Origin of the sequence: Pseudomonas sp. ZY71 (assembly GCF_036542145.1) — a bacterium.
Classification (GTDB): domain Bacteria; phylum Pseudomonadota; class Gammaproteobacteria; order Pseudomonadales; family Pseudomonadaceae; genus Aquipseudomonas; species Aquipseudomonas koreensis_A.
This window is the reverse complement of sequence record NZ_CP144274.1, coordinates 4,646,894-4,704,564: the sequence shown is the minus strand read 5'-3', so window position 1 is coordinate 4,704,564 and position 57,671 is coordinate 4,646,894. Positions and strand designations below refer to the sequence as shown.

47 protein-coding genes (1 of these 47 cut by a window edge) are annotated in these 57,671 nt (G+C 61.0%); 19 read left to right on the top strand and 28 right to left on the bottom strand.

From position 1 onward, the window contains the following. Positions 1–66: 66 nt before the first annotated feature. Entirely contained in the window at positions 67–1,002 is a 936-nt protein-coding gene (locus VY732_RS20765; RefSeq protein WP_038364198.1) for a chemotaxis protein CheV, read from the top strand. Positions 1,003–1,169: 167 nt separating this feature from the next. Continuing rightward, positions 1,170–1,976 carry an MOSC domain-containing protein gene (locus VY732_RS20760; protein WP_331691646.1) on the top strand — a complete coding sequence of 269 codons (807 nt, stop codon included), beginning with the start codon at positions 1,170–1,172 and terminating at the stop codon, positions 1,974–1,976. A 70-nt stretch (positions 1,977–2,046) separates the two neighbouring features. On the opposite strand, the gene ppnP is transcribed toward VY732_RS20760, so the two are convergent. The 8 genes from ppnP to VY732_RS20720 form a co-directional block, all read right to left on the bottom strand. Next, positions 2,047–2,331 (bottom strand): pyrimidine/purine nucleoside phosphorylase, encoded by a 285-nt coding sequence (ppnP, locus tag VY732_RS20755; RefSeq protein ID WP_003226701.1) that lies wholly within the window; start codon positions 2,329–2,331, stop codon positions 2,047–2,049. Positions 2,332–2,436: 105 nt separating this feature from the next. Then, positions 2,437–2,979, bottom strand: a complete 543-nt coding sequence (locus tag VY732_RS20750) for an exonuclease domain-containing protein (protein ID WP_331691645.1) — start codon at positions 2,977–2,979, stop codon at positions 2,437–2,439. 70 nt (positions 2,980–3,049) lie between these two features. Next, positions 3,050–5,011 (bottom strand): acetyl/propionyl/methylcrotonyl-CoA carboxylase subunit alpha, encoded by a 1,962-nt coding sequence (locus VY732_RS20745; RefSeq protein WP_331691644.1) that lies wholly within the window; start codon positions 5,009–5,011, stop codon positions 3,050–3,052. A gap of 112 nt (positions 5,012–5,123) precedes the next feature. Next, positions 5,124–5,921 carry an enoyl-CoA hydratase/isomerase family protein gene (locus VY732_RS20740; RefSeq protein ID WP_331691643.1) on the bottom strand — a complete coding sequence of 266 codons (798 nt, stop codon included), beginning with the start codon at positions 5,919–5,921 and terminating at the stop codon, positions 5,124–5,126. Further along, complete coding sequence (atuD, locus tag VY732_RS20735) at positions 5,918–7,075, bottom strand: citronellyl-CoA dehydrogenase (RefSeq protein WP_331691642.1); 1,158 nt, start codon at positions 7,073–7,075, stop codon at positions 5,918–5,920. The genes VY732_RS20740 and atuD overlap by 4 nt, the downstream gene beginning before the upstream one ends. A 30-nt stretch (positions 7,076–7,105) precedes the next feature. Beyond that, positions 7,106–8,722: a geranyl-CoA carboxylase subunit beta gene (atuC, locus tag VY732_RS20730; protein WP_331691641.1), complete on the bottom strand. Its 1,617-nt coding sequence runs from the start codon at positions 8,720–8,722 to the stop codon at positions 7,106–7,108. 3 nt (positions 8,723–8,725) lie between these two features. Next, on the bottom strand, positions 8,726–9,595 hold the full coding sequence (locus VY732_RS20725) for an SDR family oxidoreductase (protein ID WP_331691640.1): 870 nt from the start codon (positions 9,593–9,595) through the stop codon (positions 8,726–8,728). Positions 9,596–9,607: 12 nt separating this feature from the next. Continuing rightward, positions 9,608–11,392, bottom strand: coding sequence for an acyclic terpene utilization AtuA family protein (locus VY732_RS20720; protein ID WP_331691639.1), 1,785 nt, complete (start codon positions 11,390–11,392; stop codon positions 9,608–9,610). Between the two features lie 184 nt (positions 11,393–11,576). Here VY732_RS20720 and VY732_RS20715 point away from each other — a divergent pair, with 184 nt between their 5' ends. From VY732_RS20715 to VY732_RS20705, 3 genes are all read left to right on the top strand, one after another. Further along, positions 11,577–12,200, top strand: a complete 624-nt coding sequence (locus tag VY732_RS20715) for a TetR/AcrR family transcriptional regulator (RefSeq protein ID WP_116030558.1) — start codon at positions 11,577–11,579, stop codon at positions 12,198–12,200. A 92-nt stretch (positions 12,201–12,292) separates the two neighbouring features. Then, on the top strand, positions 12,293–13,090 hold the full coding sequence (locus tag VY732_RS20710) for a substrate-binding periplasmic protein (RefSeq protein ID WP_077573894.1): 798 nt from the start codon (positions 12,293–12,295) through the stop codon (positions 13,088–13,090). Positions 13,091–13,177: 87 nt separating this feature from the next. Continuing rightward, positions 13,178–14,191, top strand: coding sequence for a GNAT family N-acetyltransferase (locus tag VY732_RS20705; protein ID WP_331691638.1), 1,014 nt, complete (start codon positions 13,178–13,180; stop codon positions 14,189–14,191). 136 nt (positions 14,192–14,327) lie between these two features. On the opposite strand, the gene VY732_RS20700 is transcribed toward VY732_RS20705, so the two are convergent. Next, positions 14,328–14,882 (bottom strand): RNA polymerase factor sigma-70, encoded by a 555-nt coding sequence (locus VY732_RS20700; RefSeq protein WP_016985448.1) that lies wholly within the window; start codon positions 14,880–14,882, stop codon positions 14,328–14,330. Between the two features lie 371 nt (positions 14,883–15,253). On the opposite strand from VY732_RS20700, the gene VY732_RS20695 reads away from it, so the two are divergent. Together VY732_RS20695 and VY732_RS20690 are read left to right on the top strand one after the other, a co-directional pair. Then, a complete protein-coding gene (locus VY732_RS20695; RefSeq protein ID WP_331691637.1) occupies positions 15,254–28,252 on the top strand; it encodes a non-ribosomal peptide synthetase in 12,999 nt (4,332 codons plus the stop codon). Positions 28,253–28,434: 182 nt separating this feature from the next. Next, a complete protein-coding gene (locus VY732_RS20690) occupies positions 28,435–29,259 on the top strand; it encodes an alpha/beta fold hydrolase (protein ID WP_331691636.1) in 825 nt (274 codons plus the stop codon). Between the two features lie 94 nt (positions 29,260–29,353). On the opposite strand, the gene dsbG is transcribed toward VY732_RS20690, so the two are convergent. The 3 genes from dsbG to dsbD are packed head-to-tail and all read right to left on the bottom strand — an operon-like array spanning position 29,354 to position 32,714. Continuing rightward, the gene (gene dsbG / locus VY732_RS20685; RefSeq protein WP_331691635.1) at positions 29,354–30,124 is read right to left on the bottom strand and encodes a thiol:disulfide interchange protein DsbG; all 771 of its coding nucleotides are present in this window, start codon (positions 30,122–30,124) and stop codon (positions 29,354–29,356) included. Further along, complete coding sequence (locus VY732_RS20680; RefSeq protein ID WP_077573888.1) at positions 30,100–30,981, bottom strand: TlpA disulfide reductase family protein; 882 nt, start codon at positions 30,979–30,981, stop codon at positions 30,100–30,102. Before VY732_RS20680 ends, dsbG begins: the two co-directional genes overlap by 25 nt. Further along, positions 30,981–32,714, bottom strand: a complete 1,734-nt coding sequence (dsbD, locus tag VY732_RS20675; RefSeq protein ID WP_331691634.1) for a protein-disulfide reductase DsbD — start codon at positions 32,712–32,714, stop codon at positions 30,981–30,983. The genes VY732_RS20680 and dsbD overlap by 1 nt, the downstream gene beginning before the upstream one ends. A gap of 153 nt (positions 32,715–32,867) precedes the next feature. On the opposite strand from dsbD, the gene VY732_RS20670 reads away from it, so the two are divergent. From VY732_RS20670 to VY732_RS20650, 5 genes are all read left to right on the top strand, one after another. Beyond that, positions 32,868–33,548, top strand: a complete 681-nt coding sequence (locus VY732_RS20670) for a response regulator (protein WP_053122214.1) — start codon at positions 32,868–32,870, stop codon at positions 33,546–33,548. Further along, positions 33,548–34,870 carry an ATP-binding protein gene (locus VY732_RS20665; protein ID WP_137217735.1) on the top strand — a complete coding sequence of 441 codons (1,323 nt, stop codon included), beginning with the start codon at positions 33,548–33,550 and terminating at the stop codon, positions 34,868–34,870. The genes VY732_RS20670 and VY732_RS20665 overlap by 1 nt, the downstream gene beginning before the upstream one ends. A 215-nt stretch (positions 34,871–35,085) precedes the next feature. Then, positions 35,086–35,571: a GNAT family N-acetyltransferase gene (locus tag VY732_RS20660; protein ID WP_116030566.1), complete on the top strand. Its 486-nt coding sequence runs from the start codon at positions 35,086–35,088 to the stop codon at positions 35,569–35,571. 141 nt (positions 35,572–35,712) lie between these two features. Next, positions 35,713–37,125: an aspartate aminotransferase family protein gene (locus VY732_RS20655; RefSeq protein ID WP_331691633.1), complete on the top strand. Its 1,413-nt coding sequence runs from the start codon at positions 35,713–35,715 to the stop codon at positions 37,123–37,125. Between the two features lie 83 nt (positions 37,126–37,208). Further along, the gene (locus VY732_RS20650; protein WP_064391340.1) at positions 37,209–37,433 is read left to right on the top strand and encodes an MbtH family protein; all 225 of its coding nucleotides are present in this window, start codon (positions 37,209–37,211) and stop codon (positions 37,431–37,433) included. A gap of 178 nt (positions 37,434–37,611) precedes the next feature. Here VY732_RS20650 and VY732_RS20645 read toward each other — a convergent pair whose 3' ends face one another. From VY732_RS20645 to VY732_RS20610, 8 genes are read right to left on the bottom strand one after another with little or no spacing between them, the layout of a single operon-like run. Further along, complete coding sequence (locus VY732_RS20645; RefSeq protein ID WP_331691632.1) at positions 37,612–38,517, bottom strand: metal ABC transporter substrate-binding protein; 906 nt, start codon at positions 38,515–38,517, stop codon at positions 37,612–37,614. Next, complete coding sequence (locus VY732_RS20640; RefSeq protein ID WP_007917717.1) at positions 38,518–39,417, bottom strand: metal ABC transporter permease; 900 nt, start codon at positions 39,415–39,417, stop codon at positions 38,518–38,520. Then, positions 39,417–40,262, bottom strand: a complete 846-nt coding sequence (locus VY732_RS20635) for a metal ABC transporter ATP-binding protein (RefSeq protein ID WP_331691631.1) — start codon at positions 40,260–40,262, stop codon at positions 39,417–39,419. The genes VY732_RS20640 and VY732_RS20635 overlap by 1 nt, the downstream gene beginning before the upstream one ends. Then, a complete protein-coding gene (locus VY732_RS20630; RefSeq protein ID WP_331691630.1) occupies positions 40,259–41,188 on the bottom strand; it encodes a metal ABC transporter substrate-binding protein in 930 nt (309 codons plus the stop codon). Before VY732_RS20630 ends, VY732_RS20635 begins: the two co-directional genes overlap by 4 nt. Positions 41,189–41,223: 35 nt before the next feature. Next, positions 41,224–41,799, bottom strand: coding sequence for a DUF6162 family protein (locus VY732_RS20625; protein ID WP_331691629.1), 576 nt, complete (start codon positions 41,797–41,799; stop codon positions 41,224–41,226). Then, the gene (locus VY732_RS20620; protein ID WP_116030572.1) at positions 41,796–42,137 is read right to left on the bottom strand and encodes a hypothetical protein; all 342 of its coding nucleotides are present in this window, start codon (positions 42,135–42,137) and stop codon (positions 41,796–41,798) included. The genes VY732_RS20625 and VY732_RS20620 overlap by 4 nt, the downstream gene beginning before the upstream one ends. Beyond that, positions 42,134–42,676, bottom strand: coding sequence for a thiamine pyrophosphate-binding protein (locus VY732_RS20615; protein WP_077573878.1), 543 nt, complete (start codon positions 42,674–42,676; stop codon positions 42,134–42,136). Before VY732_RS20615 ends, VY732_RS20620 begins: the two co-directional genes overlap by 4 nt. Further along, on the bottom strand, positions 42,673–43,875 hold the full coding sequence (locus tag VY732_RS20610; protein ID WP_123595355.1) for a PepSY-associated TM helix domain-containing protein: 1,203 nt from the start codon (positions 43,873–43,875) through the stop codon (positions 42,673–42,675). The genes VY732_RS20615 and VY732_RS20610 overlap by 4 nt, the downstream gene beginning before the upstream one ends. A gap of 404 nt (positions 43,876–44,279) precedes the next feature. Here VY732_RS20610 and leuC point away from each other — a divergent pair, with 404 nt between their 5' ends. Together leuC and leuD are read left to right on the top strand one after the other, a co-directional pair. After that, positions 44,280–45,698: a 3-isopropylmalate dehydratase large subunit gene (leuC, locus tag VY732_RS20605; protein WP_331691628.1), complete on the top strand. Its 1,419-nt coding sequence runs from the start codon at positions 44,280–44,282 to the stop codon at positions 45,696–45,698. Beyond that, positions 45,695–46,309, top strand: a complete 615-nt coding sequence (gene leuD / locus VY732_RS20600; protein ID WP_331691627.1) for a 3-isopropylmalate dehydratase small subunit — start codon at positions 45,695–45,697, stop codon at positions 46,307–46,309. Before leuC ends, leuD begins: the two co-directional genes overlap by 4 nt. 126 nt (positions 46,310–46,435) lie before the next feature. On the opposite strand, the gene ttdR is transcribed toward leuD, so the two are convergent. The 4 genes from ttdR to soxR form a co-directional block, all read right to left on the bottom strand. Beyond that, a complete protein-coding gene (gene ttdR / locus VY732_RS20595) occupies positions 46,436–47,386 on the bottom strand; it encodes an L-tartrate utilization transcriptional activator TtdR (RefSeq protein WP_331691626.1) in 951 nt (316 codons plus the stop codon). Between the two features lie 24 nt (positions 47,387–47,410). Then, on the bottom strand, positions 47,411–48,286 hold the full coding sequence (locus VY732_RS20590; RefSeq protein WP_123595363.1) for an alpha/beta fold hydrolase: 876 nt from the start codon (positions 48,284–48,286) through the stop codon (positions 47,411–47,413). 176 nt (positions 48,287–48,462) lie between these two features. Beyond that, a complete protein-coding gene (locus VY732_RS20585; RefSeq protein ID WP_077573872.1) occupies positions 48,463–48,921 on the bottom strand; it encodes a VOC family protein in 459 nt (152 codons plus the stop codon). A gap of 103 nt (positions 48,922–49,024) precedes the next feature. After that, the gene (gene soxR, locus VY732_RS20580; RefSeq protein WP_077573871.1) at positions 49,025–49,477 is read right to left on the bottom strand and encodes a redox-sensitive transcriptional activator SoxR; all 453 of its coding nucleotides are present in this window, start codon (positions 49,475–49,477) and stop codon (positions 49,025–49,027) included. Between the two features lie 93 nt (positions 49,478–49,570). Here soxR and VY732_RS20575 point away from each other — a divergent pair, with 93 nt between their 5' ends. Further along, the gene (locus tag VY732_RS20575) at positions 49,571–49,924 is read left to right on the top strand and encodes an antibiotic biosynthesis monooxygenase (RefSeq protein ID WP_331691625.1); all 354 of its coding nucleotides are present in this window, start codon (positions 49,571–49,573) and stop codon (positions 49,922–49,924) included. On the opposite strand, the gene VY732_RS20570 is transcribed toward VY732_RS20575, so the two are convergent. The 4 genes from VY732_RS20570 to msuE all read right to left on the bottom strand — a co-directional run bounded on the left by VY732_RS20570 (position 49,921) and on the right by msuE (position 54,113). Continuing rightward, positions 49,921–51,024 (bottom strand): sigma-54 interaction domain-containing protein, encoded by a 1,104-nt coding sequence (locus VY732_RS20570; RefSeq protein ID WP_331691624.1) that lies wholly within the window; start codon positions 51,022–51,024, stop codon positions 49,921–49,923. The genes VY732_RS20575 and VY732_RS20570 overlap by 4 nt on opposite strands. A gap of 36 nt (positions 51,025–51,060) precedes the next feature. After that, positions 51,061–52,248 carry an acyl-CoA dehydrogenase family protein gene (locus tag VY732_RS20565; RefSeq protein WP_331691623.1) on the bottom strand — a complete coding sequence of 396 codons (1,188 nt, stop codon included), beginning with the start codon at positions 52,246–52,248 and terminating at the stop codon, positions 51,061–51,063. A 145-nt stretch (positions 52,249–52,393) separates the two neighbouring features. Then, positions 52,394–53,539, bottom strand: a complete 1,146-nt coding sequence (gene ssuD, locus VY732_RS20560) for an FMNH2-dependent alkanesulfonate monooxygenase (protein ID WP_007949711.1) — start codon at positions 53,537–53,539, stop codon at positions 52,394–52,396. A 10-nt stretch (positions 53,540–53,549) separates the two neighbouring features. After that, on the bottom strand, positions 53,550–54,113 hold the full coding sequence (gene msuE / locus VY732_RS20555) for an FMN reductase (RefSeq protein ID WP_016985421.1): 564 nt from the start codon (positions 54,111–54,113) through the stop codon (positions 53,550–53,552). A 391-nt stretch (positions 54,114–54,504) separates the two neighbouring features. Between msuE and VY732_RS20550 the strand changes: the two genes are divergently transcribed. The 4 genes from VY732_RS20550 to VY732_RS20535 all read left to right on the top strand — a co-directional run. Then, positions 54,505–54,762: a hypothetical protein gene (locus VY732_RS20550; RefSeq protein WP_137217720.1), complete on the top strand. Its 258-nt coding sequence runs from the start codon at positions 54,505–54,507 to the stop codon at positions 54,760–54,762. A gap of 101 nt (positions 54,763–54,863) precedes the next feature. Beyond that, on the top strand, positions 54,864–55,478 hold the full coding sequence (locus tag VY732_RS20545) for a LysE family translocator (RefSeq protein WP_137217719.1): 615 nt from the start codon (positions 54,864–54,866) through the stop codon (positions 55,476–55,478). Positions 55,479–55,682: 204 nt separating this feature from the next. Then, positions 55,683–56,849, top strand: a complete 1,167-nt coding sequence (locus tag VY732_RS20540) for an aminotransferase class V-fold PLP-dependent enzyme (RefSeq protein WP_331691622.1) — start codon at positions 55,683–55,685, stop codon at positions 56,847–56,849. Positions 56,850–56,905: 56 nt separating this feature from the next. Then, positions 56,906–57,671 carry the beginning of an aminopeptidase P family protein gene (locus tag VY732_RS20535; protein ID WP_331691621.1) on the top strand. It continues 1,043 nt past the right edge of the window, so 766 of the gene's 1,809 nt are visible here — the first part of the coding sequence; its start codon is at positions 56,906–56,908; its stop codon lies beyond the right edge, outside the window.

Below are 57,671 nucleotides of genomic sequence, written 5' to 3'. Positions count from 1 at the left end.
AGAACTGCCATTTGCCGCCGATAACCTCACATAGTGAATTCATCAGAACAAGCCCAGGAGTCATTGATGGCCGGCATTCTCGACACGGTAGACCAACGCACGCAACTGGTGGGTGAGAATCGCCTGGAAATTCTCATGTTTCGATTGGCCGGGCGTCAGTTGTTCGCAATCAACGTGTTCAAGGTTCAGGAAGTGCTGCAACTGCCGAAGCTGACCTTGATGCCGCAGCGTCACCCGTTTGTCTGCGGAGTGGTCAATCTGCGCGGTCAGACCTTGCCGGTGATCGATCTGTCGCAGGCGATCGGCATGCGTCCATTGGTGCCGGGGCCGAACAGCACGATCATCGTCACCGAATACAACCGCTCGGTGCAGGCCTTCCTCGTCGGTGGTGTCGATCGCATCGTCAACATGAACTGGGAAGCCATTCTGCCGCCGCCGACCAGCGCCGGGCGTCAGCACTATCTGACCGCGATCAGCAAGGTCGACGATCAACTGGTGGAAATCATCGACGTCGAGAAAGTTCTCGCTGAAATCGTTCCGTACAACGCCAAGGTTTCGCGCGACAAGCTTGATGATCCGGTGCTGGAGCGCGCCCGTGGCCGTGAAGTGCTGCTGGTCGACGACTCCAATGTGGCGCTTTCGCAATTGCGCGATACGCTCGGCCAGCTCGGCGTGAAAATGCACATTGCCAGCGATGGCCTGAAGGCGCTGAACATGCTCAAGGGCTGGGCTGATACCGGCGTGAACATGACCGACAAGCTGCTGATGATCTTCACCGATGCGGAAATGCCGGAAATGGACGGCTATCGCCTGACTACCGAAATTCGCAACGACCCGCGTCTGCGTGGCTTGTACGTGGTGCTGCATACCTCGTTGTCGGGCAGTTTCAACGACTCGATGGTGAAGAAGGTCGGCTGCGACAACTTCCTCTCCAAGTTCCAGCCGGACAAACTGGTCGACGTGGTGCGCCAGCGTCTGATGCTCGACGAAGTCCCGGCCTGACCACACACCCATTGTAGGAGTTAGCCTGCTCGCGATAGCGGTGTGTCAGCCCCGAATCATTACCTGACACACCGCTATCGCGAGCAGGCTCACTCCTACAGTTATTGCTCTTTGATTCCTGATCAAGCTCGTATAGGGTGGCGTTTTTATCCTCCAGGGAGCTGGCCATGCTGCGTCTGAGCGCGCTTTATCGTTACCCGTTGAAATCCGGCAAAGTCGATGTGCTGCAACGCGCCGACCTCGACAAGCTGGGCCTTGATGGCGACCGACGCTGGATGCTCGTGGACGAAGCCAGCGGCCGCTTCCTGACCCAACGCGCCGAATCCAAGATGAGTCAGTTGTCGGCGCTGTGGAATGCGCAGGGCGGGCTGACCCTGAGCGCACCTGAACAGTCCTCCCTCGAAATCGCCTTGCCGGGCAACGACGCCGAACTGCGCGGCGTGACGATCTGGCGCGACACCTTGCGCGTGCCCGATGCCGGTAATGAGGCTGCGCGCTGGGTTAGCGATTTCATCGGCAAGCCGACCCGTCTGGTGCAGGTGCCGCTGGATCGTGCCCGCATGACTCAGGCAGGTTTCGGCAAGGATGACGATCAGGTCGCATTCGCCGACGGATTTCCCCTGCTGTTGATCGGCGAGGCGTCCCTGCAGGATCTCTCGGACAGAGTCGGTCGTCCGCTGGAAATGCTGCGCTTTCGACCCAATCTGGTGATCGAAGGCAGTGAGGCCTATGCCGAAGACAGTTGGAAGCGCATTCGCATTGGCGATGTCGAGTTCCGCGTGGTCAAGTCGTGCTCGCGCTGCATTCTCACCACGATTGACCCGCAAACCGGCGAGCGCAGTGCTGATCGCGAGCCGCTGGCCACCTTGCAGAAATATCGCGCCGAAGCCGATGGCGCGATGTTTGGGCAGAATCTGGTGAATGACAGCAATGGTCGACTCGAAGTCGGCATGCCGGTGGAAATCCTCGAGTAACCCACGCCTGAAACGAAAATGCCCGTGTCCTTGGACACGGGCATTTTTTTATCGCAGTGAAACAGTGGCGTTAGCCGCGGTACTCGCACAGGTAAGCGGTGTCGACCGCCACCTTCAGCTGGAACTTGCTGTTGGCCGGAACGTTGAACTGGCTGCCGGCGGCGAAGGTTTCCCAGTCGCTGCTGTCTGGCAGTTTGACGGTCAGTGCGCCAGAAACCACATGCATGATTTCACGCTGAGCGGTGCCGAATTCGTATTCGCCCGGGGCCATGACGCCGATGGTCGCCGGACCTTCAGCGGTGCCAAAGGCGATCGACTTGACGGTGCCGTCGAAGTACTCGTTGACTTTAAACATGGGCGATTCCTCGAAAAGGGCTGAAAAATGGAGGCGGCCAGTATGCACAAGGCTTTCAACGCCGTCACCTGCCCGGCGTCTGTCCGCTGAGTTCTCGAATTGACCCTAGAGTGGCAAGACCAGTGGCAACAGCCGCGCAGTGTTGCGCGCATCCTCCAGCGCCCGATGCTGCTGACCGTTGAACTGCATGCCGGCCAGTTGCAGCGCGCCGTTGAGACCCAGCGGTCGTTCCAGGCGTCGGGCCTTGGCGAAACGCTGTTTGAGGTTCATGTGCGGCACCTTGCTCAATCCACTGTCGATTTGCAGACGCTGCCATTCCTGCAACAACTGCTTGCGGTCGTAATCGCCCCAACTGGCCCAGCCTTCAAGGCGCGTCTGATGCTGCGCGAGCCAGCGTTCGAACGCCGGCCAGACTTCGCTCAACGGCTGCGCCGAGTCGATATTGGCCTGGGTGATGTGCGTCAGTTCACGACAGAAAGGCGTGAGCAACGGCCGCCGCGTCGGTTTGACGAAGCGCTGGAAGTGATCCTGCTCGCGCCCGGCGCGATCGACCAGGGTGGCGCCGATCTCGATAATTTCCATTTCGGTGACCGGCCAGCCACCCTCATCGGTGGTGGCTTCCAGATCTATGACCAGCCAGTGAGGCATCGCAGGGTTCCTGATTTCCGCGTTCTGATAACTCAGAGCGTAGTCAAAACCCGCATGGGTGTGTGGGTGACTACTCGACCTGCAACAGAACCTGACGATTTTTTACCTGATCGCCGACCTTGACCTGCACCCGCTTGAGCACGCCGTCGATGCCGGCCTTCAGCGGGTGCTCCATTTTCATTGCCTCCAGTACCACCAGCAACTGACCTTTGCTGACCGGGCTGCCTTCGCTGACCAGTACGTCGACAATGGCACCGTCCATCGGCGCTTTCAGGGTACCGGAGCTGACGCTGGTCTGACTGTCGATCACGGCGTGAGTTCGATCCTCCAGGCGCAGACTGCCGGGACGGGTGAACAGCCAGAGGTGCCCGCTATCCAGTCGATACGCGTGACGCTGGCGCAAACCGTCGATTTCCAGTGTCAGCGACTGCGCGTCCTGATCGATGAGTGTTAACTCGAGCGTGCGTTCGGCAACCTGCACGGTGAAGGCGCCTTGCGCGTGAGCGAGCAGTTGCACTGTCCAGTTCTGATCATCAAGCCCGAGGCGATAATGCAGTGGGACGCTGGCGTTGTTGCGCCAGCCGGTGAGCGGTGCGCGGTGGGAGAGGGCGCTGGCCTGATAGAAAAGCAGCGCTGCAATGGCCAGTTCCTCGGCATCGGGAATGTAGCGGTGCAAGCAAGGGTGTTCACTGAAGTGCTTGGCAATGAACGCGGTACTGAAGTCACCACTGGTGAACTGCGGATGTTGCAGCAGGCCGGCGAGCAGGCGCTGATTGCTTTGCACGCCCAATAACACCGTGTCCTGTACTGCGCGCAACAGTTTGCGCCGAGCCTCTTCGCGAGTGACGCCGAAAGCGATCAGTTTGCCGAGCATCGGGTCGTAGAACGGGCTGATCGATTGTCCTTCCAGCAAGCCATGATCGATTCGCGCACCCTGCTGCAGCGCTGGTGCCCACGCCTCGACACGGCCTGTTTGCGGGAGGAAATCCTGTGCTGGATCTTCGGCGTAGAGGCGCACCTCCATTGCATGCCCGTTGAGTTGGACCTGATCCTGAGTCAGCGGCAATGGCTGACCTTCGGCAACCAATATTTGCCACGCCACCAGATCCAGCCCGGTGATCAGTTCGGTCACCGGGTGTTCGACCTGCAGGCGCGTGTTCATCTCCAGAAAGTAGAACTGCCCACGTGCATCGAGCAAAAACTCCACGGTGCCGGCACCGACGTAATTCACTGCACGCCCGGCTTTCAGAGCGGCTTCACCCATGGCCTGGCGCAGTTCGGCGGTCATCACCGGGCAGGGCGCTTCTTCGATGACTTTTTGATGGCGACGCTGGATCGAACAGTCGCGTTCGCCGAGGTAGATCAGGTTGCCGTGTTGATCGCCGAACAGCTGGACTTCGACATGCCGTGGCTCGATCAACGCTTGTTCGAGGATCAGTTCGTCGCTGCCGAAACCGTTCAATGCTTCGGAGCGTGCGGTGCGCAGTTGCGCCGGCAAATCAGCGGCGTTGTGCAGCAGACGCATACCGCGTCCACCTCCGCCGGCACTGGCCTTGATCATCAGCGGATAGCCGATGCGTTCAGCTTCACGCTGCAGGGTTGCATCGTCCTGTTCGGTGCCTTGATAACCGGCGATGCACGGCACACCGGCTTCGAGCATGGCGATTTTTGACTGGCGTTTGCTGCCCATCAACTCGATGGCTTCGACGCTGGGGCCGATGAAGATCAGTCCGGCCTGTTCGCAGGCTCGGGCGAATTCGGCGTTTTCCGAGAGAAAACCGTAGCCGGGGTGGATGGCGTCGGCGCCGCTGTGGCGGGCGGCGTCGAGGATCGCCGGGATGTTCAGATACGACTGCTGCACGGGGGCTGGGCCAATGTGCACGGCTTGATCGGCCATTTTGACGTGCAGGGCATCGGCGTCGGCGTCGCTGTAAACGGCAACGGTGCGGTAGCCCAACGCCTGGGCGGTGCGCTGGATGCGGCAGGCGATTTCACCGCGGTTGGCGATCAGGATTTTTTGGATGGCGGGCATGGTGAGGTTCCCTGAGGTTTTGGCGGTGAATGTGATGGCCTCATCGCGAGCAGGCTCACTCCTACATTTGGAATGCATTTCCCCTGTAGGAGTGAGCCTGCTCGCGAAGCTTTTAGCTGGCCCACCGAGGTTTGCGTTTTTGCATGAATGCCATGGTGCCCTCGATCCCTTCGTCGCCAGTCACCGCTTCGCTAAACCACTGCGCCGCCTGATCAAGCAGTTCACTCGACGGCTGCCCGGCACTCGCCAACAGCAATTTCTTGGTCATTGCATTCGCCTCCGGCGCGCAACACAGCACATGTTGCAGCACCTCATCGAGCCGCTCGGCCAACGCCTGCGCATCCTGCTCGACAAAATGCACCAGCCCCAGACGTCGTGCCTGATGCCCGTCGAAACGTGCAGCCGTCAGCGCCAACCGACGGGTTTCGGTCAGTCCGATACGCTGCACCACAAACGGCGCAATCTGCGCCGGCAGCAAGCCGAGGCTGGTTTCCGGCAGACCGAATTGCGCCTGATGATCGGCAATCGCGATATCACTGACACAGGCCAGACCGAAACCGCCGCCAAGCACCGCGCCTTGCAGCACCGTGATCAGCACTTGCGGCGCGTGCTGTGCTTCCTCCAGCAAGGCCCCGAACGCGCGATTCAGATCGCGGTAAGCATCAGCGCCCTGAGCGCGCGCGCTGGCCATATCCTTGATATCGCCGCCGGCACAGAAATGCCCGTTGGCACCGCTGAGCACCAAAGCCCGCACTGTGCGGTCATCGCGCACGGCCGTCAGTACCGCGCGCAGTTCGCTGACCATCTGCAGGCTCATCGCATTGCGGCTGTCCGGTCGATGGAGGGTGATGTGCAGCACGCCGCCATGCAGCTCCAGCAACAGCGTCTGGCATTGCGGCAGGTTGCTCATTTCTTTTTCCCCGGGAGGATGCCCATCAGTTTGCAGATGATCCCCAGCATGATTTCGTCGGCGCCGCCGCCAATCGACACCAGCCGCACATCGCGATAGGCGCGGGCAACCGGGTTGTCCCACATGAAGCCCATGCCGCCCCAATATTGCAGGCAGCTGTCGCTGACTTCGCGACCGAGACGCCCGGCCTTGAGCTTGGCCATCGACGCCAGCCGTGACACATCCTGACCTTTCACGTATTGCTCGGTGGCCTGGTAAACCAATGCGCGCAGGCATTCGATTTCGGTCTGCAATTCGGCGAGGCGGAAGTGGATCACTTGGTTGTCGATCAGCGCATTGCCAAAGGTCTTGCGCTCCTTGCAGTACTCGATGGTGCTGTCGACGCAATATTCCAGGCCTTTGATCATGTTTGCCGCGCCGAACAGGCGTTCCTCCTGAAACTGCAACATCTGCATCATGAACCCGGCGCCTTCGTGGCCGATGCGATTGCGCTGGGGCACGCGCACGTTGTCGAAAAACACCTGGGCGGTTTCCGAGCTGCGCATGCCGAGCTTATCCAGGTGCGAGCTGAGGCTGATCCCCGGCGTGTTCATCGGCACCATGATCAGCGACTTGTTGATGTGCGGTTTGTCGTCCGAGGTGTTGGCCAGCAGGCAGATGAAGTCGGCACTCGGCGAGTTGGTGATCCACATTTTGCTGCCGTTGATCACATAGTCGTCGCCGTCCTTGCGCGCGATGGTTTTCAGCCCGGCCACATCAGATCCGGCGCCAACTTCGGAGACGCCGATGCAGCCGACCTGCTCGCCGGTGATCGCCGGGCGCAGGAATTCTTCGCGCAGTTCATCGGAGCCGAAGCGGGCGAGGGCGGGCGTGCACATGTCGGTTTGCACGCCGATCGACATCGGAATGCCGCCGCAATGAATGGTGCCGAATTCTTCGGCAGCGACAATCGAATAGCTGTAATCGAGGCCCATACCGCCGAATTTTTCCGGTTTGGAAATGCCCAGCAGACCGAGGTCGCCGGCCTTGCGGAAAATCTCGTGGATCGGGAAGCGTCCGGCCTTTTCCCATTCATCGACGTGCGGATTGATCTCGTGCTCGACGAACTGGCGGACGGTACGGCGCAGGGCTTCGTGTTCCGGGGTGAAGATCATTGTTATTGTTCTCCGTAGAATCCGTGGCGGTCAGAACCGGCTGACGCCGAAGCTGTTGGGTTGCAACGTGCGAATGTCGGCTTCGTGGCAGATATCGAGCAAATAGCCGAGCAGGGTGCGCGTGTCGCGCGGATCGATCAGCCCGTCGTCCCACAGATTGGCGCTGGCGTAGAGCGCGGTGGACTGGCTGTCGAGTTTCTGCGCGGTGACCTGTTCGAGCATGTCGAGCATTTTCACGTCTGGCGTCAGGCCGTCCTTGAGCTGTTTGGCTTCGGTGACAATGCGCAGCACTTTACCGGCCTGCGCACCGCCCATCACCGCCGTACGGCTGTTCGGCCAGGCGAAGATGAAGCGCGGATCGAGTCCGCGGCCGCACATCGCATAGTTGCCGGCGCCGTATGAGCCGCCGACCACGATGGTCAGTTTAGGCACTCGTGCATTGGCCACCGCTTGAATCAGTTTCGAGCCGTGTTTGATCACGCCTTGCTGTTCCGATTCGGTGCCGACCATGAAGCCGGTGGTGTTGTGGAAAAACAGCAGCGGCGTCTGGCTCTGATCGCACAACTGAATGAACTGCGCTGCCTTGCTCGCACCGTTCGGGGTGATCGGGCCGTTGTTGCCGATAAAGCCGCAGGCGCGGCCCTGAATCTTCAACTGGCCACAAATGGTCTGTTGATCGAACTCGCCCTTGAATTCGACAAAGCAGGACTCATCGGCAATACGCGCGATGATTTCGCGCACGTCATAGGGTTTTTTCGGATCGTCAGGGATCAGCCCGAGCAATTCATCGATCGGGTAGAGCGGCTCTTTGTATTGCGGCTCCGGCAGCCACGGCAGTTGCTCGTTCCACGGCAGCATGCGGAGGATTTCACGCACCTGACGCACGCCATCGGCATCGTTTTCAGCGAGGTATTCAGCGGTCCCGGCAACCTGCGCGTGCATCTCGGCACCGCCCAGCTCTTCATCGGTGGCGACTTCGCCGGTGGCGGCTTTCAGCAGCGGCGGCCCGGCGAGAAACAGCTTGGCTTTGCCGCGCACCACCACCACGTAATCCGACAACCCCGGCTGATAAGCGCCGCCCGCCGTGGCCGAGCCGTGCACCACGGTGATCTGCGGCAAACCCATGGCTGACATCCGCGCCTGATTGGCGAAACTGCGCGCGCCTTCGACGAAAATCTCCGCCGCGTAATTGAGGTTGGCGCCGCCACTTTCGGCAAGGGTGATCACCGGCAGTTTATTTTCCTGGGCGATCTGTTGCAGGCGCAGGGATTTTTTCAGACCGCTCGGCGAGATGGTGCCGCCCTTGATCGCGCTGTTGTTCGCCACGATCATCGCGCGAATGCCACAGACGTAACCGATGCCAGCGATCAGTCCGCCACCGGCCGAGCTGCCGTCCTTGTCGTCGTGCAACTTGTAGCCGGCGAGGCTGGCCAGTTCGAGAAACGGTGCACCGGGATCGAGCAACAGGTTCAGGCGTTCGCGCGGCAGCAATTGCCCACGCTTGTCGAATTTCGCTTTGGCTTCGGCAGCCTTATTCAGGAGGTTCTGTTCGAGTTGCCGGACTTGCTCGATGGCCGTGAGCATTGCCGCACGGTTGCGGGCAAACGCTTCGCTGTGCGGGTCGAGTCGGGACTGGATCTGCGGCATGGCCTACTCCTTGTCCTTGAGGACATCGGGCAGGTAGGCCCGGTGAAAGCCGTTGAACGACTTACTGTGAGTGGCCTTGTGCAGTGGCCATGCACGGCTGCCGAGGCTGGCTGCGCCATCGATTTTCAGCGTGCTGCCACTGATGAATGCCGCCGCCGGGCTGAGCAGAAACACGATCGCGGCGCTGACTTCCGACTCGGTGCCGATGCGCTTGAGCGGCACATGTTCACGCAGGGTTGGAATCACCGCTTTGAACGCGCCTTCGTAAGTGTCCATGCCGCTGGAGGCGATCCAGCCCGGCGCCACCGCGTTGACCCGCACGCCGGCATAACCCCATTCGAACGCGGCAGTCTTGGTGAAGTTGTCCATGCCCGACCGCGCCGCGCCCGAGTGGCCCATACCGGGCATGCCGCCCCACATGTCGGCGAGCATGTTGACGATGTTGCCGCCGTGTTTGCTCATCGACTGGTTGAACACTTCGCGCGCCATCAGGAAACCGCCGACCAGATTGGTGCGCAACACGGTTTCGAAACCTTTCTGATTGATCGAGGCCAATGGCGACGGGTACTGGCCGCCGGCATTGTTGACCAGACCATGAATCGGCCCGTGCTCGGCGATCAGCTCCTTGACCAGTTGTTTCACCGCTTCTTCATCACGGATATCGCAAGCCTTCCAGTGCGCGCGGCCACCGTCCTCGGCGATTTCGGCGGCGACTTTTTCGAGCTTTTCCGGCTTGCGCCCGACCAGCAGCACATTCGCGCCGAGCGCTGCCAGTTCATGCGCGGTGCAACGGCCGATGCCGCTGCCGCCGCCGGTGACGATGATGGTCTGGCCGCTGAACAGATCGGCGTTGAAAATCGACGCGTAAGCCATGCAAACAATCCTCTAGTCGAGCTGTTCGGCGATGCTCTGCGGCACCGGGATCTGGATTTCCAACAGTTGCTGGGCGAAGGCTTTGCCTTGCGGGTCGATGCGCAGACTCGCCACGCCGCCACCGCCGAGAGCGTTTTCCAAGAGAAAATTCAGGCTGTGGGTGCCGGGCAGATACCAGCGTTCGACCCGGCCGTGGATCGGGTCGAGCACGTGGCTCATCCAGTCGACAATGACGGCCGGGGTCAGCGCTTCGGCGATCCACGGCAGGTATTCGGGTTTGCGCGGCAGCACGCCGATGTTGCTGTGATTGCCTTTGTCACCGGAGCGCGCCACGGCCAGTTTCACCAACGCCACACTGGCATCGGCGCGGCCCTGAGGTTTCGGCGGTTGCTGGGGAATCGGCAAATCTTCGCTGTCGAGCGCTGCCAATGAGGGCAGGGCACAAGGATGGCGAACGCCGGCCAGATCAATCTGCAAGGTGCAGGCGCTTTTATCGATCAGGAATGAAAACAGACGAATCAGCGGATACACCGTCGGCCGCCCGCCGACGATACCGGTCAGCCCCGGAGCCATGCCGGTGGCGGCCTGGGCTATTTCCCTAGAGAACAGCACCAGTGCCTGTTTTTTCGGGTGACGCACGGCGAGTTTGATCACCACTTCACGGCTGTCGTGGCGCTGGCCGTGGGGGCCATAGGTGGCTTCGCTGCCGAGCAATTCGATGTCGGTTTCGCTGTAGGGCGGCCAACCGCGCTGGCTGAACATCTCCGCTGTTTTGGCGATGATTGCCTGACTGACGCGCCGCGCCTTGTCCACCGCATCGATACCGGCGATCAGACAACTGGCGGTGCAGCGGAAGCCGTCCGGGTACGTGGCGCTGACCTTGTACTTGTCGCTGGGTGGCAGGCCTTTGGCGCCGTGCACGTGCACCACGTTTTTGCCTTGTTGCTGAAGTTTGACCTGAGTGAAGTCGCAGACCACGTCGGGCAACAGATAGGCCTGTGGATCGCCGATTTCATACAGCATCTGCTCGCCGACGGTCAGTGGTGTGACCAGTCCACCTGAACCTTCGGGTTTGCTGACGATGAATTGGCTGTCGGCGCTGACCTCAACGATCGGAAAGCCGATGTGTTCGTAATCCGGCACGTCGCGCCAATCGGTGAAGTTGCCACCGGTGCACTGTGCGCCGCATTCGATGATGTGCCCGGCCAGCGCGGCCTGGGCGAGTTTGTCGTAGTCGTGCCACGACCAGCCGAATTCATGCACCAGCGCCGCGCTGACCACGGCGCTGTCGACCACTCGCCCGGTGATGACAATGTCGGCGCCCAGGCGCAGGGCTTCGACGATGCCCGGCGCGCCGAGGTAGGCGTTGGTCGACACGCACATCGGCGGCAGCGGGGTGCCGCTGAACATCTCGCTGATGCCGTTGAGTTGTTTGAATTGTGGTTGCAGGTCATCGCCGAGCAGTACGGCGATTTTCAGGTCGATGCCGGCCTTGTCACAGGCCGCTTGCAAGGCGTTCGCGCAGGCCTGCGGATTGACGCCGCCGGCATTGCTGATGACGCGGATGTTCTGCTCGGCCAACTGTGGCAGCAGCGGCGTGAGGATTTCGATGAAGTCACTGGCGAAGCCCGCCTGCGGGTCCTTCAGGCGGGCGCCGGCCATGATCGACATAGTGATTTCGGCCAGATAATCGAACACCAGATAGTCGAGCTTGCCTCCCTCCACCAATTGCGCGGCGGCGGTGGACGTATCTCCCCAGAATGCGCTGGCGCATCCGATGCGAACGGTGGTGGGCATTTTTATCTCCGACTCAGCGACCTGCGACAGAAGTGTCTGGAGGCTACCAAGCAAGCGCTTGGTTTGTAAACAGTTGAAACTATCTTCTGCCCAAGCGCTTGCTTGGTTGCCGCTGGCGGCTTAAATTGCGCGCAACCCTGCGGTTTCAGGGGGCAACAGACTGATCGACTGTAGGAGAGAACGGGTGGACGAGCAAAAAGCCCTGAGGGTCATGCGCGATTTGGTTGATGAAGGCCAATTGACCGACCCCGACAGCGCCCGCGGCAAATTGCTGCAAGTGGCCGCTCACCTGTTTCGCAACAAAGGCTACGAACGCACCACGGTGCGTGACCTGGCCGGCGCCGTCGGCATCCAGTCGGGCAGCATTTTTCATCACTTCAAAAGCAAGGATGAAATCCTCCGCGCGGTGATGGAAGAAACCATCCGTTACAACACCGCGTTGATGCGTGCGGCGCTCGCCGACGCGACGAATGTACGCGAACGGGTGCTGGCGCTGATCCGCTGCGAACTGCAGTCGATCATGGGCGGCAGCGGTGAAGCCATGGCGGTGTTGGTTTATGAGTGGCGCTCGCTGTCCGAAGACGGTCAGGCCAAAGTGCTGGCGCTGCGTGATGTCTACGAGGACATCTGGCTGCAAGTGCTGGGTGAAGCCAAGGACGCTGGATTTATCCGTGGCGATGTATTTATTACCCGACGTTTCCTCACTGGTGCACTGTCGTGGACGACCACCTGGTTCCGTGCCGGCGGCAGTTTGAGCCTCGATCAGTTGGCCGATGAGGCGTTGATTCTGGTCCTCGAAGCGCGTTGAAGCACTTTCTATCCAGTCGGGAAACTGGCTAACTGGGCGAAACCGCCTAGCTTGAATGCATTGATCGGTATTTTTTCGGGGAGTGGGGTGTTTTGAAGTCTTTGCCAATTCGGACGGCCGCGGGGTTGATGCTCGCAGCGCTGGCTGCATTCTGGGTATTGCCCGCTCAGGCAGCGCAATTGGTTCGGGTCGGCGCGGCGCATTTTCCGCCTTACACCATTCGCCCGGAAAACGGCGCTGACACAGGCCTCCTGCCGCAGTTGGTCGAGGCCCTCAATCGTCTGCAAAGCGACTATCAGTTCGTCCTTGTGCCGACCTCGATTCCGCGGCGCTTCGGGGATTTCAAGCAGGGTCGGATCGACATGGCGATTTTCGAGAATCCCGACTGGGGCTGGAAGGAGATTCCCCACGCGGATGTCGACATGGGCCTTGAGGACGCGGAGATTTTCGTCGCGCAACGCGAAGACGGTCGTCAGCAGAACTATTTTGCCGATCTCACTGGCAAGCGTCTGGCGCTGTTCAGCGGTTACCACTACGAGTTCGCCAACTTCAACGCCGACCCAAAATTCCTCGCGCAGAATTTCAACGCCACGCTGACCTATTCCCACGACAGCAATCTGCTGATGGTCCTGCGTTCGCGGGCGGATATCGCCCTGGTGACGCGTTCCTATCTGTTCGATTACCTGCTGCGTAACGAGAAGGTGCGCGATGAATTGCTGGTGTCGCAGCGCATTGATCAGGTCTATCACCATTACGCCATTCTTCGCCCGACGGCGCCGATTACCGGTGCTGCGTTTGGCAAGTTGCTGCAAGGCCTGCGCGATAACGGCGAAATGCTGAAAATCTTTGATCCGTACAAGATTGCCGTAGTGCCGGTGCCTCATCACTGAGGCACCGATTTCCCGATAAAGCCTAAATTTTCCTTCCCGGATCACGTCACATCGTTGAACTGTCGACGATTATCGTGAGCCCGACCCATGTCCAATCTGAATGACCTGACTGCCCTGGCCTTGCCTTCGGGCAGTCAACTGATCGCTGATGCAACCGAAAGCCGTCTGAGCCTGAGCCTGGACGGGCAACCGCTGATCCGCTTGCGCCTTGATCGGGAGGCCAAGGGGCCGATCCAGATCGATGAGCGCTTCGCTTTGCCGCCCGGGCAGGCATTATGGGCGGCCTGTTACTGGCTGTTCGCGCGGGATCCGGCGTGCCAGCAATTGACCTGGCAACTGGATCAGCCGCCGACCGAAGCGTTGCTCAGTGGCTTGCTGGTGAGCACCGAAGTGGCTGGCGAATATCGCTGCGAGCGCACGCTGTTCTGGCAGTTGCCACAACCGTGGCTCGGCACTTCGCTGGCAGGCAGCTATCCGCAGCAAATGGTCATCAGCCAGGGCAAGCGTCATCCGCTGCGCCCAGTGAAGCCGCGGGGCGAAGTGTATCGGCGTTTCGATGCGCGCCTTGGTGCGTGGATTTCCTTGCGTACAGTCGAGATCGAAGACGATTTGCCGCGTTTCAACCGCTGGCAGAACAGCCCGCGCGTCGCCAGTTTCTGGCAGGAAGAGGGCAGCATCGAGAAGCATCGCGAATACCTGAGCAAGCTCGATGCTGACCCGCATACGCTGACGCTGATTGGCTGTTTCGATGATCAGCCGTTTGCCTATTTCGAAGCCTATTGGGCCAAGGAAGATCGCATCGCGCCGTTCTACGATGCCGACAATTACGATCGCGGCATTCACATGCTGGTCGGCGAAGAAGATCATCGCGGCCCGCACAAAGTGGCGAGCTGGTTATCGGCGCTGGTGCATTACCTGTTTCTGGATGATCCGCGCACGCAGCGTGTGGTCGCCGAGCCTCGGGCCGACAACGCGAAGATGATCGGCCATATGCAGAATCAGTGCTTTCACTGTGAGAAAGAGTTCGACTTCCCGCACAAGCGCGCGGCGCTGATGATGCTGGGGCGTGAGCGGTTTTTTGATCGGTGCAAGCTGGCGTGATGATCTGGCTTCAGGATTTCTGTGATCTTGAGGCCGCCTTCGCGAGCAGGCTCGCTCCCACATGGGTTTTGTGGCACTCACAAATTCCATGTGGGAGCGAGCCTGCTCGCGAATGGCTTGACGCAAAATCTGAATCTTAGCGACGACCCGCAATCACCGCATCCCGACGACTGCCCGAGACCTTGCGGCAGTGCACCAGTGCATCACGAATCATGAAGTTGACCAGGGTTGGCGATACGCCGAGTTCCTTGGCGATGTCCTTTTGCGGCACGCCGTGCAGGCGGTACATTTCGAACGCATAGCGAGTGCGGCTAGGCAGCTCGGTCAGTGCATCGGCGATGTTTTCCAGGGTCGAGAAATTGATGTGCGAGGTTTCCGGCGAAGCACCCTGAATGACCACGTTCAGCCCTTCCTCTTCAGGGCCGGAGTACTTCTGTTCCAGCGCCTGTTTGCGGTAGTGATCGATGGCGAGGTTGCGCACGATCTGGAACAGATAGCTCAGTTGAGCCTTGATCGACGACGTGATCGGTGGCGCCGACTGCAATCGGAAAAACGCATCCTGCACCACGTCTTCGGCACGTGAGCGGCAGCCGGTAATACGGGCTGCAATCTTGACCAGAATCAGTCGATTGTCGACGAATGCCTGAAGTAGCGGTGAATCGCACCTGCTTGTGGATACTTGTTCCGTCATGGAAATCACCTTGCTGCCAAATAGGTTAGTGGGACGCCTGGGGGGACGGGGCCGTCCTACACATCGAGCGACAAATTATGTTGAATGATAATGATTGTCAATTGAGAAAGAGAACTAATGATCCACAACGGTGCATTCTGAGACCTGCGACACGCCGCCACACCCCAGCCCCATTGGCTATCCAGCCTGCCGACTAATTATTTCAAGACGTCATCCGTTCTCATTGGTGAATGGTTCCGGGTACACATCCCCGGCCAGACAGCATTCCGATGCCTTGCGCGGTCGGCACAGACCGCGCCCTGCATGCCCTTCGAGGGGTGTGACGCAGCAACCCGATTCCATTAGCAAGCCGAATTCAGGCAGGAAACCTCATGACCGACGCGTTCGAACTCCCCAGCACCCTGGTCCAAGCCCTCCAGCGCCGCGCGGCTCTGACGCCGGATCGACTGGCTTTGCGTTTTCTTGCCGAAAGCGAAGAGCAGGCTGTGGTACTGAGCTATCGCGAACTGGATCAGCGCGCGCGTACGATTGCTGCCGCGTTGCAGGCTGAGGCTGAATTCGGTGATCGCGCGGTGCTGCTGTTCCCGAGCGGTCCGGACTATGTCGCGGCGTTTTTTGGCTGCCTGTACGCCGGCGTCATCGCGGTGCCAGCCTATCCGCCGGAATCCGCGCGTCGTCACCATCAGGAGCGTTTGCTGTCGATCATTGCCGACGCCGAACCGCGTCTGCTGCTGACCAGTGCCGACCTGCGCGACGCGTTGCAGCAGATCGAAGGCGCGCCGCCGCTGCTGTGCGTCGATACCCTCGACCGTACGCTCGCCGAACGATGGGTTGAACCGGTCCTGCCGCAAGACCACATCGCGTTCCTGCAATACACCTCCGGCTCTACCGCACTGCCCAAAGGCGTGCAGGTCAGCCACGGCAATCTGGTCGCCAACGAACTGTTGATCCGTCACGGTTTCGGTATCGATGTAAATCCGGATGATGTGATCGTCAGCTGGCTGCCGCTGTATCACGACATGGGTTTGATCGGTGGTCTGCTGCAGCCGATTTTCAGCGGCGTGCCGTGCATTCTCATGTCACCGGCCTACTTCCTCGGCCGGCCGTTGCGTTGGCTGGAAGCGATCAGCGAATACGGCGGCACCATCAGCGGCGGGCCGGACTTTGCTTATCGATTGTGCAGCGAGCGCGTCAGCGAATCGGCACTCGAACGTCTCGATCTGAGCCGTTGGCGCGTGGCCTATTCCGGTTCCGAGCCAATCCGTCTCGACACCCTCGAACGCTTCGCCGAGAAGTTCACCTCGTGCGGTTTCAGCGCAGACAATTTCATGGCCTCGTACGGTCTGGCCGAAGCCACATTGTTCGTCGCCGGCACCCCGCGCGGCACCGGCATCCCGGCACTGCGTGTGGACGATCAGGCGCTGGCGCAAAACCGCGCCGAGCCGGGCGAGGGCAGTCCGATCATGAGTTGCGGCATCAGCCAGCCGGAACACGCCGTGCTGATCGTCGAGCCGAGCAGTCTCGAAGAACTCGCCGATAACGCGGTGGGCGAAGTCTGGGCCGCCGGCCCGAGTATCGCTCTCGGCTACTGGCGCAACCCCGAAGCCAGCGCCAAGACCTTCGTCCAGCACGCCGGACGTACCTGGTTGCGCACTGGTGATCTGGGCTTTATCCGCGACGGTGAACTGTTCATCACGGGGCGCTTGAAAGACATGCTCATCGTGCGCGGTCACAACCTCTATCCGCAGGACATCGAGAAGACCGTCGAGAACGAAGTGGAAGTGGTGCGCAAGGGCCGCGTCGCCGCATTTGCGGTCAGTCAGGAGGGTGAGGAGGGCATCGGTATCGCGGCGGAAATCAGCCGCAGCGTGCAGAAAATCCTCCCTCCGGAGGCCTTGATCAAAGCCATTCGCCAAGCGGTAGCCGAGGCGTATCAGGAAGCACCAAGCGTGGTGGTGCTGCTCAATCCGGGTGCGCTACCGAAAACCTCCAGCGGCAAATTGCAGCGTTCGGCGTGTCGCAATCGCCTGGCCGATGGCAGTCTCGACAGCTACGCAGTATTCCCGACGACGGCATCCGAAAGCCAAGAGGCAACCACCAGTGCATCTGAACTCGAAACACTGATCGGCAAAATCTGGGCCGAGCAACTCAACGTCAAACAGGTCAACGCCGACGATCACTTCTTCCTGCTCGGCGGCAACTCGATCGCCGCCACGCAAGTGATCGCCCGGGTTCGCGAAGAACTCAGCCTTGAGCTGAACCTGCGCCTGCTGTTCGAAGCCCCGACCCTGTCGGCATTCGCCGCTGCCGTGGCACAACAGCAACAGGATGGCGGCAGCGCGCAAGGCGCAATCACTGCGTTGTCGCGTAGCGAGCCAATGCCGCAATCGCTGGCACAAAACCGTCTGTGGATCACCTGGCAACTTGACCAGCAAAGCAGTGCCTACAACATTCCCGGCGGCCTTCGTTTGCGCGGCGAACTGGACGAAGACGCGTTGCGCACCAGTTTCCAGCAACTGATCGAACGCCATGAATCCCTGCGCACACGCTTCTTCGAACGCGACGGCGTGGCCCTGCAACAAGTCGCTGCCGCCGCCGAACTCAACCTGCAACTGTTCGACATCAGCGACTTGCCGGCGGCTGAGCGCGAGGCCCGTGCGCAACAAATCCGCGAAGACGAAGCACGCACTCAGTTCGACTTGGAAAAAGGCCCGCTGCTGTGGGTGACGCTGGTGCGTCTCGACGACGAAGATCACCAGTTGCTGGTGACGCTGCACCACATCATCGCTGACGGCTGGTCGCTGAACATATTGATCGACGAGTTCTCGCGCCTGTACGCCGCCGCTTCGCAAGGCGCGACGGCCAGCCTCACGCCACTGCCAACCCATTACGCCGACTACGGTAGCTGGCAGCGCCAATGGCTGGCGCAAGGCGAGGGCGAGCGGCAACTGGCGTACTGGAAAGCGCAGTTGGGTGACGAGCATCCAGCGCTGGAATTGGCCACCGATTACCCACGGTCCGCTAAGCAAACTCATAGCGCAGCACGCCATACCGTGCGTCTGGCCGGCAGCCTCAGCGATGCGATCCGCCACACGGCGCAGGCTCACCAATCGACACCGTTCATGCTGTTACTTTCGGCATTGCAGAGCCTGCTGCATCGCTACAGCGGTCAGCGCGACATTCGCATCGGCGTACCCAACGCCAACCGTCCGCGCCTGGAAACCCAGGGCCTGATCGGCTTCTTCATCAACACTCAAGTGCTGCGTGCGCAAATCGATTCGCGCCTGTCGTTTGTCGAGTTGCTGGCCCAGACTCGTCAAGCCGCACTCGGTGCCCAAGCGAATCAGGATCTGCCGTTCGAACAGCTGCTCGAAGCCTTTCCGCAGGCTCGTGAACAAGGCTTGTTCCAGGTCATGTTCAACCACCAGCAACGTGATCTGAGTGCGCTCAAGCGCCTGCCGGGTCTGCTCGCCGAAGAACTGCCGTGGCACAGCCGCGAAGCCAAGTTCGACCTGCAACTGCACAGCGAAGAGGACCGTAACGGTCGCCTGACGCTATCGTTCGACTACGCCAGTGAACTGTTCGACGCGACGACCATCGAGCGTCTGGCCGAGCACTTCAGCAATCTGTTGCGCGAAGTCTGCGAACGCCCGGAGCAAGCCATCGGCGACCTGCAATTGCTGACCACCAGCGAGCACGCTCAGCAAAAAAACTGGAGCGTCGCACCGTGCACCCCGGCGCAACAGTGGTTGCCGGAACTGCTCAATGAACAGGCGCGTCTGACCCCGGAGCGCACCGCGCTGGTGTGGGACGGTGGCAGCCTCGACTTCGCTGAACTGCACGCGCAATCCAACCGTCTCGCGCACTATCTGCGCGACAAAGGCGTCGGCCCGGACGTTTGCGTAGCCATTGCCGCCGAGCGTTCGCCGCAACTGCTGATCGGCCTGCTGGCGATCATCAAGGCCGGCGGCGCCTATGTACCGCTGGACCCGGATTACCCGGCCGATCGACTGGCCTACATGCTCAGCAACAGCGGCGTCGAATTGCTCCTGACCCAGACCGAATTGCTCGAGCGTTTGCCGGCCAGCGATGGCGTCAGCGTGATCGCCATGGACGCGCTGCACCTGGAAAACTGGCCGAGCCAGGCGCCAGGCCTGCACCTGCACGGCGACAACCTCGCTTACGTGATTTACACCTCGGGTTCCACCGGCCAACCGAAAGGTGTCGGCAACACCCATGCGGCACTGGCCGAACGTCTGCAATGGATGCAGAACGCTTACGCGCTCAACGAAACCGATGTGCTGATGCAAAAGGCGCCGATCAGTTTCGACGTGTCGGTGTGGGAATGCTTCTGGCCGCTGATCACCGGCGCACGCCTGCTGATTGCAGGTCCCAGTGAACACCGCGATCCGCATCGCATCGCCCAACTGGTTCAAGAACATGGCGTGACCACGTTGCACTTTGTCCCGCCGCTGCTTTCGCTGTTCATTGACGAACCGCTGAGCGCCGAATGCACCAGCCTGCGCCGGGTCTTCTCCGGCGGTGAAGCGTTGCCGGCCGAACTGCGTAACCGCGTGCTGGCGCAACTGCCGGCGGTGCAATTGCACAACCGTTACGGCCCGACCGAAACCGCGATCAACGTCACCCACTGGCATTGCACCACGGCCGATGGCGAACGCTCGCCGATCGGCCGTCCGTTGGGCAACGTTATTTGCCGCGTTCTCGATGCCGATCTCAATCCAGTCCCGGCCGGTGTGCCGGGTGAGCTGTGCATCAGCGGTAGCGGTCTGGCTCGCGGTTACCTCGGTCGTCCTTCCTTGACCGCTGAACGCTTTGTCGTCGATCCGCTGGGCGAGCAGGGCGCACGTTTGTACCGCACTGGCGACCGTGCGCGCTGGACCGCCGATGGCGTGATCGAATACCTCGGCCGTCTCGATCAGCAGGTCAAACTGCGTGGCTTCCGCGTCGAACCGGAAGAAATCGAAGCACGCTTGCTCGCGCAGGACGGCGTCGCCCAAGCCGTGGTGCTGGTGCGTGAAACCGCTGCCGGCGCGCAACTGATCGGCTACTTCACCACGACCGATATCAACGAAGATCACGACGAACAAATCACGCGCCTGAAAACCGCACTGGCCGCCGAGCTGCCGGAGTACATGGTCCCGGCGCAACTGATGCGTCTGGACGCAATGCCCCTGAGCCCCAGCGGCAAACTCGACCGCCGCGCCTTGCCCGAGCCGCAATGGCAAGTGCGTGAGCACGTCGAGCCGGTGACTGAACTGGAACAGCAGATCGCCGCGATCTGGCGCGAAGTGCTCGGCCTGCCTCAAATCGGCCTGCGCGACGATTTCTTCGCCCTCGGCGGTCATTCGCTGCTGGCCACGCAAATCATCTCGCGCACCCGTCAGGCCTGTGACGTCGAGCTGCCGTTGCGCGCCTTGTTCGAGCACAGCGAACTCGGTGATTTCGCCGAACAGATCCGCCTGATCCAGGCCAGCGGCCGCACCAACAAACAGCCGCCGATCGACAAGGTTGATCGCAGCAAACCGGTGCCGCTGTCGTACTCGCAACAGCGCATGTGGTTCCTCTGGCAGATGGAGCCGGACAGCCCGGCGTACAACGTTGGCGGCATGGCGCGTCTGCGTGGGGTATTGCACGTCGAGCGTTTCGAGGCCGCGCTGCAAGCACTGATTCTGCGTCACGAAACCCTGCGCACCACGTTCCCGAGCGTCGACGGCGTCGCCCGTCAGCAGGTGCATGCCGAGACCGGCGTGCGCATGGGCTGGAAGGACTTCTCCAAATTCGCCGCCGACGTGCGTGAGCAAAAAGTTCAGCAACTGGCTGACGAAGAAGCGCATCTGCCGTTCGATCTGGAAACCGGTCCGCTGCTGCGCGCCTGCCTGGTGAAGACCGCCGAGCACGAGCATTACTTCGTGCTGACCCTGCACCACATCGTCACTGAAGGCTGGGCGATGGACATTTTCGCCCGGGAACTCAGTGCGCTGTACGAAGCGTTTGTCGATGATCGCGATTCGCCGCTTGAGCCGCTGCCGGTGCAGTACCTCGACTACAGCGTCTGGCAGCGCAACTGGCTGGAATCCGGCGAGCGTCAGCGTCAGCTCGACTACTGGACCGCACAACTCGGTCGCGAACATCCGCTGCTGGAATTGCCCGGCGACCGGCCGCGTCCGCCGGTGCAAAGCCACCAAGGCGAGCTGTTCCGTTTCGACCTCAGTGACGACCTCGCCGCGCGGGTTCGTGCGTTCAATGCGCAAAATGGTCTGACCCTGTTCATGACCATGACCGCCGCACTCGCCACGCTGCTGTACCGCTACAGCGGCCAGACTGATCTGCGCATTGGCGCGCCAGTGGCCAACCGCATCCGTCCGGAAAGCGAAGGGCTGATTGGTGCCTTCCTCAATACCCAAGTGTTGCGTTGCCAGCTCGACGGCATGATGTCGGTCGGCGAACTGTTCGAGCAGGTGCGTCACACCGTGATCGAAGGCCAGTCGCATCAGGATCTGCCGTTCGATCATCTGGTTGAAGCCTTGCAGCCACCGCGCAGCGCCGCCTACAACCCGTTGTTCCAGGTGATGTGCAACGTGCAGCGTTGGGAATTCCAGCAGAGCCGCATGCTTGCCGGCATGACCGTCGAGTACCTGGCCAACGATGCGCGAGCGACCAAGTTCGACCTCAACCTGGAAGTCACCGACCTCGACCATCGCCTCGGTTGCTGCCTGACTTACAGCACCGACTTGTTCGACGAGCCGACCATCGCGCGCATGGCCAAACATTGGCGCAATCTGCTTGAAGCGCTGATCGCCGATCCGCAACAGCGCCTCAGCGAATTGCCGCTGCTCGATCAACCCGAGCAACAGCACCTGCTCGACAGCCTTGGTATCGAGCCGGGCGAGCATCGTCTCGACCAGTGCATCCATCATCTGTTCGCCGAACAAGCGCTGGCGCGCAAAGACGCGCCGGCCCTGACCTTCGCCGGGCAGACCCTGAGCTACGCCGAACTCGACGCCCGCGCCAATCGTCTGGCCTGGGCGCTGCGAGAGCGTGGCGTCGGCCCGCAAGTGCGGGTCGGCCTGGCGCTGGAGCGTTCGCTGGAAATGGTCATCGGCCTGCTGGCGATTCTCAAGGCTGGCGGTGCGTATGTGCCGCTGGACCCGGAATACCCGCTCGACCGTCTGCATTACATGATCGAAGACAGCCGCATCGGTCTGCTGCTCAGTGATCGCGCGATGTTCAAAGCCCTCGGCGATCTGCCGCCGAGCGTGGCGCGCTGGTGCCTGGAAGAGGACAGCGCGGCACTCGCCGCTTACCCGGCCAGTGAGCTGCCGTTTATCAGCCTGCCGCAACATCAGGCTTACCTGATTTACACCTCGGGCTCGACCGGTAAGCCGAAAGGCGTGGTGGTCTCCCACGGCGAAATCGCCATGCACTGTCAGGCCGTGATCGAGCGGTTTGGCATGCGCCCCGACGACTGCGAACTGCACTTCTATTCGATCAACTTCGATGCGGCGACCGAGCGTCTGTTGGTGCCGCTGCTCAGTGGCGCGCAGGTTGTATTGCGTGCACAAGGTCAGTGGGACGCGGAAGAAATCTGCGGCTTGATCCGCACGCACAAGATCAACGTACTCGGTTTCACCCCGAGCTACGGCAGTCAGTTGGCGCAGTTCCTCTCGACGCAAAACGAAATCCTCCCGGTGCGGATGATCATCACCGGCGGCGAAGCATTGACCGGTGAACACCTGCAACGGATTCGCGCAGCGTTCAAACCGGCGATGTTCTTCAACGCTTACGGCCCAACGGAAACCGTGGTCATGCCAATGGCCAGTCTGGCGCCGGAGGTGCTGGAAGAGGGCGCCGGCAGCGTGCCGATCGGCAGCGTGATTGGCGCGCGTGTCGCGTACATTCTTGACGCCAATCTGGCGCTGGTACCGCAAGGCGCGACCGGTGAGTTGTTCGTCGGCGGAGCCGGTCTGGCCCAGGCTTATCACGATCGCCCGGGCATCACCGCCGAGCGCTTTGTCGCAGACCCGTTTGCCACTGATGGCGGGCGCATGTATCGCACCGGCGACCTGGTGCGCCAGCGTGCCGATGGTTTGGTGGAATACCTGGGCCGGATCGACCATCAGGTTAAAATCCGTGGATTCCGTATCGAGCTCGGCGAAATCGAAACCCGCCTGCTCGATCACGATTCGATCCGCGAAGCCGTGGTGCTCGCACTGGATGCGCCGAGCGGCAAACAACTGGTGGGCTATCTGGTCACCGAAGTCGCCGAAAAAAGCGAAGCCAGACAGGCTGAATTACGCGACGCGCTCAAGGCGCACCTCAAGGCGCAACTGCCGGATTACATGGTGCCGACCCACCTGATTCTGTTGGCAAGCATGCCGCTGACCGCCAACGGCAAAGTCGACCGCCGCGCCTTGCCGGCGCCGGATCCTGAGTTGAATCGTCAGGACTACGTCGCGCCGAGCAACGAACTGGAGCAGACCCTGGCGCAGATCTGGTGCGAGGTGCTCAACGTCGAACAGGTCGGCCTCAACGACAACTTCTTTGAATTGGGCGGCGATTCGATTCTGTCGATCCAAGTGGTCAGCCGCGCACGGCAGCAGAGCATTCATTTCAGCCCGCGCGATTTGTTCCAGCATCAGACCGTGCAGACCCTCGCCGCCGTGGCCAGCCGCACCGAGCAGGTGACGGCCGAGCAAGGTCTGGTGGTTGGTGAATCGGCGCTGACGCCGATTCAGCATTGGTTCTTCGACACCGATATTCCTCAGCGTCAGCACTGGAACCAGGCGTTGTTGCTGGAGCCGACCGCAACCCTCGAATCGCATCGTCTGGAGCAGGCGCTGCTGGCGGTGATCGAGCAGCATGACGCCTTGCGTCTGCGCTTCAGCGAAGTCAACAACGCGTGGCAAGCAACGCACCAACCGGTCTCCGATGCGGCGGTGTTGTGGCAAGTACGCGTGACCTCGATGGACCAGTGCGAAGCACTGTTCGCCGATGCCCAGCGCAGCCTCGACCTTGAACAAGGGCCGTTGGTGCGAGCGGTACTGGTCGATGGCCCGCAAGGTCAGCAACGCCTGTTTATCGCGATTCATCACTTGGTGGTCGACGGCGTGTCTTGGCGTGTCCTGCTCGACGATGTGCAAACCGTTTACCGCCAACTCGACGCCGACCAAGCGGTGAAACTGCCGGCGAAAACCAGTGCCTTCAAGGACTGGACGGCACGCCTGCAGGCCTACGCTGGCAGCGAATCCCTGCGCGAAGAACTCGACTGGTGGCAGAACCAACTGGCCGGTCCGAACGCCGATCTGCCGTGTGAAAATCCGCAGGGCGGTCAGCAGAATCGTCACGCACAAACCGTCAGCGTGCGCCTCGATGCCGAGCACACCAAACAATTGCTGCAGCAGGCGCCGGCCGCGTACCGCACGCAAGTTAACGACTTGCTGCTGACTGCACTGGCCCGCGTACTCTGCCGCTGGAGCGGTCAGCCGTCAGCGCTGGTTCAACTGGAAGGCCACGGTCGCGAAACCCTGTTCGACGAGATCGACCTGACCCGCACCGTCGGCTGGTTCACCAGCGCCTATCCATTGCGCCTGACCCCGCACAACATCGAAGAAGCCGCCGGGCAGGGCGCTTCGATCAAGGCGATCAAGGAGCAACTGCGTGCCGTGCCGCACAAAGGCCTCGGTTATGGCGTGCTGCGATATCTCGCCGATGACCTCAGCCAGCGCAGCATGGCCGCGCTGCCGAACGCGCCGGTCACCTTCAACTACCTCGGCCAGTTCGACCAGAGCTTCGGTAGCGATGCGCTGTTCCGTCCGCTGGATGAGCCGATCGGTGCCGCCCACGATCCGCACGCGCCGTTACCAAACGAGCTGAGCGTCGACAGTCAGGTTTACGGCGGTGAACTGCTGCTGCGCTGGACCTTCAGCGCCGAGCGTTACGAGGCGCAAACCATCAACGATCTGGCCGATGCCTACCTCGGCGAGCTGCAAAGCCTGATCACCCATTGCCTGCAAGACGAGGCCGGTGGCTTGACGCCGTCGGACTTCCCACTGGCCAAGCTGACTCAGGCGCAACTCGATGCCTTGCCGGTGCCGGCCGCGCACATCGAAGACGTCTATCCGCTGACGCCAATGCAGGAAGGCATGCTGCTGCACACCTTGCTCGAACCGGGCACTGGTCTGTACTACATGCAGGATCGCTACCGTATCAACAGCGAACTCGACGCCGAGCGTTTCGCCCACGCGTGGCAAGCGGTGATCGCCCGTCACGAAGCGCTGCGCGCGTCGTTCTGCTGGAATGTCGGCGAAGACATGCTGCAAGTGATTCACACACCGGGTCGCACACCGATCGAGTATCTGGACTGGAGCGCCATCGCCGAAACCGAGCAGGAACCAAAGCTGCAAGCGCTGCTGAAACATGAGCGCGAGGCCGGTTTCGATCTGCTCAATCAGGCGCCGTTCCACCTGCGCCTGATCAAGGTGGGCGCGGCGCGTTACTGGTTCATGATGAGCAACCACCACATACTCATCGATGCCTGGTGCCGTTCGTTGCTGATGAACGACTTCTTCGAGATCTACACCGCTCTCGGTGAGGGTCGCGAAGCGCAATTGAGCGTGCCGCCGCGTTATCGCGATTACATCGGCTGGCTGCAACGCCAGAGCCTGGCCGAGGCGCGGCAGTGGTGGCAGCAGAACCTGCAAGGGTTTGAGCGCACCACGCCGATCCCGAGCGATCGTCCGTTCCTGCGCGAACACGCCGGTGAAAGCGGCGGCATGATCGTTGGCGACCGCTATACCCGCCTCAATGTCGAGGACGGTGCACGTCTGCGTGAACTGGCTCAGGCCCATCAACTGACCATCAACACTTTTGCTCAAGCAGCGTGGGCCTTGGTGCTGCGGCGCATGAGTGGCGATCGTGACGTGCTGTTCGGCGTCACCGTGGCCGGGCGTCCGGTGGACATGCCGGAAATGCAGCGTACCGTCGGCCTGTTCATCAACAGTATCGCCCTGCGGGTGAAGATGCCTGAGGACGATCAGCGCAGCAGCGTGCGTCAGTGGCTCAGTGGTTTGCTCGACAGCAACATGCAACTGCGCGAGTACGAATACCTGCCGCTGGTGAACATCCAGGAACAGAGCGAATTGCCGAAAGGCCAGCCGCTGTTCGATAGCCTGTTCGTCTTCGAAAACGCCCCGGTGGAAGTCTCGGTACTGGATCGTGCGCAGAGCCTGAATGCGACTTCGGACTCCGGCCGAACCCACACCAACTTCCCGCTGACGGCGGTGTGCTACCCGGGCGATGACCTTGGTCTGCATCTGTCCTATGACCAACGCTATTTCGATGAATCGACCATCGAACGCATGCTCGGCGAGTTCAAGCGTTTGCTGTTGGCGTTAGTCGATGACTTCCATGGCGACATGGCCGATCTGCCGCTGCTGGGTGCCGAGGAACAGGACTTCCTGCTCCATGGTTGCAACCAGAGTGCCCACGATTATCCGCTGGAGCAGAGCTATGTTGCGCTGTTCGAAGCGCAGGTCGCCGCGCATCCACAGCGTATCGCCGCGACGTGTCTTGATCAGCAACTGAGCTACGCCGAGCTGAACCAGAATGCCAACCGTCTCGGCCATGCACTGGTCGCGGCCGGGGTGCAGAGGGATCAACCGGTGGCGTTGCTCGGCGAACGCAATCTCGATCTGCTCGGCATGATCATCGGCAGCTTCAAGGCTGGCGCGGGTTACCTGCCACTGGATCCGGGCCTGCCGAGCCAGCGTTTGCAACGCATCATCGAGCTGAGTCGCACGCCGGTGCTGGTCTGCTCCAAAGCATGCTTTGAACAAGCGCAGACTTTGCTGGATGAGTTCAGCTGCGCCAATCGCCCACGCTTGCTGGTGTGGGAAGAGATCCAGGCAGCGGCGACTTCGGCGCAGAACCTGGGTATTTACAGCGGCCCGGACAACCTCGCTTACGTGATCTACACCTCGGGTTCGACAGGCCTGCCGAAAGGCGTAATGGTCGAGCAGCGCGGCATGCTCAATAACCAACTGAGCAAGGTGCCGTATCTGAACCTGAGCGACGCCGACGTGATCGCGCAGACCGCTTCGCAAAGCTTCGATATTTCGGTCTGGCAGTTCCTTGCCGCACCGTTGTTCGGCGCGCGGGTGGACATCGTGCCGAACACCATCGCCCACGATCCGCAAGGGTTGCTGGTGCACGTGCAAGCGCAGGGCATCACCGTGCTGGAGAGCGTGCCGTCGCTGATTCAGGGCATGCTCGCCGCGGATCGTCTGAGTCTGGATGGCCTGCGCTGGATGCTGCCGACCGGTGAAGCGATGCCACCGGAACTGGCGCACCAATGGCTGCTGCGTTACCCGGACATCGGTCTGGTCAACGCTTATGGCCCGGCGGAATGTTCCGATGACGTGGCGTTCTTCCGTGTCGACATGGCGTCGACGCGCGGCAGTTACTTGCCGATCGGCACGCCGACCGACAACAACTTGTTGTACTTGGTCGACGGCGCGCTGGACCTGGTGCCGTTGGGCGCGGTGGGTGAGTTGTGCGTGGCGGGCACGGGCGTCGGACGCGGTTATGTCAGCGATCCGTTGCGCACCGCGCCGGTGTTTGTGCCGAACCCGTTCGGTGCGCCGGGCGAGCGTCTGTATCGCACCGGTGACCTGGCGCGGCGTCGTAGCGACGGAGTGCTGGAGTATGTTGGCCGCGTCGACCATCAAGTGAAGATTCGCGGTTACCGCATCGAGTTGGGTGAGATCGAAGCGCGCCTGCACGAACAACCGGAAGTGCGCGATGGCGCGGTCGGTGTGCAGGAAGGCGTCAACGGTAAGCACTTGGTCGGTTATCTGGTTGCAGCTGATTCAGCACTCAATCCGAGCGAACGCCTGGAGCGGATCAAACAGCGCCTGCGCGCCGAACTGCCGGAATACATGGTGCCGCTGCACTGGTTGTGGCTTGAGCAGATGCCGCTGAATGCCAACGGCAAACTCGATCGCAAAGCCCTTCCGGCGCTGGAGATCGGCCAGTTGCAAAGCCAGGACTATCTGGCGCCGCGCAATGATCTTGAGCAGACCCTCGCCGACATTTGGGCCGAAGTGTTAAAGGTCGAGCAGGTCGGTGTACGCGACAATTTCTTCGAGCTGGGCGGGCACTCGTTGCTGGCCACGCAGATCGCCTCGCGCGTGCAGAAAACCCTGCAACGCGATGTGCCGCTGCGGGCGATGTTCGAGTGCAGCACGGTGGAGGAACTGGCTGAGTACATTGATGGACTGGCGGCGAGTGACATTACCGAGGAGAAGGTTGATCGGTTGAATGATCTGATGGCGGAGCTGGAGGGCTTCTAGTTCTTTAGCGCCTGCAATGGCCTCATCGCGAGCAGGCGAAGGCCTACATTTGGAATGCGTTCCCCTGTAGGCCTTCGCCTGCTCGCGATGAGGCCGGTACCTTCATGTACATCTCCAAGGTTGACGACCAGCAACCGGCAGCTCAGTCTGCCGGTTCTCTTTTTTTGTCGCGGGGGTGGTCGATGCCTTTTTTCACGGTTGACGGACAAGCGCTGCATTACATTGATCAAGGCACAGGCCCGGCGGTGTTGCTGGCCGGCAGCTACTTGTGGGACCAGGCCATGTGGGCGCCGCAGATCGCCGCATTATCGCGGCACTATCGGGTGATTGCGCTGGATCTGTGGGGCCATGGCGAATCGGGCCAGTTGCCTGAAGGCACGACGTCCCTGAATGATATCGCCCGTCAGGCGCAGGCCTTGCTCGATCATCTGGATATCGACCGCGTCACCCTGATTGGCCTGTCGGTCGGCGGCATGTGGGGCGTACGTCTGGCGTTGTCGGCACCGCAACGGCTCAACGGTCTGGTGCTGATGGACACCTACGTCGGCGTCGAACCTGAACCCACCCGGCAATACTACTTCTCGCTGTTCAAGCAGATAGAAGACACCGGCGAGATTTCCGAACAACTGCTCGATATCGTCGTACCGATCTTCTTCCGTCCGGGCATCGATCCGCAATCGGCGCTGTATCAGGATTTCCGCGCGAAACTGGCGGCGTACTCCCCGGATCGGCTACGCGAAAGCATCGTGCCAATGGGGCGTATCACTTTTGGTCGTGATGATTTGTTGCTACGGCTGAGCGAACTGAATGCCGCGACCACGCTGGTCATGTGCGGCGATCAGGACAAGCCGCGACCACCGTCGGAAGCACAGGAAATGGCGGAGTTGATCGGTTGCCCGTGGGTGTTGGTGCCGGAGGCGGGGCATATCTCCAATCTGGAGAATCCGCAGTTTGTCACCGAGGTGTTGTTTACCTTCCTCAGCGAGCGCAATCGACACACCGAGTAATCTTCAATCGCGAGCAGGCTCACTCCTACAGGAGAATGCATTCCAAATGTAGGAGTGAGCCTGCTCGCGATAGGGCCAGCCCAAGCGCCGAAAATTATTTAGGCCCGAGAATCTTCGCCAACTTGTCCGGCGAAGGCGCACCTTGCTGCTGTTGCAACTCGCCCTTGTCATCCATGTAGAAAATCGCCGGCGTCGCCTGCAAATCCAGGTCTTCCATCAACTGCATGTTCGCCGCCAGTTTGCTCTGCACGGCCACCGGAATCTCTTTCAAGGCTTTGAGCGAGCTGCCCTTGCCAGCCTTTTCATGATCTTCCAGGGCCTTGGCCGGATCCTTCGCAGCGAGCAACGCCGCCGATTTGCCCGGGCTGTCTTCACGAATGATGCCGACCATGATGTGCCGCAGTTGCACCTTGCCGGATTTCACCCACGGCCGCGCCTGTTCCCAGAACATGTTGCAGTAAGGGCAGTTCGGATCGCTGAACAGGTACACGGTGCGCGGTGCGTCTTTGTTGCCGTCCTGAATCCAGTCGCTCGCTTCGAACTTGGCCCAGACTTCCTTGGCCATTGGCGCGTAGACCAGTTTTTGCAGGGGCTCGCTGCTCAGGTCCTTGCCGTCGGCGTCGTACAGATTACCGAGCAAAACGTGTTTGCCATCCGGGGTCAGGTACAGCGCCATGCCACGGTTCTGATACTGCGCCGCATAACCGCGCAGGCCATCGGGCGCATCGAACTGGCCGACGATTTTCGCGCCTTTGGCTTCGATCTGTTTGATCGCCGCAGGCAACTCTTCAGCAGCCTGCACCGACGGCAAGTGCAGCAGGGCAGTGCCCAGAGTCAGCGTCAGCAGGTGGCGGAGGCGGGGCATGGCAGTTTCCTTGCAGAGGTGGCCGGAGCAGTGGCCGGGTTCGAATTCGGGGTCGGGGTGTCAAAGTTTTCCAGGGCGCGCGCCAGGCTGGCGTTGGATAACTCGCCCAGGTGACTGCTCAGCAGCCGACCGTCGGGGCTATAGAACAGCGTAGTCGGCAATGCCATCGAACCGACGGCCTGACCCAGCCGACCACTGCGGTCGAACAGCACGTTATTGAGGCTCAGGCCCTGGGTTTCGAGAAACGTCGCCACGCTCTGCATGCTTTCGGCCTGATTGACGAACAGGAAGGTCAGGTCGGGGCGTTGTTGCTGAGCGCTTTCCAGCACCGGCATCTCGCGCCGGCACGGTGGACACCAGGTCGCCCACAGGTTGATCACCAGCGGGCCGCCCTGATAGTCGCTGAGCTGGATGGTTTCCCCGGCCGCGTTGCGCAGGGAGATGTCCGGCAGCCGGGTGCCTTGTTCATAGATGTTTAACGACAACGTCGCCAACAGCCAGAACGCCACACCGCTGGCCACGCCAAAACCCAACGGGCGACGCAGTCCTGGACGACGCCAGCCGCGATACAGCGCCGCCAGCAGCAACACAATCACACCCGGCCAGGCGAGGAAACCACCGTCACGCAAATCGATGATTTGCCACGGGTCATTGCGATAGTGCGACCAGTACAGCAGCACAAAGGCCACCCGCGCCGCGAGCATGCCCAGTAGAAACAGGCTGAACAATGCCGACTCGGGGTTATCGCCGCCGCGCTTGGCCACCCGCCAGCCGACAAAGGTCGCCAGCGCCAGGGCACTGATCAGCAGCAGGTGGTTAAGTGCGATGGCAAAGGTGCCGAGGGTTAACGTCAGCATTAATTGGCGTCCCGGGTGGTGGCCCAGCGTTGCAGAAACGTCTCGGAATCGACTTCGCCGGTGATGCGCTGGCTGCGGCGTTCTTCGCCATCCGTGCCGATCCAGACGAAGCTCGGTGGCCCCGGCACTTTGTAGCGGCTGAGCAGTTCACGGCTGGCGGCGTTGTCGGCAGTGACATCGAGGCGCAGCAGGCGTACGTCACTCAACGTTTGCATGACCTTGTCCTTGCCGAACACCTGCTTCTCCATGACTTTGCACGACACACACCAGTCGGCGTAGTAATCGAGCAGCACCCACTGACCCTGAGCCTTGGCGGCATCGAGTTCGCGTTGCAGCGCCGCCGGCTCCTTGATCGTGGTGAATGCGTCATGAGCCGATGGCAGCGCTGCGCTGGCGCGGCCGGCGCTGTAGACCTGCAACGGCTGATACGGATCATCGCTGCCGCCCGCCGCACCAATCACCAGCAAACTGCCCCACAGTCCGAGCAACAGCGAACTGGCGCCGAACAACTGGGCCACTCGGCCAAAACCTTCGGACTGTTTCCAGGCACAGAACGCTGCGATCAACAGCAATGCACCGCACAGGCCCAGCCACAACGAAGCATCGAGCACCGGACGCAACATCAACAGCGCCGTGGCGAGGAAGAGGAAACCGAATACGCCCTTGAGCAGGTTCATCCAGGCGCCGGGTTTGGGCAGGAAGCGATTGCCCACGGTCACCAGCAACAACAACGGCACACCGATGCCGATGCCCAGCGAGAACAGAATCAAGCCACCGTGCAGCGCATTGCCGCTCTGCGCGATGTACAGCAAGGCGCCTGCCAGCGGCGCGGTCATGCACGGGCCGACCAGCAGACCGGACAACGCTCCGAGCACCCCGGCGCCAATCAGACTGCCACCGCTGCGACTGCGCGAGGCGTGTTCAAGACGATCGCGCAGGGCCACCGGCAATTGCAGTTCAAAGAAACCGAACATCGGCAAGGCCAGCACCACGAAGATCGCGGCAAACGTGCCGAGCAGCCACGGATTCTGCAACCACGCCTGCAGGTTCGCGCCGAGTAGCGCAGCAATCACACCCATCGCCGCATAGACCAGCGCCATGCAGATCACATAACTGCCGGCCAGTGCGAAACCGCGACGCGGGGTGGCACCACTGCCGACCACCATGCCGGCCAGAATCGGCAGCATTGGTAATGTGCAAGGGGTGAAGGCCAGCAACAGCCCGAGGCCGAAAAACACCAGTAAGCTCCAGCCCAGCGCGCGTTGTTGCAGGCTGCTGGCCAAGGCCTGATCCGGCGCTTCAGCGCTTGCGGCCACTGCCGCTTTGCCGCCCAGGTCAATGACCCGGGTTTGCGGCGGATAGCACAGACCCGCATCGGCACAACCTTGGTAGCTGACCTTGATCTGGCCTGTGGCCGCTGCCGGGATTTTCACTTCCAGCCCTTGGCGATAGACCGGTTGTTCCCCGAAGAACTCGTCGCTGTGGGATTCGCCTTCAGGCAGCGCGGGCTGCTGCTGCGCGCTCAGTCCATCGAATTTCAAGCGTTTCTGATACAGGTAATAGCCGTCGGTGATTTGCCAGAACAGCTGGGTTTCACCGGATTCAAGACGTTCGGAGGTGAGCACGAACGCCTTGTCGACCGGCAGAAACTCCGGCTTGGTATCAAATGGATTGTTCCCGGCCTGGGCCAGACTGGAAATCAGCAGAGCAAACAAAAGAAAAAAATGACGCATGGAGGAGCCTTGTCCCTGTGCAAGTGAGGTGCACAATGGGCGGCGGCGATTAACCGATGATTAACCGCCACGCCCTTGTCGCTGTGACGTTCGGGGCATAATGTCAGCTTAATCGGCCAACTGCCTAATCGGCTTTTTTCTACGGGACTCACCATGCACGTACTGGTTTGCGAAGACGATGAGCTGATCGCCAGCGGCATCGTTGCCGGTCTCACGGCTCAGGGTTTGACCGTTGAGCACGTCAACACCGCGTCGAAAGCGCGGGCGATGCTCAAGGTCGCCGAATTCGACGTGATGGTGCTCGATCTCGGCCTGCCCGACGAAGATGGCCTCAAACTGCTGCAACAGTTGCGTCAGAGCGGCCTGGAGATTCCGGTGCTGATTCTGACCGCGCGCGACTCGGTGACCGACCGTGTCGACGGCTTGCAGGCCGGGGCTGACGATTACCTGCTCAAACCGTTCGATCTGCGTGAACTGTTCGCCCGTCTGCAAACCCTGTTGCGCCGGGTGGCCGGACGCAGCGTCAACCTGATCGAGCACGGCGCGCTGACGTACGACCCGAGCAGCCGCGAAACCATGCTGGCCGGGCAACCGGTGGACCTGTCGCGCCGCGAGCAATCGCTGTTGCAGGCGCTGCTGCACAATCGTGGGCGGGTGCTGTCCACCGAACAGTTGAAAGACAGTGTCTACGGCTTCAACGATGAACTGGAAAGCAACGCGCTGAACGTGCACATCCATCACCTGCGCAGCAAACTGGGTAAAGGCATCGTCGAAACCGTGCGCGGCCTGGGCTATCGCCTCGGGCCGGCTGACGGTGGAGATCAAGGCAAGTGATGAGCCTGCGACTGCGCCTGAGCCTGACCCTCGGCGCCGCGTTTGCGCTGATCTGGGCGCTGGCGGCGGCCTGGATGCTCAGTGACCTGCGCAATCAGATGATGTTCTCTCTCGACCAGCGTCTGGTGGCGTCGGCGCGCATGGTTGCCGGGCTGCTGGAACAGTTGCCGACACTGCCGAGCAAAGGCGAGGGCACGCATTTCAGTGCCGAACAATTGAATATCCCCGGCGGCATGGCCTGTCAGGTCAGTTCCTTGCGCGGGGAAATTCTCGCGCGCAGCCACAACAATCCCGAACAGGCGCTGGAAGCCGAGAAGATGGGCTTCCATGACCAGATGATCGACGGTGCGCCGTGGCGCAGTTTCACCCTCGCCCGGGGCGATGTGCGGATTACCACCGCCGACCGGCAGATCGAGCGCGAAGCCCTGAACATGTCGATCCTGTTGGCGGCGTCGGTGCCGGTGGGCGTTGCTTTGCTGGGTTGCCTATGCCTGTTGTGGCTGGGCATCGGCCAGGGGCTGGCGCCGCTCAACCGTCTGCGTGAAGCGTTGATGCGACGCAATGCCGATTCGCTCGAGCCGTTGCAGATCCAGACCTTTCCCAGCGAATTGAAGCCGCTGCTGGAAACGCAAAATCAGTTGTTTCAACGCATCGGCAAGACCATTGAGCGTGAGCGACGTCTGACCGGTGACGCGGCGCATGAACTGCGCAGCCCGCTGACGGCGATCAAGACTCACCTGCAAGTCGCGCGCATGACCGACGGCAGCGCCCGCGATCAGTCGCTGGCGCGGGCCGAGGAAGGCGCCGATCGTCTGCATCGAACCCTTGAGCAACTGCTGTTGCTGGCGCGGGTCGAGGGCAGTCTGTCGTTCGATGACGGTTCGCAATGCAGCGCCGAGCAAGTGGCACGCCTGGCGATTCAGGACGCCACCGGTGGCGAGCGCCTGCGCATCAAACTGCAACTGCCGACCGAGCTTTGCGCTGCGCCGCTGCAAATGCCGGCCGTGCTGTCGATTGCGGCGCTGCGCAATCTGCTCGACAACGCCCTGCGCCATACGCCAGAAGACTGCGCGGTTGAGCTGAGCCTGGAAACCATTGGCAACCGCGTGCGGTTTGTCGTGCGCGACCATGGCCCGGGGATTGCGCCGGATGACCTGCAACACCTGACCCAACGTTTCTGGCGCAACGGCCAGAGCACCGGTTGCGGCCTCGGCCTGGCGATTGTTCAGGCGATCGTTCAGCGCTGCGACTGCGCGCTGCATTTCGACAGCCGCCCGGATGGCCTGCGCGTCGAACTGACCATGCCGTTGCAACCGGTCTGATTCCACCGCAAATCCCCTGTGGGAGCGAGCCTGCTCGCGAAGACGGCGGCACACTCAACATCAGTGTGGCTGCCAAATCGCTTTCGCGAGCAGGCTCGCTCCCACACGGAAAGGTGTTGTGGCACATCAAATGTAACCTCTCGGCGTTCGCTATCCGGCTGAAGTGGGGGTAAGTTCGACGCAGCTTTGACTCAATGGATTGAGGGAACTGCGCCATGGAAGCAACCATCTGTATTCGTCCGGCCACACTGGCCGACGCCGGTATCATCAGCCGCATCATCGAACGTTCGATCCGCATCGGATGTGCGCTCGATCACCGTAACGATCCATCACTCGTCAGCCAATGGATCAGCCTGCAATCCGCCGATTTCATCAGCGCTCGACTGGCCGATCCGCACTTCTATCTCTGCATCGCGTTGTTGGCGAACAAACCGGCCGGTGTCGGCATGGCGCAGGCCAGCGGCGGCATTTTGCTGTGTTACGTCCAGCCAGAGTCATTTCGCCGGGGCGTGGGGCGGGCGCTGATGTTGGATCTGGAAGGCTGGTTACGGGTTCGCGGTGTTTCTCACGCTGATCTCAACAGCACGCGCACCGGCCAGGCATTTTATCGGCGTCTGGGCTATCGCGAATCAGCGCCGCCCCTCGAATACCAAGGCTTGCAGACCCTGCCCATGCACAAGCCGATGGCAGCGCCGGGCTGACAACTCGATCACGGGCTAAATCCTCAGGCCCCTTAAGCGTTTCCAGAACAGGAAAACCTGCAAGTGCGCCCCGCGATCGGAATGCGCACTGTCCGGTGTGCTGTTTTGGTCACTATCCATAGCCAATTGAGGGGTCGAGAGATGTCAGTCGCCACCAGCCTTATCGAAGAGTCGTCGGCCCGGGTTGCCTCGGCGCCGGCCGAAACGCTGTACCAGTTCAACGAATCGCCATTGCTGGCCCGTCAGGCCCGCCAGGAATCCAATGCGCGCAGCTATCCACGACGTATTCCATTGGCTCTGAAGCGCGCCAAAGGCCTGTATGTCGAAGACGTTGAAGGGCGCACGTTCATCGACTGTCTGGCCGGTGCCGGCACACTGGCGCTGGGGCATAACCATCCGGTGGTGATCGAAGCGATCCAGCAGGTGCTGGCCGATGAATTGCCGCTGCACACCCTCGACCTGACCACACCGGTCAAGGATCAGTTTGTCCAGGATCTGTTCGGTCTGCTGCCATCGGCCCTCGCGGCTGAGGCGAAAATCCAGTTCTGCGGCCCGACCGGTACCGATGCCGTGGAAGCGGCGCTGAAGCTGGTGCGCACGGCGACCGGGCGCAGCACCGTGCTGTCGTTTTCCGGCGGTTATCACGGCATGAGCCAGGGCGCGCTGAGTCTGATGGGCAGCCTGGGGCCGAAAAAGCCGTTGGGCGCCTTGCTCAGTAATGGCGTGCAGTTCATGCCGTTCCCGTATGACTACCGCTGCCCGTTCGGCCTCGGTGGCGCAGCTGGCGTGAAGGCTAACCTGAGTTACCTGGAAAACCTGCTCAACGATCCCGAGGCTGGCGTGCAATTGCCCGCTGCAGTCATCGTCGAAGCGGTGCAGGGCGAAGGCGGCGTGATTCCGGCGGACATCGAGTGGCTGCGCGGCTTGCGTCGGATCACCGAGAAGGCCGGTGTGGCGCTGATCGTCGACGAGATCCAGAGCGGTTTTGCCCGCACCGGCAAGATGTTTGCCTTCGAACACGCTGGCATCACCCCGGATGTGGTGGTGTTGTCCAAAGCCATTGGCGGCAGCCTGCCGTTGGCTGTGGTGGTCTACCGCGACTGGCTCGACACCTGGCAGCCGGGCGCGCACGCCGGCACCTTCCGTGGCAATCAGATGGCGATGGCGGCAGGTTCTGCGGTGATGCGTTATCTGGTTGAGCACAAGGTCTGCGAACACGCTGCTGCCATGGGCGAACGCCTCAGTGAGCACCTGCGCATCCTGCAGCGCGACTTCCCGCAACTGGGTGATATTCGTGGTCGTGGCCTGATGCTCGGGGTAGAGCTGGTCGAGCCGAACGGCACGCCGGATGCGCTCGGCCATCCGCCGGCGTTTGCGCGACTGGCGCCGCTGGTCCAGCGCGAATGCCTCAAGCGTGGGCTGATTCTGGAGCTGGGCGGTCGCCATGGCGCGGTGGTGCGTTTCCTGCCGCCGCTGGTGATTACCGCTGCCGAAATCGACCGTGTTGCGGAAATCTTTGGTCGCGCTTTGGCCGCCGCTACCGCGTCGCTGTAAATTTTTCGCCGCGCCGAACGTTCTTTCTACATACCCGGTTGCACCCTTCGTGCAGCCCACCCTTACAACGATGGAGAACCAGCATGACGTCAGTATTCGACCGCGAGGACATCCTCTTTCAGGTCGTGGTCAACCACGAAGAGCAATACTCGATCTGGCCGGATTACAAAGCCGTGCCGGAAGGCTGGCGCACTGTGGGCAAGAGCGGCCTGAAAAAGGAATGCCTGGCCTACATTGAAGAAACCTGGACTGACATGCGTCCGCTGAGCCTGCGCCAGAAGATGGAAGGGCAGGCTGCCGCGCAATAAGCGGCCGGGCAAAAGAAAACCCGCTGGACTGGTGACAGTCAGCGGGTTTTTTCTTGCCTTGGATTTGTGTAGTCCGGGCTGGCCTCATCGCGAGCAGGCTCACTCCTACATTTGGAATGCGCTCCCCCTGTAGGAGTGAGCCTGCTCGCGATGAACGATAACGCGGTTTCAGCTGAAATTAAGCCCCGCTCAAACCCTTGAGCAGCAAATCCACATTGCCTTCCAGCTCCGCCACCGGATCCGCCGCATCGGTGCTCAACACCACCAGACGACTACCCGATTCGGCAATCGCCGCTTTCACCGGCTCCGACGGCTGCCGATGATGCAGCACCACCGCGACATCATTGTCCTTTAGCGTTGCCGTCAGTTTTTTCAGATCCTCAGGCGTCCACTCGGTATCAGGGCGTGGATCCTCGCCGATCAGCTCCAGATTCAAGCTGCCGATCAAATAACCGAAGTGATCGCTCAGGCTCAACACACTCAGATTGTCGGCGTTGGCCAGACGCGCTTCGCTATCGGCGCTGAGCTTCAACAGACGCTGCTTCAACGTCGCCAGATTCGCCTCGATCGCAGGCTTGGCGCTCGGTGCCAGGCGCACCAGATCCGCCGCCATCACATCCGCCATGCGCCCCATGTTGTTGCTCGCCAGCCACGGTTGACTGTTCAGGCCATCGACCTTCAGATCCGGTTGCACGGCAATGCCCGGCAGGGCGCCGTCGATCGGGCGCGCCGCATCAACTTCAACGATGCGGATATTGCTGCGGCGGGCGATCGGGTACAACTGGTCATCTGGCCACAGCGAGCGCACGCCAATGACGGCATCGGCACCGGTTGCCAGTTTGCTCAGGGCCGGAGCGCCACGCCCCGTAAAGTAGGCACTCTGACGGCTGCCCGGCAGGTTCGCTGGCGCCGCGCGTTCGAGATTGACATCAGTGCCCTTGAGCAGCGCTTCTGCCAAGCCAAAGGTGATGGGCAGCGAGGCCAGTACCTGCAGCGGTTTAGCTTTTTCGGCGGCCATCAACGGCGAGCAGACCACACCGCACAGGGTCATGGCCAAGGTCAGTTTTCGCAGTGAAAAAGTCATTTATCCAAGATTCCCTTTCAAACTCGGGACAACCCCGCGCGCAATGGCGGCGAGGGCGAAGGCTATGCCGGCGACCAGAATGATCGCGGCGCCGGATGGAATCGGCAGGTCGAACACGATCGGCGCCAGGATCCCGCACAACGTGCTGACCGTGGCGATCAGCACCGAGCACCAGAAGAAGCCCTTGAGCGACTGGCTGAGCAAACGCGCCGCTGCCGCTGGAATCACCAGCAGTGCGCCAACCAGAATCGCACCGATGACTTTCACCGCCGCCACGGTGATCAGCGTCACCAGAATCACGAACAGATAATCCAGGGTTTTCACCGCCACCCCGCGCACGGCCGCCAGTTGCGGGTTGAAACTGGCGAGCATGATGCGGTTGTACAACGGCAGTGCCAGAGCCATGACCAGCGAGCCGACGATGGCCAGCACTGCCAGATCGTTGCCGTTGACCGTCAGCACTGAGCCGAACAGTACGTTTTCGAGAATGTGCACGTTGATCTTGCCCGCCAGAATCAACAGCAGACTCGCGCCGAGTGCCAGCGACACCGACAGAAACACGCCGATCAAGGTGTCCGGTGCCAGGCCGGTACGGTTGCGTAGGTAATTGAGCAGGATGCCGAACAGCAGGCAGTACCCGAACAGGCTGCCATAGGGCCCGGTGTAGGGTTCGCCGAGCAGGATGCCGATGGCCACGCCGGTCAGCGCCGCGTGGCCTACCGCTTCGGAGAAAAACGCGAAGCGCTTGACCACCACCAGCGTGCCGAGGCCGCCGAGCACCGGGCCGATCAACAGGCCAGCGAGCAAAGCATTTACGACAAAACCGTAGGCCAGTGCTTCCGGCAGATAACCGGACGAGGCCCAGCCTTGCACCATCAAACGAAAGGCTTCGTAACTCATCAGACAGCGCTCCGTGGATGGGTGGAAAACAGCGTTAGCAGGCGTTCCGGGGTCAGCGCCTGTTGTGGCGTGGCGTCGAACAGCACACGACGGTTCAGGCCGGTGACCCGATCGGCCAGACGCCCGACCGCTTCCAGATCGTGCTCGATCCACAGCACGGTGATGCCCGCCGCGCGCCAGTCATTGAGCAGGCGCTCGAACACCTGAATCCCGGCTTCATCAAGGGCGGACATCGGTTCATCCAGCACCAGCAATTGCGGCGCCGGAATCAAGCCTTGTGCGAGCAGCACCCGCTGCCGTTCCCCGCCGGACAGCGCACCCATGCGCCGCTTGCGTTTGTCCTGCATGCCGACGCGTTCCAGCGCATCGCCAATGGCGCCGGCGTAACGCTTGCTCAAACCGAGAAACGCCGGGCGACGTTGACACATGGCGGCCATGAAATCGTCGACGGTCAAAGGCAAACCGCGATCGAACTCCAGCGCCTGTGGCACATAACCGATGGTCCCGGGTTCGCCGGGCCATTGCAGGCTGAGCTGGCCCTGATGCGGCATTTGCCCGAGCAGGGTTTTGATCAGCGAACTCTTGCCGCCACCGTTGGGGCCTACCAGCGCATGCACGCTGCCGGGCTGCACCTGGAAGGTGACCTTGTCCAGAATCGTCGTGCGCCCCAGCGTCAGACAAACCTGCGCAAAATCCAAAGTCGGCCCCGAAACCTGTGGGAGCGAGCTTGCTCGCGAATGCGGTGTGTCATTCGATAAAGATGTTGGCTGACCTGGCGCCTTCGCGAGCAAGCTCGCTCCCACAGGGGATTCGAGTTCGTTCGAAATCGTTTCTTTGGAAGTCATGCGCCCGACTCCTGAATCGCCCGCACCACGGTGTTGAGGTTGCCGGTCATTTCCTTTTCGTACTTGTCGGCGGTGTATTCGCCGTAGGAAATGTGCGACAGCGGATACAGTTTCACGCCGGACTCACGCTGAATCGTTTCGACATAAGTGGAGGGGAAATCCATCTCCGAGAAGATCACCTTCACGTCCAGTTCACGCAACTGGTCGATGGTCTTCTTCAATTGGCTTGGGCTCGGCTCGATGCCGTGGGCCGGTTCGACCACGGCGGTCACTTCCAGGCCGAACTCACGCAGCAAATAGTCATAAGCGGCGTGCACCGTGGCCACGCGCAGTTCTGCGTTCGGCGCTTGCGTCAGTTTGGCCAGCGCGTCGGCGCGCATCTGCCGCAGGCGTTTGCCGTAGGCGCGGGCGTTCTGGGTGTAGGTCTTGGCGTTGTCCGGATCGAGTTTGCCCAGTTCGCGCGCGATGTTGTTGACCTGGGCGATGGAGGCGCTGATCGACAGGAATGTGTGCGGATTCACCACTTTGCCGGCGCCGCGTGCGGCAACCCCGGTGGCGGCCAGCAGCGGCACGTTTTCGTTGGCTTCGATGGTTTTGATGTTCGGCGTTTCGCTGGCGGCGATCATGCGGTCGGCAAAGTCGTCATGGCCGACACCGTTGAGCACGATCACGTCCAGCCCGCTGATGCGTTTGATGTCCTCGGCCCGCGGTTCGTAGGCATGCGGATTGAAGCCAGCGGGAATCAGCGGAACCACCTCGGCCTTGTCGCCGACAATGTTCGCCACATAGCTGTAATACGGGTGCAGGGTGATGCCGATGCGCAGGCGTTTGGCCTGATCGGCGGCGGCCAGTGGGCTCAGCAGGCAGGCGCAGAGGCCGAGCAGAAACAGACGCAACAATGGACGGCGAGACGATGAATTAGACATGGGCAAACGGTCTTCTCTCGGATGAGGGCGAGGAATCAATGGCGATGTTCGCGGGTAACCCCGGCATCGTATTGCGCGACAATCTGTTTCCAGCCAGAGGCGGACAGGGCGGCTTCAGTCAGTTCGGTCGGCGCTATCGGATTGGCGTCGCGGTTGAGCCAGATATCGGGCGCAGCCTTGTCGTCGGCGCTCAGCAACATCACGAACGAACCGGCAACCGCCGTGTTCTGGCTATGACCGAAATAGGCGCTGCCCGCCAGCATCTGCCAGGCATGACCGCCACGGCTGACCGAACTCGCATCCTGGGCAAACGGCGCAAAGCCTTCGTCGGCCAGATATTGCGGTGTCGGCAGGGTTCGCTGTTCTTCGCGCAGCAAGCGGATTTCGTCGAGGGTCACCCGCAGGTCGGCGTAGATGCCTTGTTCCGAAGCGCTGAGGTCGCGGCGCGCGTCGAGTTGATTTGTCGCCACCGGCTCCGGTTCATGGGAAACCCCGCGCCAGGCGACGACCGAGCCGGCGACCGCCAGGATCAACAGGCACAACAGCAGCACATTGAGGGTTTCATGACCGGCACCGGCCGGGCGCACGATTTGGCTGGTTGGCGTGCTCATGGGGCTTCGATATCCGCTTGGTCGATTTCCACCACGTGGCCCGGACCTGCGTCGAACAGTACGTAGAATTCGGCGCCGGGTTTCTTGAAGGTCAGGGTCGAATCGCTGCCGAGTTTGCCCGGCACCAGAACGGTTTCGTCATAGCCGATCACATCGAGGGTCACCCCCGGTGCACCGCTGCCGTCGGAGAATCCACCCGTGCATTTGATCTGCTCGGCGTCGATGGCTTTGCATTCACACATCGGGTTGTGTGCCAGCGCACCGGCACTGAAGCCGGCGCACAGCACCAGCAGCGCGGTATTCAACCGCAGGCGGGAAAGGCGTTGCGAGCAAGTCATGGTTTGGCTCCTTGTTTGTTCAACCAGGCAATGGTGGCGGGGGAGGCCTGACTCAGAGGGATCGAAGCCTGATGCATGCTGCCGTCCCAGCCTTCCATGGTGATCCACAGTTCGGCGTCGGCTTTGGTTTTTTCCGGAACCGGCAGTTGGCTGCCCATGCGATACGGTGTACCGAAGAAAATCACCCCGGCGGCACGCAGGCTGCGCGGTTTGCCGATGCGCAGATAAGTGGCCTTGACCTGTTCAACGCAGGCATCGCACAGCGCTGCGTTGAAGTCCTTCATGTAGCCGGCTGGACCGCTCAGATGCGGGGCTTCGTTGCGCAGTTCGGCCAGACGCAAACTCCAGGGGCCGACCTGAACGTCACCTATTTCGCGCTCGCCCAGGCCGCTGTCGCCGCGAAACAGCGACACGTCGGCGAAGTACTTGGGCATGAATCCCAACGGGATCAGCAACAGCAGCGCATTGATGTGGAAGCGCCATTTGTGCCAGAAACGGCTCAGGCGCGACGGTGGGGTGGCGGTGCTGGACTGGCTCACAGGTTAGCCTCCGAGGTTTCACGGGCGAAGGCCGGTTGTGCCGGGGCGCTGCGGGCCTTCTTGCTTTCGCGCTTGAGCGCGTTGGCGGTGGCCAGAGCGGTGCGTTTGGTCCAGATCAGCAGACCGCTGAGCACCATCATGCTCAACAGCAAGCCGAAGAAGAACCAGATCAGCTTGATCCACAGTCCACCGAAATCACCGGTGTGCAGCGGCCGCATGGATTCGGTGACAAATTCCAGGGAAGAGCGGTCGGTGATCAGTCGCGAGGCGGCCATGTCACCGTTGAACGGATTCAGCGTGGCTGTCTGGAACATCAGCGGATACCAGCCGCGACCGCCGACGCTCATGTGGCTGTAGGCATTGCCGGGCATGCTGATGAAGCTGACTTCGAGGCCGGGGATTTTCTGTTCGGCGATCTCCACCGCACGATCCAGGCTGATCCGTGGCGGCGGCGAAGCATCAGCCGAGATTGGCACGCTTTCACGCGCCATGGCCGGAATAATGGGCTCGGTCGAAATCGACACCTGGTTGTCGAACAGGAAAGCCTGAATCAGGAACCAGGTACCGGTTATCGAAATCACCGCGATAAACCAGATCGACCAGATCCCGCTGAGGCGGTGGAAGTCGCCCCAGAAAATCCGTGCGCCGTGGCGAATGCGCAAGGTCGGGCGCAGAAAGCCTTTCCAGAAACGCTTGTACACCACAAGGCCGGTTACCAGCGAGGCGAGCATCGGCAAACCGAGGAACGACACCAGATACCAGCCCCAGCTGTAACCGTTGGTAAAGGGCACCAGCCACCAGCCATGCAGGGCGCGGGTAAAAGCCTGGAAGTTGAAGTCGGGTGCGCTGCCTTGTATCACGCCGGTGTACGGGTTGACGTAAACGGTCTGCGAGCGTCCGTCCGGATAACTGACGCTGACGTCGAGGGCGAAGTGTGATTCGTCCGGTCGGCTGATGCTTTCTACCAGTGTTTGCGGTTCGGCTTTTTTGATGGCGGCCAGCACCTGCTCAAAGCTGAGCAGCGGTGCATCGTCGGCGGGCTGACTGGCGCGCATCTGCGGGTTGGCCAGCCAGACGATTTCCTGGCTGACCACCGCCAGAGTGCCCGTGACACAGACGATCAGCACAAAGAACCAGATCGGTAACGCCAGCCAGCTATGAACGAGGAACCACAGTTTGGAGCGGGATTTCTTCGACATGATTGTGCGTCTTGTTTTCGGTGAAAGGGCACGTGGCTACGGGCTTCGCAGCACAGCAGTCCCCGAAAGGCGCTCGTGGCTTTTGCCTACGCGAACGGCCTGCATCTATATAGGACGGATGAGTGGGGCAAATCCTGAAAGGTGATATGAAAGCAAATGTTTCCCAATTCCCCGGTCACCACGAATCCCCTTGTGGGAGCGAGCCTGCTCGCGAAAGCGCCGGGTCAGTCACTTCATCCGTTGCCTGATCCACCGCTTTCGCGAGCAGGCTCGCTCCCACAGGGTTTTGCTGCGTACAGGGGATCAAACACGATTCATGATTTACGCCATCACTCTCTGCCAATTGATGGCCGACCCACGCTCCCTATGATGGGAATCACCCGATTCCCTGAGTGAGCGCCTTGATGACCGCCAGAACCCTCTACGACAAACACATCGATTCGCACACGGTGTGCCGCCTCGACGATCAGGGCCATGTCCTGTTGTATATCGATCGTCAGGTGATCAACGAATACACCAGCCCGCAGGCCTTCAGCGGTTTGCGCGCGGCCGGGCGCGAGGTCTGGCGGCCGGGCACGGCGCTGGCGGTGGTCGACCACGTCAACCCGACCACGCCTGTGCGCATCGCGGCAATGCCTGATGCGGGTGGCGCGCGGCAAGTGTCGTATCTGGCGCAGAACTGCCGCGATTTCGGCATCGAGTTGCTGGACATCCTCGACAAACGTCAGGGCATCGAACACGTGATCGCTCCCGAGCAGGGTTTCATTCTGCCCGGCATGGTCATCGCCGCTGGCGACAGCCATACCACCACCTATGGCGCGCTTGGCGCCTTCGGTTTCGGCATCGGCACCTCCGAGATCGAACACCTGCTGGCCTCGCAGACCCTGGTCTACAAACGTCTGAAAAGCCTGCGCGTGACTGTCGACGGCGATCTGGCGCCGGGCCTGACCTCCAAAGACGTGATCATGGCCCTGATCGGCCGCATCGGTGCGTCCGGGGCCAGCGGTTACGCGATCGAGTTCTGCGGTTCGACCATCGACGCCCTCAGCGTTGAAGCGCGCATGACCATCTGCAACATGGCCGTCGAGGCCGGCGCGCGCGGGGCATTCATGGCGCCGGATGACAAGGTCTTCGCCTATCTCAAGGGCAAGCCGCGAGCGCCGCAAGGCGAGTTGTGGGAGCGGGGCGTGGAGAAGTGGCGCGAATTGCGCAGTGATCCGGGCGCGGTGTTTGACCGCGAGATTCATCTTGATGCCAGTGTGCTGGAACCGATGGTCACCTGGGGCACCAGCCCTGATCAGGCCGCCGCGATCGGTGCGCGAGTGCCGGACCCACAAGCGATCAGCGATCCGATCCTGCGTCAGGACATGCGCCGCGCCCTCAACTACATGGGCCTCGAAGCGGGCATGGCGCTCAGCGATATCGTCATCAGCCATGCCTTTATCGGTTCGTGCACCAATGCGCGAATCGAAGACCTGCGTGATGCCGCCAGCGTCGTGCGCGGGCAGCAAGTGGCAGAGCATGTGCGGGCGATGATCGTCCCCGGCTCCAGCGAAGTTCGCGCGCAGGCCGAGGCCGAAGGGCTGGCGCAGATCTTTATCGATGCCGGTTTCGAATGGCGACAGTCCGGCTGCTCGATGTGCCTGGCGATGAACGACGACGTCCTCGCACCCGGTGACCGTTGCGCATCCAGCACCAACCGCAACTTCGAAGGCCGTCAGGGCGCCGGCGCCCGTACTCATCTGATGAGCCCAGCGATGGTCGCCGCTGCTGCGATAAGCGGTCGACTCACCGATATTCGCCACTTTGGAGAGCGCCCATGAGCCTGCAACCCTTCACCCAGGTCAGCGGTCAGGCCGCGCCGTTATTGGCGGCCAATGTCGACACGGACGTGATCATGCCCAAGCAGTTCCTCAAAGGCATTGATCGTCAGGGACTCGATCGCGGCTTGTTTTTCGATTTGCGGTTTCTGCGCGATGGCAGCCCCAACCCCGATTTCGTTTTGAACCAACCCGCGTGGCAGGGCGCAAGTTTTCTGCTGGTCGGGCCGAATTTTGGCTGCGGTTCCAGCCGCGAACATGCGGTCTGGGGCTTGCAGCAAATGGGTATTCGCGCGTTGATCGGCAGCAGTTTCGCCGGGATCTTCTACGACAATTGCCAGCGTAACGGGGTGTTGTTGATTACGCTGGAAGACGCGCAGGTACAGCGCATCGGACAGCTTGTCGGTCAGGCTGAAACGGCGCGGATCAGTATTGATCTGGAGGCCCAACACATTGGCCTGGCGGATGGCACGGTGATCGATTTCCAGATCGATACTTTGCGTAAAACCGCGCTGCTGCTCGGCCTGGATGCCATCGGCAGCACCCTGCAACGTCGCGAACAGATCAAGGCTTTCGAGCGCCAACACCTGGCCAACAACCCGTGGCTCTCCTGACCCACCACTGATCCCCTGTAGGCCTTCGCCTGCTCGCGATAGCGGTGGATCAGTCAGAGTTGTCGTATCTGACACACCGCTATCGCGAGCAGGCGAAGGCCTACAAGGGGATTAGTGGTGTCTGGACTACAGCGACAATCCTTTGAAATGCGCCTGCAAAAACTCCACACACGCGCGCAACTTCCCCGAATGCGCCAGCCGCGTAGGGTACACCGCCCAGACATTGGCGCTCTGGCTGTAATCGTCCAATACCTGCACCAACCGCCCTTGTTCCAGCAGCGGCTTCACATCCCACAGCGAGCGCAACAACACCCCGCGCCCGTCCAGCGCCCACTGCAAAACAATCTCGCCGTTGTTGGACGACAACGGCCCGCTGACCCGCACGCTCTCTTGCCCGCCGTCGCGATCCAGATTCCAGATACCGAAGGCATTGTCGCGCTCCTTGATCACCAGGCAATCGTGCTGTTGCAACTGGTCCAGGGTTTGCGGCGTACCGCGGCGTTGCAGATAACCCGGGGCGGCGCACAGCACGCGCCGATTGCTGACCAGACGCCGGCCAATGTGCTGGCCGGGAATGTCATCACCGACGCGGATCTCCAGGTCGAAGCCTTCATTGATGATGTCCACCACCCGGTCAAACAGGTCGAGGCGAATCTCCAGTTCTGGATAACGTTCGGCCAGCAACGACACCGCCGGGGCCACATGATTGCGACCGAAACCGAAACTGCTGCAAATGTGCAAACGCCCACGCGGGCTGTCGTGGGCGTCGGACAATTCGTCGTGCAGTTGCTGGAAATCATCGAGAATGCGCAACGCCCAGCGTTGCACGCGTTCACCATCCTCGGTCAGCGAGACGCGCCGGCTGGTGCGGTGCAGCAGGCGAGTGCCGAGGGTGGTTTCAAGAATCTGGATGCGTTTGCTGACATAGGCCGGCGACAGGCCCAGTTCATCCGCGGCGGCGGCAAAGCCGTTTTTGCGGATCACGGTGAGCAGCACGCGCAGGTCTTCGGGCAGGGGCACGGTGTCTTTCTTCTGGGACATGTCAAAACGAACACTGGCGGCAGAAGCCGCCAGCATAGCACCGAGATCCGGCGGCTCGGCTCAACGCAAAAAGGCCAGTGCTTCAGCGAGCAACGGTTCGGGGACTTCTTCGGCAAGGTAATGGCCGGCGGGCAGCGCTTGGCCGCTGACGTTGCTCGCCACTTGCTGCCATTCCTTGAGCGGATCGAAGCAGCGTCCGACCGTGCCTTCGGCGCCCCACAACACGCGCAATGGCAGATTCAGATGATGCCCGGCGGCGATGTCGGCGCGGTCGTGCTCAAGATCGATGCTGGCGCTGGCGCGATAGTCTTCGCAGATACCGCGGGCGCTGCCAGGTTGTTGCAGGCAGCGCAGGTATTCGCCGAAGGCTGCATCGGTAAACGGCTTGAGTCCGGCGCTGCGACTGCCCATCACGCTGCGCAGATAGCTTTCGGGATCGGCTTCGAGCAAGGTTTCCGGCAGTGGCGCCGGGCGGATCAGAAAGAACCAATGCCAATACGCGCGGGCGAAGGCTTCGTTGGTTTGCGCATACATCGACAGGGTCGGCGCGATGTCGAGCAGCATCATCCGTTGCACGGCGGCGCGGTGATCGAGCGCCAGGCGATGGGCGACCCGCGCGCCACGGTCGTGAGCGAGGATCGAAAACTGCTCGAAGCCCAGCGACTGCATCAGTTCGACATTGTCACGGGCCATTTCGCGTTTCGAGTAATTAACGTGCAACTCATCGGCAGCCGGGCGGCTGCTGTCACCGTAACCGCGCAGATCGGCGGCGACCACGGTGAAGTGTTCGGCCAGTTGTTCGGCAATCTTGTGCCAGATCACGTGGGTCTGCGGGTGGCCGTGCAACAGCAACAGGCCCGGACCGCTGCCGCCGAGGCGGTAGGCAATGTCGACACCGTTGACGTGGCGCTGGTCTTTGCGGAATCCGGCAAACATCGGGCTGATCCTTGTTCAGGGTTCTGGTTGGCTGCATCCTGAAATCGTCCGGGGTTTGCGGCAAGGGGCAAAGCGTGGTGGGCCGGTTCATGAAGTGTGTTCATGAGGCTCGGATTGCCAGTGCCGGCCCCTTCGCGAGCCTGCTCGCGAAGAGGCCAGTCCAGACACTGCAATGCTCAACCCTGCTGAAACATCTCCATCGCCCGCTGCTTGATCTGCTCTTCAGTCAGATCTTCCTTGCGCGAGGCCAGAAACCACAGATGCCCATACGGATCCTTCAACGTCCCGCTGCGATCACCGTAAAACTGATCCTTGACCTCGGACACCGTCGTCGCCCCGGCATCCAGTGCTCGCTGAAACGACTTGTCGACATCGGTCACATACAAATGCAAACCAACCGACACGGCTTGATCCGGATTACTCAACGGCCCTTGATCGCACGGTGAACCGAGCATGATCGCGCTGTCACCAATGCGCAGTTCGGCGTGGCCGATGCCGCCGTCGGGCATGGCCAGGCGCATGACTTCGGTGGCGCCGAAGGCTTTTTTATAGAAATCGATGGCCTCGGCGGCTTTGTGGATGCCGAGATACGGGGTAATGCTGTGATACCCCTCGGGAATGGGTTTGACGCTCATGACGTTCTCCCTGATTGTTGTTCTATGGGATGTGGCTCCACCGGATTTGTGGAAGATTCACTATAGAACCGTCTTCGCCATGCAGATTTTTGCCCGACGAGCGTCAGTCTTCGGGAAAGTGCGGCCCCGGTCCCTGTTCACCCAGCACATCGCCCTGATTGCGCAGCGGGCAGGCCTCCATCGACAAACAGCCGCAACCGATGCAGCCATTGAGCCGATCGCGCAGTAGCGTCAGTTGTTCGATCCGTTCATCCAGCTCGCGCCGCCATTGCTGCGAGAGGATTTTCCAGTCGGCCGCGCTGGGCGCCCGATCCTGCGGGAGGATTTTCAGTGCCTCGCCAATCTCCGCCAGCGGAATCCCCAGCCGCTGCGCGACTTTGATCAACGCGACCCGGCGCAGCACTTCGCGCGGATAACGGCGCTGGTTACCGGCGTTGCGCTGGCTCTTGATCAAACCTTTGGATTCATAAAAGTGCAGGGCGGTGACTGCGACGCCACTGCGCGCTGCGACTTCGCCAACCGTTAACTGTTTGTGCACATTTTCTTTGCTGATCATTTGAAGACAGCTCTTGACCTTGACTTAACTAGAGGTTTTACCCTGCAGGTCTTCGAGTCGCAAGGCTCGTCTTACGTCGAGTGGGGGCTTTCCATGAACAACCGCAGTTTCACCCAATTGATCGAATTCGAAATCGACCCACGCCAACAACCGGCCTTGGTTACCGCGTTATCGATGCAAACCGAGCGCCTGGCTCAGCGCTACGACGGTTTTGTCAGCGCCAGTGTGCAGGCCAGTGATGACGGCCGGCGCGTGCTGAGTTTCCTCCAATGGCAGACCCGCGAGGCGGGGGAGGCGGCATTTCGCAGCTTCGAGAGCGGCGAGCAGGATTTCTGGCAACTGATTCACACCCATCAGGCAAAAACCGTCACCTTCAATTCGTTCCAGGTGCTGAGCAGCATCGCCCGCAGTCACGACGATGCGCTGCACTGCCACCTGGTGGGCTAGATCGACAGCTGGATCAAGCGCTCGCCTTGCAGATTTTCCGTGAGTCGCCGCTTGTTCACCGCCAGTTCGCCGATCTTGATCAGTCGCGTGCGGGTGACGTTGCGGCTCAGACCGAGCAACGCTGCGGTGTGCACCTGGTTGTAATGGCAAAAGCGATAAGCTGCGCGCAACAAGGCGTCTTCGACTTTTTCGTGTAACGCGCCGGCCTGTTGCGCGAAGAGTTTTTGAAAGGCCTGTTCCAGCAACGCCTCCGGTGAATCATCGGCACTGCTGTGATGATCGTCCGAGCGATCGATGCGCAGATTCGACAGGCGCAAGTCATCGCGTTCGATCACGCCATTGCGGCAGATCAGCAAGGTGTGGTGGATGACGTTTTCCAGCTCACGAATATTGCCCGGCCAACTGTAGGCACGCAGTTTGTGCTCGGCGCCGGGGCTGATACTGACGCGGCCATAACCGAGGCGCTGGCTGTAGGCCTCGATGAAGTGGCGCGTGAGCGGCAGTATGTCGCCGGGACGGTCGCGCAACGGACTCAGTTCGAGATTGACCACGTTGAGGCGGTAATACAGATCCTCGCGGAAATGGCCGGCATTGATGGCTTTTTCCAGCTGCACATTGGTCGCCGCCAGCACCCGCACATCGATAGGAATGCTTTTGCGCGAGCCAAGCCGCACCACCTCGCGTTCCTGCAACACCCGCAGCAATTTCACCTGAATCGCCATCGGCAGATCGCCGATCTCATCGAGAAACAACGTGCCGCCATCCGCTTCCTCGAACCAGCCGGCCTTGGCGCTCAGTGCGCCGGTGAACGCACCTTTTTCATGACCGAACAATTCCGCCTCTACCAGCGATTCGGAAAACGCCCCGCAATTGACCGCGATAAACGGCCGATGACGGCGATTGCTGAGGTTATGAATATGCCGCGCTACCAGCTCTTTGCCGGTGCCGGTCTCGCCGATGATCAGCACACTCGCTTCGCTCGGCGCGACCTGTTGCAAATGCGCGAGCAGGGCCTGGGACTTCGGGTCTTCGAACACCTGCGCAGTGGCGCGGATCGACGTGGCGAGCGCGGGGGAGGGCGGTAGGGTCAGCAGTTGCATGGGCTCGTCCTTCTTTTTAGTTCAAATGCAGACAGGTCAGGAATAAAAGGTCGGCACCGGCAGCGACTGATTCAGCGCCCAGTCGCCTAACTCATGGAGTTTGTAGTCCAGCGGGTCGTGCAAGGTCTGCGTGCGCAGGTTGCGCCAGTGGCGGTCGAGGCGCAGGGAGGCGTGTGTCGAGCGCGCGCCGGTCACTTCGAACAAACGGCTGCAAATCTCCAGGCCCTGACGGCTGGCCGCGACTTTGGCCGTGGCAATCGCCGTGGCGACATGGCCGCGCTCTTCGGCGCTGACGTTCGCGCCTTTGGCCCAGGCCTCATCGAGCAATGCCGCCGCGCGTTCGACCAGCAGACGAATGCCTTCCAGCGCCACCCAGAACTCGCCGTAATGCGCGAGCACGTACGGGTCTTCACGCACATCGCGCGCCGTGGATTTATGCCAGAGCCGGGTTTCGCTGAGGGTGTATTGCCGCGCCTCTTCGAAGGCGCCTTCGGCAATTCCGAGAAACATGTGTGTGAAGGTCAGCTGTGCGATCAGTGGTCGCAAACAGGCGAACGGTGTACTCAGCGGGCCGGGATCGAGCAGCAGTTCCGATTCTTCGACGCGTACTCGTTCAAACGTCGCGCTGCCGCTGTCAGTCTGACGCTGGCCGATGTTGTTCCAGTCATTGTGCAGGGTGATGCCACTGCGGCCGCTGGGAATCGCCGCGATCAGCAACTTGCCGCCAGCACTTTCATCGACGGCCGAAGCGATCAGCATCTGTGAATCGCTGGCGCCGGAACAGAAACTTTTCTTCCCGGAAAACTCGCGCCAGCCGCCGAGATCCTTGACCACAGTGCGGGTGTCGAGCGGATTTAGCGCATTGCCCCAGAACCAGTTCTGCCGCGCGGTTTGTTCGAACCACGGCTGCCATTGATCCGGCCGCGAGAACAGGCGCACGGTGGCGAGCATCAGATGATGAAAACCGAAGACGTGAGCAATCGAGCTGTCGACCTTGGCGAACTCGCGGACCACTTGCAGGGTTTCACTCCAGCTGGCGCCGAGGCCGCCGAAGCGGGTGGGAATGCTCAGGGCCAGCAGGCCGCTGTCGCGCAGGGCATCACGCTCGACTTTCGGCGTGCCACCACGTTCGTCACGTTCGACGGCAGTCAGTGCAAACTCGGCGGCCAGTTGGCGGGCGGTTTGCAATGGGGATAACAAGGTACTTTGCGGTTTGGCGGTCACACAGTATTCCTCAAAGAATCAACTCAGCCCCTGTGGGAGCGAGCTTGCTCGCGAAGGCGTGGTATCAGTCACCATTTATGTAGATGACCCACCGCATTCGTCGGAACGCCGCCCGGAGCAAGCTCGCTCCCACAAGGGATCCGGTTCAGGCACTGGCTTTTGTCGGCAACACATCGTTGGCAATCATTTCGCCAAACGGCCCGGTCAGATTGGTCACACCACGCCCGGCCAGACTGGCGTAAGGCTCGGGCAGCAGCGGGAACACCAACTCGGCAAAGCGGTAAGCCTCTTCCAGATGCGGGTAACCGGAGAAGATGAAGCTCTCGATGCCCAGATCCGCGTACTCCTTGATCCGCGCCGCCACTTGCTGCGGATCGCCGACCAGCGCCGTACCGGCACCGCCGCGCACCAGACCGACGCCGGCCCACAGATTCGGAGCGATCTCGAGGTTGTCGCGACGACCATCGTGCAACGCCGCCATGCGCCGTTGACCTTCGGAGTCGAAGCGCGAGAAGGATTTCTGCGCCGCCTCAATAGTCTCGTCGCTGATGTGTTCGATCAGTTTGTCCGCAGCTTTCCAGGCCTCTTCGGCGGTCTCACGGACGATCACATGCAGGCGGATGCCGAACTTCACCTTGCGCCCATGTCGCGCCGCACGTTCGCGCACATCGGCGAGTTTTTCCGCAACCGCGGCCGGCGGTTCGCCCCAGGTCAGATAGACATCGACCTGTTCGGCGGCCAGATCATGCGCTGCGTCGGATGAGCCACCAAAGTACAGCGGCGGGTAAGGTTTTTGCACCGGCGGATACAGCGCTTTGGCGTTCTGCACCTTCAGGTGTTTGCCGTCGAAATCCACCGCTTCACCTTGCAACACGCGGCGCCAGATCTTCAGGAATTCATCGGTGACTTCATAGCGCTCGGCGTGGCTGAGGAAACTGCCGTCGCCACGGTTTTCGTCCGGATCGCCGCCGGTCACCACGTTGATCAACAGGCGCCCGTTGGACAGTCGATCGAGAGTTGCCGCCATGCGCGCCGAGACTGTCGGCGAGATGATCCCCGGACGGATCGCCACCAGATAACGCAGACGCTCGGTCAACGGCACCAGTGCCGAGGCGATCACCCACGAGTCTTCGCAGGAGCGCCCGGTTGGAATCAGCACGCCGTGGTAGCCCAGGCTGTCAGCGGCCTGCGCCACTTGTTTCAGATAATTGAGCGTGACCGGACGCGCGCCTTGGGTGGTGCCCAGATAGTGGCCGTCGCCGTGGGTCGGCAGGAACCAGAAAACATCCATGAACGGCTCCTCAGGCGATTTTCAGCAAGGGTTTGATTTGGGTGGCGAACAGCGGCGCGGCGCGTTCGGCGGCGAGGCGGATGCGCGCTTTCAACAGTTCGCTGGTGATCTGGTAATCGGCGAAGTCGGCTTCGGTGGCGTAAACACCGATCGGCAACGTCATGGCCTGGAAGAAGCTGAACAGCGGCCGCAACTGGTGATCGAGCACCAGCGCATGGCGTTCGCTACCGCCGGTTGCGGCGAGCAGCACCGGCGTGTCGATCAGTGCGTTGAGGTCGATCAGGTCGAACAGGTGCTTGAGCAGACCCGGGTAGGAACCGCGATAAACCGGCGCGGCAACGATCAGCAGATCGGCCTGTTCAATGGCCTGCAACTCGGCTTCAACCTCGGCACTGAGTTCCTGACGCGAAAGCGCGCCGCCGAGCGGGCGGGCGATATCACCGAGTTCGATCAAATGGCTTTCGATGGTCAAGTGCCCGGCCAGTTCGGCGAGCAAGGCTTGGGTCAGCACCAAAGTGCGGGACGGACGCCAGGTGCCGCCGGAGAGGGCGACGACTTTCAGGGGACGCGACATGATCAGTTCCTTTTTTCAACAGTTGCTCAGCGAGCAGTGAATGAGTCACCGGGTCTGAGCAAGCGCTGTACCAATTCCTGCAAGCCCCGGTTTACAAGGCGTTGAGCGTTAGCGTGGCGGTCGCCCCTGTGAGCAGCGAGGCGCTTTGTTGAATCGGTGTTGGCTGAGCAACAGTTGCTGGAGCAACAGTGCTGAGCGCATGGATGGAGTTATAAAGACTGTTTGTTATTCCGTAAAAGAACGTTAATTGATATTTATAGATCGTTAGGAGATATGCGACAGTTTGTGTCGAATTCCTGATAGCCACTATTGAGAGCGTTGATTTCTGCGTGAGCGTGCCCGGGCGTAGCCTTTGTCCATTGACTCCCCCATTGCTCGCCAGGACGCTCCCATGAATCGTTTACTGACTGTTTCCTTGATGCTCGCTGTCTCTGTACTCGCCGGTTGTGCCGGACACGTTTCGCCGGAACTGCGCCCTTACACCGATGAAGAATCCCGCGAATTGGCGATGGAAGCACTCAATCGCAGCGGCTTGTCTTTCGACGAATACCACGCGAAAAAAGCGCAATTGCTCGGTCAGACCCGGTTTGACAAAAAAGCTGAAATGAGCGCCGAACGTGCCGTACAGCTACACGGTCGTCCGAGCTGAAAACAAACTGTACTGGTGGAAGTTTTACCCAACTGTCCGTGGGCTTGCCGGGCGGCGTGGGATAGGGTCAACACCTGAATGACCCTGATGGATTGCCTGCCATGAACCTCTCGCTTGACCTGCTGTTGGGCTTTGCCCTGTTTGCCCTTGTCACCTCGATTACACCTGGACCGAACAACACCATGTTGCTGGCTTCGGGGGTGAACTTTGGCTTCAACCGCACCATCCCGCATATGCTCGGGATTACCTGTGGTTTCTTCGTTCTGGTGGTGGCCGTGGGCTTTGGCCTTGGCGCGGTGTTCCAGACCTATCCAATTCTTTATACGGTTCTGCGCTACGTCGGCGCGGCGTATCTGCTGTATCTGGCGTGGAAAATCGCGCATTCGGGACCTGTCGGCGACAGCGCCGAAGGCGAGGCGAAGCCGATCAGCTACCTCGGCGCGGCCGCGTTTCAGTGGGTCAATCCCAAGGCGTGGATTATGGCCATCGGGGCCATCAGCACCTACACGCCGATGCAGGGCTATTTCACCAATGTCGTGGTGATTGCTGCGGTGTTTGCCATCATCAACCTGCCAAGTGTCGGCGTCTGGGCCGCCTGCGGCACGTTGTTGCGCAATGTGCTGAAGGATCCACGCTGGTTGCGCGTGTTCAACTGGGGCATGGCGGCGCTGTTGGTGCTTTCGCTGTACCCGTTACTTCTCGAAAGCTTTAGCTGACGCATCGCTTCAACCGCAGGCCGGATGCCTGTTAAGCTCGACTTCAGGAGCGTTCCTACGCACTTTGAATGAAGTTGTTCTTCTTTAACGGCATCCGATCAGGTATTGATGACGCTCTCGAACCGACGCGCAGCTCACAAGGCTGCGCCGTACCGTTTGCAGACACGAGCCTCCTGATCCCGGAACACGCTCTGCGAGTCTTTTATGAACACACGTCCGTTGTATTTCGATTACGCCGCCACCACCCCGGTCGACGAGCGGGTCATCCAGGTGATGATCGAGTGTCTGGGGTTTCACGGTAACTTTGGTAACCCGGCTTCCAGCTCCCATGCTTACGGCCAGCAGGCCCGGCACACGGTCGAGCAGGCGCGCCGGCAAGTCGCCGAACTGGTCGGCGCCAATGCCCAACAGATTATCTGGACCTCCGGTGCCACCGAGTCCAATAACCTCGCCCTCAAAGGCGTGGCGCAGGCGCGCGGTGTGTCCGGCGGCCACATCATTACCAGTCAGATCGAACACAAAGCCATCCTCGATACCGCCCGCCAATTGCAGGACGCCGGCATCGCCGTGACCTATCTGGTGCCGGACGCCGATGGCCTGATCACGCCGCAAGCGGTCAGTGAAGCCATGCGCGACGACACCTTTCTGGTGTCGCTGATGCTGGTGAACAACGAGTTGGGCACCGTCAACGATGTTCAAGCGATAGGCGAAGTGGTGCGCAGTCGTGAGGCGTTGTTCCATGTTGATGCGGCACAGGGCGCCGGCAAAGTCGCCATCGATCTGGCGCAATGGCCGGTGGATCTGATGTCGTTCTCTGCACACAAACTTTACGGCCCCAAAGGCATCGGTGCGTTGTACGTCGGCCCACGTGCGCAACAGCGTTTACAGGCGCAGATTCACGGCGGCGGACACGAAGGTGGCTTGCGCTCCGGGACCTTGGCGACGCACCAGATTGCCGGTATGGGCGCAGCATTTGCCTTGGCCGCCGAGGCGTTCGATGCCGAGAAAAAGACCATCGTCGCACTGCGCGAACGCTTGCTGGAACAACTGCTCAGCCTGCCGGGCGTACGCTTGAACGGCTGCGCCACTCAACGTATTCCGCACACCTTGAGCCTGACCTTCAGCGAAGGTGAATTCAACAGCGCGGCGTTGAGCCATTCGATTGCCTTTTCCGCGACGTCGGCCTGCAATTCGGCGAGTAACGCGCCGTCCCACGTGCTGTTGGCGTTGGGGCATGACGCGCATCTGGCCGGGCGCACCATTCGCCTGAGTCTCGGTCGTTTCACCACTGCCGAACATATCGACAAGGCTGTTCAACTGATCAAGACCGCCTGCGCCAGTGCTCCGGCATTCTGGGCGACAGGGCTTTAAACGAGCCGACCTCACGGCTACGAACAATAACGATGAAGTGATTAGCAGGAGACATGATGAGTACCCAGACCTCGACCGAAGGATCGGTGCCCCAGCGCCTGGCGCACACCCGCGAACTGATGCGCCGCGAAGGCATTCACGCATTGCTGGTGCCGTCCGCCGACCCGCATTTGTCGGAATACCTGCCGGGTTACTGGCAGGGCCGGCAGTGGCTGTCGGGCTTCCATGGTTCGGTGGGCACTTTGATTGTCACCGCTGATTTCGCCGGCGTCTGGGCCGACAGCCGTTATTGGGAGCAAGCGACGAAGGAGCTCAAGGGCAGCGGCATTGAACTGGTGAAACTGCAACCGGGTCAACCGAGCCCGCTCGACTGGCTCGCCGAGCAGACACCGGAAGGTGGTGTGGTCGCGGTTGACGGTGCGGTGATGGCCGTGGCCTCGGCGCGTACCCTGAGCAGCAAGCTGGAGGCACGCGGTGCGCGTCTGCGTACCGACATCGATCTGCTGCAAGAAGTCTGGAGCGATCGCCCGAGCCTGCCGAATGCACCGATTTATCAGCATCTGCCGCCGCAAGCGACCGTCAGCCGTGGCGAGAAACTCGCCAAACTGCGCGAAACCTTGCAAGAGCGCGGGGCGGACTGGCATTTCATCGCCACCCTCGACGACATCGCCTGGCTGTTCAACCTGCGCGGCGGCGATGTGTCGTTCAACCCGGTGTTTGTATCGTTTGCCTTGATCGATCAACAGCAAGCCACGCTGTTCGTGGCGCTGAGCAAGGTTGATGCTCAATTGCGCGCGGTGCTGGAACAGGATGGCGTGACGC

What these genes read in the sequence shown, in the direction of transcription:
- VY732_RS20585 (WP_077573872.1), bottom strand. Translation starts at nt 48,921, where the DNA reads ATGAGCGTCAAACCCATTCCCGAGGGGTATCACAGCATTACCCCGTAT.
- dsbG (WP_331691635.1), bottom strand. Translation starts at nt 30,124, where the DNA reads ATGCCCCGCCTCCGCCACCTGCTGACGCTGACTCTGGGCACTGCCCTG.
- VY732_RS20745 (WP_331691644.1), bottom strand. Translation starts at nt 5,011, where the DNA reads ATGCCCGCCATCCAAAAAATCCTGATCGCCAACCGCGGTGAAATCGCC.
- VY732_RS20620 (WP_116030572.1), bottom strand. Translation starts at nt 42,137, where the DNA reads ATGACTTGCTCGCAACGCCTTTCCCGCCTGCGGTTGAATACCGCGCTG.
- VY732_RS20645 (WP_331691632.1), bottom strand. Translation starts at nt 38,517, where the DNA reads ATGACTTTTTCACTGCGAAAACTGACCTTGGCCATGACCCTGTGCGGT.
- VY732_RS20540 (WP_331691622.1), top strand. Translation starts at nt 55,683, where the DNA reads ATGAACACACGTCCGTTGTATTTCGATTACGCCGCCACCACCCCGGTC.
- VY732_RS20635 (WP_331691631.1), bottom strand. Translation starts at nt 40,262, where the DNA reads ATGACTTCCAAAGAAACGATTTCGAACGAACTCGAATCCCCTGTGGGA.
- VY732_RS20625 (WP_331691629.1), bottom strand. Translation starts at nt 41,799, where the DNA reads ATGAGCACGCCAACCAGCCAAATCGTGCGCCCGGCCGGTGCCGGTCAT.
- VY732_RS20610 (WP_123595355.1), bottom strand. Translation starts at nt 43,875, where the DNA reads ATGTCGAAGAAATCCCGCTCCAAACTGTGGTTCCTCGTTCATAGCTGG.
- leuD (WP_331691627.1), top strand. Translation starts at nt 45,695, where the DNA reads ATGAGCCTGCAACCCTTCACCCAGGTCAGCGGTCAGGCCGCGCCGTTA.
- VY732_RS20650 (WP_064391340.1), top strand. Translation starts at nt 37,209, where the DNA reads ATGACGTCAGTATTCGACCGCGAGGACATCCTCTTTCAGGTCGTGGTC.
- VY732_RS20550 (WP_137217720.1), top strand. Translation starts at nt 54,505, where the DNA reads ATGAATCGTTTACTGACTGTTTCCTTGATGCTCGCTGTCTCTGTACTC.
- VY732_RS20630 (WP_331691630.1), bottom strand. Translation starts at nt 41,188, where the DNA reads ATGTCTAATTCATCGTCTCGCCGTCCATTGTTGCGTCTGTTTCTGCTC.
- VY732_RS20720 (WP_331691639.1), bottom strand. Translation starts at nt 11,392, where the DNA reads ATGCCCACCACCGTTCGCATCGGATGCGCCAGCGCATTCTGGGGAGAT.
- VY732_RS20680 (WP_077573888.1), bottom strand. Translation starts at nt 30,981, where the DNA reads ATGCTGACGTTAACCCTCGGCACCTTTGCCATCGCACTTAACCACCTG.
- VY732_RS20575 (WP_331691625.1), top strand. Translation starts at nt 49,571, where the DNA reads ATGAACAACCGCAGTTTCACCCAATTGATCGAATTCGAAATCGACCCA.
- atuD (WP_331691642.1), bottom strand. Translation starts at nt 7,075, where the DNA reads ATGATCTTCACCCCGGAACACGAAGCCCTGCGCCGTACCGTCCGCCAG.
- VY732_RS20700 (WP_016985448.1), bottom strand. Translation starts at nt 14,882, where the DNA reads ATGACGGAACAAGTATCCACAAGCAGGTGCGATTCACCGCTACTTCAG.
- VY732_RS20665 (WP_137217735.1), top strand. Translation starts at nt 33,548, where the DNA reads ATGAGCCTGCGACTGCGCCTGAGCCTGACCCTCGGCGCCGCGTTTGCG.
- VY732_RS20670 (WP_053122214.1), top strand. Translation starts at nt 32,868, where the DNA reads ATGCACGTACTGGTTTGCGAAGACGATGAGCTGATCGCCAGCGGCATC.
- VY732_RS20640 (WP_007917717.1), bottom strand. Translation starts at nt 39,417, where the DNA reads ATGAGTTACGAAGCCTTTCGTTTGATGGTGCAAGGCTGGGCCTCGTCC.
- VY732_RS20660 (WP_116030566.1), top strand. Translation starts at nt 35,086, where the DNA reads ATGGAAGCAACCATCTGTATTCGTCCGGCCACACTGGCCGACGCCGGT.
- VY732_RS20695 (WP_331691637.1), top strand. Translation starts at nt 15,254, where the DNA reads ATGACCGACGCGTTCGAACTCCCCAGCACCCTGGTCCAAGCCCTCCAG.
- VY732_RS20570 (WP_331691624.1), bottom strand. Translation starts at nt 51,024, where the DNA reads ATGCAACTGCTGACCCTACCGCCCTCCCCCGCGCTCGCCACGTCGATC.
- atuC (WP_331691641.1), bottom strand. Translation starts at nt 8,722, where the DNA reads ATGCCGCAGATCCAGTCCCGACTCGACCCGCACAGCGAAGCGTTTGCC.
- ssuD (WP_007949711.1), bottom strand. Translation starts at nt 53,539, where the DNA reads ATGGATGTTTTCTGGTTCCTGCCGACCCACGGCGACGGCCACTATCTG.
- soxR (WP_077573871.1), bottom strand. Translation starts at nt 49,477, where the DNA reads ATGATCAGCAAAGAAAATGTGCACAAACAGTTAACGGTTGGCGAAGTC.
- VY732_RS20690 (WP_331691636.1), top strand. Translation starts at nt 28,435, where the DNA reads ATGCCTTTTTTCACGGTTGACGGACAAGCGCTGCATTACATTGATCAA.
- VY732_RS20655 (WP_331691633.1), top strand. Translation starts at nt 35,713, where the DNA reads ATGTCAGTCGCCACCAGCCTTATCGAAGAGTCGTCGGCCCGGGTTGCC.
- VY732_RS20765 (WP_038364198.1), top strand. Translation starts at nt 67, where the DNA reads ATGGCCGGCATTCTCGACACGGTAGACCAACGCACGCAACTGGTGGGT.
- VY732_RS20750 (WP_331691645.1), bottom strand. Translation starts at nt 2,979, where the DNA reads ATGCCTCACTGGCTGGTCATAGATCTGGAAGCCACCACCGATGAGGGT.
- VY732_RS20760 (WP_331691646.1), top strand. Translation starts at nt 1,170, where the DNA reads ATGCTGCGTCTGAGCGCGCTTTATCGTTACCCGTTGAAATCCGGCAAA.
- VY732_RS20545 (WP_137217719.1), top strand. Translation starts at nt 54,864, where the DNA reads ATGAACCTCTCGCTTGACCTGCTGTTGGGCTTTGCCCTGTTTGCCCTT.
- VY732_RS20705 (WP_331691638.1), top strand. Translation starts at nt 13,178, where the DNA reads ATGTCCAATCTGAATGACCTGACTGCCCTGGCCTTGCCTTCGGGCAGT.
- msuE (WP_016985421.1), bottom strand. Translation starts at nt 54,113, where the DNA reads ATGTCGCGTCCCCTGAAAGTCGTCGCCCTCTCCGGCGGCACCTGGCGT.
- ttdR (WP_331691626.1), bottom strand. Translation starts at nt 47,386, where the DNA reads ATGCTGGCGGCTTCTGCCGCCAGTGTTCGTTTTGACATGTCCCAGAAG.
- leuC (WP_331691628.1), top strand. Translation starts at nt 44,280, where the DNA reads ATGACCGCCAGAACCCTCTACGACAAACACATCGATTCGCACACGGTG.
- ppnP (WP_003226701.1), bottom strand. Translation starts at nt 2,331, where the DNA reads ATGTTTAAAGTCAACGAGTACTTCGACGGCACCGTCAAGTCGATCGCC.
- VY732_RS20725 (WP_331691640.1), bottom strand. Translation starts at nt 9,595, where the DNA reads ATGGCTTACGCGTCGATTTTCAACGCCGATCTGTTCAGCGGCCAGACC.
- VY732_RS20590 (WP_123595363.1), bottom strand. Translation starts at nt 48,286, where the DNA reads ATGTTTGCCGGATTCCGCAAAGACCAGCGCCACGTCAACGGTGTCGAC.
- dsbD (WP_331691634.1), bottom strand. Translation starts at nt 32,714, where the DNA reads ATGCGTCATTTTTTTCTTTTGTTTGCTCTGCTGATTTCCAGTCTGGCC.
- VY732_RS20740 (WP_331691643.1), bottom strand. Translation starts at nt 5,921, where the DNA reads ATGAGCAACCTGCCGCAATGCCAGACGCTGTTGCTGGAGCTGCATGGC.